Origin of the sequence: Streptomyces sp. NPDC050433 (assembly GCF_044458565.1) — a bacterium.
Classification (GTDB): domain Bacteria; phylum Actinomycetota; class Actinomycetes; order Streptomycetales; family Streptomycetaceae; genus Streptomyces.
The window spans coordinates 1-55329 of the sequence record NZ_JBITIB010000014.1 but is presented as its reverse complement, the minus strand read 5'-3'; the positions used below and the strand labels follow the sequence as shown (position 1 = coordinate 55329).

55 protein-coding genes and 2 pseudogenes (1 of these 57 only partly in view) are annotated in these 55329 nt (G+C 71.1%); 22 read left to right on the top strand and 35 right to left on the bottom strand.

Features of this window, described 5'->3' with window-relative positions:
* The 3 genes from ACIBLA_RS18805 to mug all read left to right on the top strand — a co-directional run.
* Window positions 1-360, top strand: the 3' end of a protein-coding gene (locus tag ACIBLA_RS18805; RefSeq protein ID WP_399199192.1) for an SGNH/GDSL hydrolase family protein. Its footprint begins 438 nt before the window's first position; the window shows 360 of its 798 coding nt (coding positions 439-798); its start codon lies off the left edge, out of view; its stop codon occupies window positions 358-360.
* 73 nt (window positions 361-433) lie between these two features.
* A complete protein-coding gene (gene purB / locus ACIBLA_RS18800; RefSeq protein WP_399199282.1) occupies window positions 434-1867 on the top strand; it encodes an adenylosuccinate lyase in 1434 nt (477 codons plus the stop codon).
* Window positions 1864-2445 (top strand): G/U mismatch-specific DNA glycosylase, encoded by a 582-nt coding sequence (gene mug, locus ACIBLA_RS18795; RefSeq protein WP_399199280.1) that lies wholly within the window; start codon window positions 1864-1866, stop codon window positions 2443-2445. Before purB ends, mug begins: the two co-directional genes overlap by 4 nt.
* 31 nt (window positions 2446-2476) lie before the next feature.
* On the opposite strand, the gene ACIBLA_RS18790 is transcribed toward mug, so the two are convergent.
* Window positions 2477-2914: a hypothetical protein gene (locus ACIBLA_RS18790; protein WP_399199190.1), complete on the bottom strand. Its 438-nt coding sequence runs from the start codon at window positions 2912-2914 to the stop codon at window positions 2477-2479.
* A gap of 201 nt (window positions 2915-3115) precedes the next feature.
* Between ACIBLA_RS18790 and ACIBLA_RS18785 the strand changes: the two genes are divergently transcribed.
* Complete coding sequence (locus ACIBLA_RS18785; protein WP_399199189.1) at window positions 3116-4273, top strand: ROK family transcriptional regulator; 1158 nt, start codon at window positions 3116-3118, stop codon at window positions 4271-4273.
* 26 nt (window positions 4274-4299) lie between these two features.
* On the opposite strand, the gene ACIBLA_RS18780 is transcribed toward ACIBLA_RS18785, so the two are convergent.
* Both ACIBLA_RS18780 and ACIBLA_RS18775 read right to left on the bottom strand, forming a co-directional pair.
* On the bottom strand, window positions 4300-5070 hold the full coding sequence (locus ACIBLA_RS18780) for a GntR family transcriptional regulator (RefSeq protein WP_363244192.1): 771 nt from the start codon (window positions 5068-5070) through the stop codon (window positions 4300-4302).
* Window positions 5071-5330: 260 nt separating this feature from the next.
* Window positions 5331-6263: a DMT family transporter gene (locus tag ACIBLA_RS18775; protein WP_399199188.1), complete on the bottom strand. Its 933-nt coding sequence runs from the start codon at window positions 6261-6263 to the stop codon at window positions 5331-5333.
* A gap of 47 nt (window positions 6264-6310) precedes the next feature.
* Between ACIBLA_RS18775 and ACIBLA_RS18770 the strand changes: the two genes are divergently transcribed.
* From ACIBLA_RS18770 to ACIBLA_RS18760, 3 genes are all read left to right on the top strand, one after another.
* Complete coding sequence (locus tag ACIBLA_RS18770; protein WP_399199187.1) at window positions 6311-7768, top strand: PLP-dependent aminotransferase family protein; 1458 nt, start codon at window positions 6311-6313, stop codon at window positions 7766-7768.
* 157 nt (window positions 7769-7925) lie between these two features.
* Window positions 7926-9536 (top strand): alkaline phosphatase D family protein, encoded by a 1611-nt coding sequence (locus ACIBLA_RS18765; protein ID WP_399199186.1) that lies wholly within the window; start codon window positions 7926-7928, stop codon window positions 9534-9536.
* 232 nt (window positions 9537-9768) lie between these two features.
* Window positions 9769-11208 carry a GNAT family N-acetyltransferase gene (locus tag ACIBLA_RS18760; protein ID WP_363244220.1) on the top strand — a complete coding sequence of 480 codons (1440 nt, stop codon included), beginning with the start codon at window positions 9769-9771 and terminating at the stop codon, window positions 11206-11208.
* On the opposite strand, the gene ACIBLA_RS18755 is transcribed toward ACIBLA_RS18760, so the two are convergent.
* On the bottom strand, window positions 11117-12361 hold the full coding sequence (locus tag ACIBLA_RS18755) for a trans-sulfuration enzyme family protein (RefSeq protein ID WP_399199185.1): 1245 nt from the start codon (window positions 12359-12361) through the stop codon (window positions 11117-11119). The genes ACIBLA_RS18760 and ACIBLA_RS18755 overlap by 92 nt on opposite strands.
* A 59-nt stretch (window positions 12362-12420) precedes the next feature.
* Here ACIBLA_RS18755 and ACIBLA_RS18750 point away from each other — a divergent pair, with 59 nt between their 5' ends.
* Together ACIBLA_RS18750 and ACIBLA_RS18745 are read left to right on the top strand one after the other, a co-directional pair.
* Complete coding sequence (locus ACIBLA_RS18750) at window positions 12421-12921, top strand: Lrp/AsnC family transcriptional regulator (RefSeq protein ID WP_363244188.1); 501 nt, start codon at window positions 12421-12423, stop codon at window positions 12919-12921.
* Window positions 12922-12962: 41 nt separating this feature from the next.
* Window positions 12963-14645, top strand: a complete 1683-nt coding sequence (locus tag ACIBLA_RS18745; RefSeq protein ID WP_399199184.1) for a DUF885 domain-containing protein — start codon at window positions 12963-12965, stop codon at window positions 14643-14645.
* Between the two features lie 91 nt (window positions 14646-14736).
* Here ACIBLA_RS18745 and ACIBLA_RS18740 read toward each other — a convergent pair whose 3' ends face one another.
* The 4 genes from ACIBLA_RS18740 to ACIBLA_RS18725 form a co-directional block, all read right to left on the bottom strand.
* Entirely contained in the window at window positions 14737-15714 is a 978-nt protein-coding gene (locus tag ACIBLA_RS18740) for an SDR family oxidoreductase (RefSeq protein WP_399199183.1), read from the bottom strand.
* Between the two features lie 132 nt (window positions 15715-15846).
* Window positions 15847-18870: an AAA family ATPase gene (locus ACIBLA_RS18735; protein WP_399199182.1), complete on the bottom strand. Its 3024-nt coding sequence runs from the start codon at window positions 18868-18870 to the stop codon at window positions 15847-15849.
* Window positions 18867-20033: an exonuclease SbcCD subunit D gene (locus ACIBLA_RS18730; RefSeq protein WP_399199181.1), complete on the bottom strand. Its 1167-nt coding sequence runs from the start codon at window positions 20031-20033 to the stop codon at window positions 18867-18869. Before ACIBLA_RS18730 ends, ACIBLA_RS18735 begins: the two co-directional genes overlap by 4 nt.
* Before the next feature lie 49 nt (window positions 20034-20082).
* A complete protein-coding gene (locus ACIBLA_RS18725; RefSeq protein WP_363244183.1) occupies window positions 20083-20709 on the bottom strand; it encodes a YigZ family protein in 627 nt (208 codons plus the stop codon).
* Window positions 20710-20791: 82 nt separating this feature from the next.
* On the opposite strand from ACIBLA_RS18725, the gene ACIBLA_RS18720 reads away from it, so the two are divergent.
* Window positions 20792-21214 carry a CoA-binding protein gene (locus ACIBLA_RS18720; RefSeq protein WP_399199179.1) on the top strand — a complete coding sequence of 141 codons (423 nt, stop codon included), beginning with the start codon at window positions 20792-20794 and terminating at the stop codon, window positions 21212-21214.
* Window positions 21215-21251: 37 nt separating this feature from the next.
* Here the strand turns inward: ACIBLA_RS18720 and ACIBLA_RS18715 are convergent.
* A pseudogene (locus tag ACIBLA_RS18715) lies at window positions 21252-21698 on the bottom strand (YbaK/EbsC family protein); the annotation flags it as partial.
* Window positions 21699-21732: 34 nt separating this feature from the next.
* Window positions 21733-23055: an RNA-guided endonuclease InsQ/TnpB family protein gene (locus ACIBLA_RS18710; protein ID WP_399199178.1), complete on the bottom strand. Its 1323-nt coding sequence runs from the start codon at window positions 23053-23055 to the stop codon at window positions 21733-21735.
* 23 nt (window positions 23056-23078) lie between these two features.
* On the opposite strand from ACIBLA_RS18710, the gene tnpA reads away from it, so the two are divergent.
* Window positions 23079-23513 (top strand): IS200/IS605 family transposase, encoded by a 435-nt coding sequence (tnpA, locus tag ACIBLA_RS18705; RefSeq protein WP_399199177.1) that lies wholly within the window; start codon window positions 23079-23081, stop codon window positions 23511-23513.
* Between the two features lie 92 nt (window positions 23514-23605).
* On the opposite strand, the gene ACIBLA_RS18700 is transcribed toward tnpA, so the two are convergent.
* The gene (locus tag ACIBLA_RS18700) at window positions 23606-23740 is read right to left on the bottom strand and encodes a hypothetical protein (RefSeq protein ID WP_399199285.1); all 135 of its coding nucleotides are present in this window, start codon (window positions 23738-23740) and stop codon (window positions 23606-23608) included.
* Between the two features lie 297 nt (window positions 23741-24037).
* Between ACIBLA_RS18700 and ACIBLA_RS18695 the strand changes: the two genes are divergently transcribed.
* Together ACIBLA_RS18695 and ACIBLA_RS18690 are read left to right on the top strand one after the other, a co-directional pair.
* Window positions 24038-24358 (top strand): winged helix-turn-helix domain-containing protein, encoded by a 321-nt coding sequence (locus tag ACIBLA_RS18695; protein ID WP_399199176.1) that lies wholly within the window; start codon window positions 24038-24040, stop codon window positions 24356-24358.
* Window positions 24355-24885: a transposase gene (locus ACIBLA_RS18690; RefSeq protein ID WP_399199279.1), complete on the top strand. Its 531-nt coding sequence runs from the start codon at window positions 24355-24357 to the stop codon at window positions 24883-24885. The genes ACIBLA_RS18695 and ACIBLA_RS18690 overlap by 4 nt, the downstream gene beginning before the upstream one ends.
* Before the next feature lie 49 nt (window positions 24886-24934).
* Here the strand turns inward: ACIBLA_RS18690 and ACIBLA_RS18685 are convergent, their stop codons facing one another.
* Window positions 24935-25507 (bottom strand): helix-turn-helix domain-containing protein, encoded by a 573-nt coding sequence (locus ACIBLA_RS18685; RefSeq protein ID WP_399199175.1) that lies wholly within the window; start codon window positions 25505-25507, stop codon window positions 24935-24937.
* Between the two features lie 108 nt (window positions 25508-25615).
* Between ACIBLA_RS18685 and ACIBLA_RS18680 the strand changes: the two genes are divergently transcribed.
* Window positions 25616-26482, top strand: coding sequence for a DMT family transporter (locus ACIBLA_RS18680; RefSeq protein ID WP_363244179.1), 867 nt, complete (start codon window positions 25616-25618; stop codon window positions 26480-26482).
* Window positions 26483-26503: 21 nt separating this feature from the next.
* Here the strand turns inward: ACIBLA_RS18680 and ACIBLA_RS18675 are convergent, their stop codons facing one another.
* The gene (locus ACIBLA_RS18675) at window positions 26504-27277 is read right to left on the bottom strand and encodes an acyltransferase (protein ID WP_399199173.1); all 774 of its coding nucleotides are present in this window, start codon (window positions 27275-27277) and stop codon (window positions 26504-26506) included.
* Window positions 27241-27489, bottom strand: coding sequence for a hypothetical protein (locus tag ACIBLA_RS18670; RefSeq protein ID WP_399199284.1), 249 nt, complete (start codon window positions 27487-27489; stop codon window positions 27241-27243). The genes ACIBLA_RS18675 and ACIBLA_RS18670 overlap by 37 nt, the downstream gene beginning before the upstream one ends.
* Before the next feature lie 14 nt (window positions 27490-27503).
* Between ACIBLA_RS18670 and ACIBLA_RS18665 the strand changes: the two genes are divergently transcribed.
* Window positions 27504-28034, top strand: coding sequence for a gamma carbonic anhydrase family protein (locus ACIBLA_RS18665; RefSeq protein WP_399199172.1), 531 nt, complete (start codon window positions 27504-27506; stop codon window positions 28032-28034).
* 13 nt (window positions 28035-28047) lie between these two features.
* On the opposite strand, the gene ACIBLA_RS18660 is transcribed toward ACIBLA_RS18665, so the two are convergent.
* Both ACIBLA_RS18660 and ACIBLA_RS18655 read right to left on the bottom strand, forming a co-directional pair.
* Window positions 28048-28698, bottom strand: a complete 651-nt coding sequence (locus tag ACIBLA_RS18660) for a DedA family protein (protein WP_399199171.1) — start codon at window positions 28696-28698, stop codon at window positions 28048-28050.
* 132 nt (window positions 28699-28830) lie between these two features.
* Window positions 28831-29283, bottom strand: coding sequence for a DUF4442 domain-containing protein (locus ACIBLA_RS18655; protein WP_399199170.1), 453 nt, complete (start codon window positions 29281-29283; stop codon window positions 28831-28833).
* Between the two features lie 93 nt (window positions 29284-29376).
* On the opposite strand from ACIBLA_RS18655, the gene ACIBLA_RS18650 reads away from it, so the two are divergent.
* Window positions 29377-30468 carry a hypothetical protein gene (locus ACIBLA_RS18650; RefSeq protein WP_399199169.1) on the top strand — a complete coding sequence of 364 codons (1092 nt, stop codon included), beginning with the start codon at window positions 29377-29379 and terminating at the stop codon, window positions 30466-30468.
* A gap of 49 nt (window positions 30469-30517) precedes the next feature.
* On the opposite strand, the gene ACIBLA_RS18645 is transcribed toward ACIBLA_RS18650, so the two are convergent.
* The 4 genes from ACIBLA_RS18645 to ACIBLA_RS18630 all read right to left on the bottom strand — a co-directional run bounded on the left by ACIBLA_RS18645 (window position 30518) and on the right by ACIBLA_RS18630 (window position 33648).
* Window positions 30518-31363, bottom strand: a complete 846-nt coding sequence (locus ACIBLA_RS18645; RefSeq protein WP_399199168.1) for a spermidine synthase — start codon at window positions 31361-31363, stop codon at window positions 30518-30520.
* Between the two features lie 91 nt (window positions 31364-31454).
* Window positions 31455-32633 carry an elongation factor Tu gene (gene tuf / locus ACIBLA_RS18640; protein WP_363244173.1) on the bottom strand — a complete coding sequence of 393 codons (1179 nt, stop codon included), beginning with the start codon at window positions 32631-32633 and terminating at the stop codon, window positions 31455-31457.
* 97 nt (window positions 32634-32730) lie between these two features.
* A complete protein-coding gene (locus ACIBLA_RS18635) occupies window positions 32731-32865 on the bottom strand; it encodes a hypothetical protein (protein WP_363244172.1) in 135 nt (44 codons plus the stop codon).
* A gap of 84 nt (window positions 32866-32949) precedes the next feature.
* A complete protein-coding gene (locus ACIBLA_RS18630; RefSeq protein WP_399199167.1) occupies window positions 32950-33648 on the bottom strand; it encodes a DNA alkylation repair protein in 699 nt (232 codons plus the stop codon).
* A gap of 139 nt (window positions 33649-33787) precedes the next feature.
* On the opposite strand from ACIBLA_RS18630, the gene ACIBLA_RS18625 reads away from it, so the two are divergent.
* Window positions 33788-34540: a TVP38/TMEM64 family protein gene (locus ACIBLA_RS18625; protein WP_363244170.1), complete on the top strand. Its 753-nt coding sequence runs from the start codon at window positions 33788-33790 to the stop codon at window positions 34538-34540.
* A 525-nt stretch (window positions 34541-35065) separates the two neighbouring features.
* Here ACIBLA_RS18625 and ACIBLA_RS18620 read toward each other — a convergent pair.
* From ACIBLA_RS18620 to ACIBLA_RS18605, 4 genes are read right to left on the bottom strand one after another with little or no spacing between them, the layout of a single operon-like run.
* Entirely contained in the window at window positions 35066-36130 is a 1065-nt protein-coding gene (locus ACIBLA_RS18620) for an enoyl-CoA hydratase/isomerase family protein (protein ID WP_399199166.1), read from the bottom strand.
* Entirely contained in the window at window positions 36127-37146 is a 1020-nt protein-coding gene (gene meaB, locus ACIBLA_RS18615) for a methylmalonyl Co-A mutase-associated GTPase MeaB (RefSeq protein WP_399199165.1), read from the bottom strand. Before meaB ends, ACIBLA_RS18620 begins: the two co-directional genes overlap by 4 nt.
* A 4-nt stretch (window positions 37147-37150) precedes the next feature.
* Window positions 37151-39352 carry a methylmalonyl-CoA mutase gene (scpA, locus tag ACIBLA_RS18610; RefSeq protein WP_399199164.1) on the bottom strand — a complete coding sequence of 734 codons (2202 nt, stop codon included), beginning with the start codon at window positions 39350-39352 and terminating at the stop codon, window positions 37151-37153.
* Complete coding sequence (locus ACIBLA_RS18605; RefSeq protein ID WP_399199163.1) at window positions 39349-41229, bottom strand: methylmalonyl-CoA mutase family protein; 1881 nt, start codon at window positions 41227-41229, stop codon at window positions 39349-39351. Before ACIBLA_RS18605 ends, scpA begins: the two co-directional genes overlap by 4 nt.
* Window positions 41230-41571: 342 nt before the next feature.
* On the opposite strand from ACIBLA_RS18605, the gene ACIBLA_RS18600 reads away from it, so the two are divergent.
* The 4 genes from ACIBLA_RS18600 (at window position 41572) to lnt (ending at window position 45065) form a co-directional block, all read left to right on the top strand.
* Window positions 41572-42444, top strand: coding sequence for an undecaprenyl-diphosphate phosphatase (locus ACIBLA_RS18600; RefSeq protein ID WP_363244165.1), 873 nt, complete (start codon window positions 41572-41574; stop codon window positions 42442-42444).
* A gap of 193 nt (window positions 42445-42637) precedes the next feature.
* On the top strand, window positions 42638-42808 hold the full coding sequence (locus tag ACIBLA_RS18595; protein ID WP_363244164.1) for a hypothetical protein: 171 nt from the start codon (window positions 42638-42640) through the stop codon (window positions 42806-42808).
* A gap of 51 nt (window positions 42809-42859) precedes the next feature.
* Window positions 42860-43318: a nuclear transport factor 2 family protein gene (locus ACIBLA_RS18590; RefSeq protein ID WP_363244163.1), complete on the top strand. Its 459-nt coding sequence runs from the start codon at window positions 42860-42862 to the stop codon at window positions 43316-43318.
* Between the two features lie 136 nt (window positions 43319-43454).
* Entirely contained in the window at window positions 43455-45065 is a 1611-nt protein-coding gene (gene lnt / locus ACIBLA_RS18585; RefSeq protein WP_399199162.1) for an apolipoprotein N-acyltransferase, read from the top strand.
* On the opposite strand, the gene ACIBLA_RS18580 is transcribed toward lnt, so the two are convergent.
* Window positions 44989-45894 (bottom strand): Gfo/Idh/MocA family oxidoreductase, encoded by a 906-nt coding sequence (locus tag ACIBLA_RS18580; RefSeq protein ID WP_363244161.1) that lies wholly within the window; start codon window positions 45892-45894, stop codon window positions 44989-44991. The two genes, lnt and ACIBLA_RS18580, sit on opposite strands and share 77 nt — an antisense overlap.
* A 200-nt stretch (window positions 45895-46094) precedes the next feature.
* On the opposite strand from ACIBLA_RS18580, the gene ACIBLA_RS18575 reads away from it, so the two are divergent.
* A complete protein-coding gene (locus ACIBLA_RS18575) occupies window positions 46095-46520 on the top strand; it encodes a hypothetical protein (protein ID WP_399199161.1) in 426 nt (141 codons plus the stop codon).
* Window positions 46521-46563: 43 nt separating this feature from the next.
* Here ACIBLA_RS18575 and ACIBLA_RS18570 read toward each other — a convergent pair whose 3' ends face one another.
* The 10 genes and pseudogenes from ACIBLA_RS18570 to ACIBLA_RS18525 form a co-directional block, all read right to left on the bottom strand.
* Window positions 46564-47019: a hypothetical protein gene (locus ACIBLA_RS18570; RefSeq protein WP_363244159.1), complete on the bottom strand. Its 456-nt coding sequence runs from the start codon at window positions 47017-47019 to the stop codon at window positions 46564-46566.
* Window positions 47020-47173: 154 nt separating this feature from the next.
* Window positions 47174-47857, bottom strand: coding sequence for a uracil-DNA glycosylase (locus tag ACIBLA_RS18565; protein ID WP_329390662.1), 684 nt, complete (start codon window positions 47855-47857; stop codon window positions 47174-47176).
* Between the two features lie 113 nt (window positions 47858-47970).
* A complete protein-coding gene (locus ACIBLA_RS18560; RefSeq protein ID WP_363244158.1) occupies window positions 47971-49551 on the bottom strand; it encodes an ABC transporter substrate-binding protein in 1581 nt (526 codons plus the stop codon).
* Between the two features lie 109 nt (window positions 49552-49660).
* Complete coding sequence (locus ACIBLA_RS18555; RefSeq protein ID WP_363244157.1) at window positions 49661-50443, bottom strand: SDR family oxidoreductase; 783 nt, start codon at window positions 50441-50443, stop codon at window positions 49661-49663.
* Window positions 50444-50460: 17 nt separating this feature from the next.
* Entirely contained in the window at window positions 50461-51222 is a 762-nt protein-coding gene (fabG, locus tag ACIBLA_RS18550) for a 3-oxoacyl-ACP reductase FabG (RefSeq protein ID WP_363244156.1), read from the bottom strand.
* A gap of 151 nt (window positions 51223-51373) precedes the next feature.
* A complete protein-coding gene (locus ACIBLA_RS18545) occupies window positions 51374-51757 on the bottom strand; it encodes a DUF3037 domain-containing protein (protein WP_363244155.1) in 384 nt (127 codons plus the stop codon).
* Window positions 51754-52605, bottom strand: coding sequence for a HipA family kinase (locus tag ACIBLA_RS18540; protein ID WP_363244154.1), 852 nt, complete (start codon window positions 52603-52605; stop codon window positions 51754-51756). Before ACIBLA_RS18540 ends, ACIBLA_RS18545 begins: the two co-directional genes overlap by 4 nt.
* A gap of 76 nt (window positions 52606-52681) precedes the next feature.
* The gene (locus tag ACIBLA_RS18535) at window positions 52682-53950 is read right to left on the bottom strand and encodes a tyrosine-type recombinase/integrase (protein WP_399199159.1); all 1269 of its coding nucleotides are present in this window, start codon (window positions 53948-53950) and stop codon (window positions 52682-52684) included.
* Between the two features lie 43 nt (window positions 53951-53993).
* Entirely contained in the window at window positions 53994-54260 is a 267-nt protein-coding gene (locus ACIBLA_RS18530) for a helix-turn-helix transcriptional regulator (RefSeq protein WP_399199158.1), read from the bottom strand.
* 750 nt (window positions 54261-55010) lie between these two features.
* Window positions 55011-55190: pseudogene (locus ACIBLA_RS18525) on the bottom strand (S-adenosylmethionine-dependent methyltransferase); the annotation flags it as partial.
* Between the last annotated feature and the right edge of the window lie 139 nt (window positions 55191-55329).

The window sequence follows — 55329 nt, the reverse complement described above, 5'->3', positions numbered from 1 at the left end:
GCCGCGCGGCACGACGCGACCGTGGTCGATCTGTACGGGGCGAGCGTGCTCGGCGAGCAGCGCATGTGGGACGTGGACCGGCTGCATCTGACCGCCGACGGCCACCGCAGGGTCGCCGAGGCGGTGTGGCAGGCGCTGGGCATGGAGCCGGCGGACGACTGGCGCGCGGAGCTGGCGCCCGATCTGCCGGTGGGCTGGCTGACGCGGCGCACGGGGGACGCGCGGTTCGCCCGGCAGCATCTGGGGCCGTGGATCGGCCGACGGCTGACGGGCCGCTCGTCGGGGGACGGCAGGGCGCCGAAGCGGCCGGAGCTGTTGCCGTACGAGCCGCTGCCGGATGACACGGCCCAGCCCGCGTAGCCGTTCCCGTACCAGGAAGGGCGCTGCTCCGACCTGCGGGATGTGCCACGTAGAATCGGCTCACGTGACTGCTGTGTCTGTGAAGCCCCGTATCCCCAATGTCCTCGCCGGCCGCTACGCCTCGGCGGAACTGGCCGTGCTCTGGTCCCCCGAGCAGAAGGTGAGGCTGGAGCGGCAGCTGTGGCTCGCCGTGCTGCGGGCCCAGCGGGATCTCGGCATCGAGGTGCCCGAGTCCGCGCTCACCGACTACGAGCGGGTGCTCGACCAGGTCGACCTGGCGTCGATCGCGGAGCGCGAGAAGGTCACCCGGCACGACGTGAAGGCGCGGATCGAGGAGTTCAACGCGCTCGCCGGTCATGAGCAGGTCCACAAGGGCATGACGTCGCGGGATCTGACGGAGAACGTCGAGCAGTTGCAGATCCGGCTCTCGCTGGAGCTGATGCGCGACCGCACGGTGGCGGTGCTGGCACGACTGGGCAAGCTCTCCGGAGAGTACGCGGAGCTGGTCATGGCGGGCCGCTCGCACAACGTCGCCGCGCAGACGACCACCCTCGGCAAGCGCTTCGCGACGGCCGCCGACGAGTTGCTGGTCGCGTACGGCCGGCTTGAGGACCTGCTCGCCCGCTATCCGCTGCGCGGCATCAAGGGTCCGGTCGGCACGGCGCAGGACATGCTCGATCTGCTCGGCGGTGACACGGCGAAGCTCGGGGAGCTGGAGGGCCGTATCGCGATGCATCTGGGCTTCGGCCACGCCTTCACCTCGGTCGGCCAGGTGTACCCGCGTTCGCTGGACTACGACGTGGTGACGGCGCTGGTGCAGCTGGCGGCCGGTCCCTCGTCGGTGGCGAAGACGATCCGGCTGATGGCCGGGCACGAGCTGGTCACCGAGGGCTTCAAGCCGGGCCAGGTCGGCTCGTCGGCGATGCCGCACAAGATGAACACCCGCTCCTGCGAGCGCGTCAACGGGCTGATGGTGATCCTGCGCGGTTACGCGTCGATGACGGGCGAGCTGGCGGGCGACCAGTGGAACGAGGGCGACGTGTCGTGCTCCGTCGTACGCCGGGTGGCGCTGCCGGACGCGTTCTTCGCCTTCGACGGGCTGCTGGAGACGTTCCTGACGGTCCTCGACGAGTTCGGCGCGTTCCCGGCGGTCGTCGCCCGCGAGCTGGACCGCTACCTGCCGTTCCTCGCGACGACGAAGGTCCTGATGGCCGCCGTGCGGGCCGGGGTCGGCCGGGAGGCCGGGCACGAGGTCATCAAGGAGCACGCCGTCGCCTCCGCGCTCGCGATGCGTGAGCGGGGCGGGGAGCGCAACGAACTGCTGGACAGGCTCGCGGCCGACGAGCGGATCCCGCTGGACCGGGGGCAGTTGGACGCGCTGATGGCCGACAAACTGTCGTTCACCGGTGCGGCGGGCGATCAGGTCGCCGCCGTGGTCGCGCGGGTCGAGGAGATCGTGAAGCGGCACCCGGAGGCCGCCGGATACACGCCGGGGTCGATCCTCTGACGCCCGAGGAACTGGCCGCCGCCCGCGACCGCGTCATCCCCGACGTGGCCGCGGCCGGTCTCGGCGTGCTCTTCTGCGGGATCAACCCCGGTCTGATGTCGGCGGCGACGGGCCACCACTTCGCCCGGCCGGGCAACCGCTTCTGGCCGGTGCTACGCCTCACGGGCTTCACCCCGAGGCAGTTGGCGCCGTCCGAGCAGGACGAGTTGCTCGGCTACGGGCTCGGCATCACCAACGTCGTGGCACGGGCGACGGCACGGGCGGACGAGCTGAACGACGAGGAGTTCCGCGCGGGCGGCCGGCTCCTGGTGGCGAAGGTGGAGCGGCTGCGGCCCCGCTGGCTGGCGGTAGTCGGCATCACCGCGTACCGCACGGCGTTCGGCGACCGGCGCGCGGCGATCGGCCCGCAGACGCGGACGATCGGCACGACCCGGATCTGGGCACTGCCCAACCCGAGCGGTCTGAACGCGCACTGGACGGCGGAGACGATGGCGCGGGAGTTCGCGGCACTGCGTGAGGCGGCGGAGCTGCCGGACAGGTCTGACAGGGCGGGTCACGACGGGAGTTCGCGCCCGTAGGGCGGTTCGCACGCGACGTCGCGGACACCCGCTACGGCGGGTCGATCTCCGTCACCGCCACCAGCAGTTGGAACGGCTGATCGTCGCCCTGCCAGGACACCCCGACCGCGACCCAGCGACTCCCGGTCCGCCACAGGTGCGCATGGCCGACGCCGTCGGACAGCTCGCGCCATGGCTCCGGTATCTCCTCGCCCTCTCCGGCGCGCACCCGTGTGCTCCAGAGGCTGACGAGCTCTGCCTCTCCCCAGCGCGCCGCCAGCAGCGACGCGAGCGCGGCGCACTCCGCCTCGTACTGCTCCGCCTCCGTCACGCGGCGCGTGCCGTCGTCCGCCCAGAAGCCCTCGCCGCTCGCCAGCTCCGCGAGGTGATACCCCGGCCCGCTCGTCCCCGCCTCGGACCCGATCCGCTCGGCGGGGAAGGGTCGGGCACACAGCAGATCGATGGTGGCGAGGTGCTGGGCGGTGCTCATGGCTCCAGTAAACCGCCCGGCACTGACAATTGGCAGGCCGTCAGGCGTCCCTGGGCACCCCGCGCACCGTCAACCGGTCGCTTCCGGCCGTCGAACGGAGCTTTCCGGTACGGCCCGTGTCCCGTGTCGTCGTCCGTTAGCCGCCTCGGCGACCACCGAGTACCATCCGGCAGACACGCGCACGAGCTGGGAGGACTGACCGTGGGGCGGTTGACCGGCGGGGACCCTTCCTTGTTGCGGCGGATCAACTCCGCCGTGGTGCTGCACGCCCTGCGGGGCGCCGACTCCCCCACCTTCACCGATCTGACCCGGATCACCGGTCTGTCGCGTCCCACGGTCGAAGGCGTCGTCGAAGGGCTGATGGAGATCGGTCTGGTGATGGAGTCGGCGCCGGGCGAGGGCGAGGCCCGCAGACAGGGCCGTCCCGCGCGCAGGTTCCGCTTCCGGGCCGAGGCCGGGCATCTGCTGGGCATCGAGATCGGGCCGCACCGGGTCGCCGCGCTGCTGTCGGGGCTCGACGGCCGGATCATCGGCGCGAGTTCGCGCGAGACCACGGAGACCGCGTCGGCGGACGAGCGGCTGGACCGGGTGCGGGTCGTCGTCAGCGATGTGCTGCGCCGCGCGGGGGTGGCGCGCAGTTCGCTGCGGGCCGTCGGCGTCGGCAGCCCCGGCATCGTGGAGGCCGACGGGACCGTACGGCTCGGTACGGCCCTGCCCGAGTGGACGGGCCTGGCACTCGGCGAACGGTTGCGCCGCTCGTTCCGGTGCCCGGTGCTGGTGGAGAACGACGCCAACGCGGCGGCCGTGGCCGAGCACTGGAAGGGCGCGGCCACCGAATCGGACGACATCGTGTTCGTGCTGGCGGGTCTCAGTCCGGGGGCCGGCTCGCTGATCGGCGGGCGGCTGCACCGGGGCTTCGGCGGCGCGGCCGGTGAGATCGGGGCGCTGCATCTGCTGGGCCGCGAGGTGACGCCGGAGAAGCTGCTGTCGACGACCGACGAGCCGCTGCATCCGCTCGACGAGCGGGCGGTGGCCCGCGTGTTCGCGCTGGCGAAGCAGGGTGACGTCGGGGCGCGGCAGGCGGTGGAGCGGTTCATCCAGCGGCTGGTCCACGACGTGGCGGCGCTGGTTTTGGCGCTCGACCCGGAGCTGGTGGTCATCGGCGGCTGGGCGGCCGGTCTCAACGGCGTACTCGACCCGCTCCGTGACGATCTGTCACGTTACTGTCTGCGCCCGCCGAGGGTGACGCTGTCGCTGCTGGGCGAGGCGGCGGTGGCCACGGGCGCGCTGCGCCTGGCGCTGGACCATGCCGAGGAGGAACTGTTCGCCGTCGAGGGGACGGTGACGGCCCGCGGCTGAGGCGGGCCCCGGGTCAGGAGGCTGGGTCAGGAGGCCTTGCGCTCGGCTGTGTGGTGGCCCTCGCTTATCTCCACGTCGCCGGTGTCCCCGAAGGTGAGCCGGCAGGTGTCGGCCCGGTAGGTCGCCACCGAGACGGCGGCCGTACGGCCTCCGGAGAGATAGCGGGTGGTGACGACGAGGACGGGCGCGCCCGGCAGCCGGTCGAGTTCCTTGGCGTCGTCCACGCGGGCCGAGCCCAGCTCGACGGCGCGGTCCTGGCCCTCCATGCCGAGCCGCTGAAGCTCGCGCAGCACGCTGCGCGCGCGGGCGGGACCCGAGGGGATGTCGATGGCGGGCAACTCGGGCACGGACGCCGACGGTACGTACAGAAGCTCGGCCGCCACGGTCTGACCGTGGGTCACGCGGGTCCTGCGGACCGTGTGGACCTCTTCGGCCGCGTCCGTCGCGAGCATCTTGGCCACGGCGGCGGGCGGAACGGCCGTCACCGCGTCGACGGGCTGCCAGGCGTCGGGGTCGGCGCCCGGCCACTCCTGGTGGGAGGTCGACACGTCCACGCCCACGCGCGGCGGCGCGACGGTCGTGCCGACGCCGCGGCGGCGCTGCAACCGGCCTTCGAGTTCGAGCTGTTCGAGCGCCTGGCGGAGCGTGGCGCGCGCGACTCCGAAGCGGGCGGCGAGGTCGCGTTCGTTGGGCAGGACCTCCCCGACCGCGAAATCGGAGTCGAGTGCCTCGCCCAGCACGGTCTTGAGGTGCCAGTACTTGGGCTCCGGCACCGTTTCGAGCTGCGTGGTCCCCACCGTGATCCTCCGCAATCGCCGTGTCCCCGGCGGCTTTTCCATGCACTTGTTTATTAAAGGTTCCTGCACTAACTCTCCGAGAGTAGGACGGCCGATCGTCTTGGTCAAGACCAATCCTGCGGGCACCGCCCGGAGGAATCGCACTCTGCCACAGAGCGTTCACGCAGAGTTCGCAGGTTTGGCGTGAAACGACGGCATCAGCAGGTCGGGGCGCCGGGCGGTGAGCACCTGAGGTGTCGGGACAGACACGTCGAGGCATGTCACGGGCTGCCGACCGGCTCCTTCTCCGCGAGACGGCCGGCAGCGGATCGTGCCCGGAACGCCCCGGAGCCGAGTGCCACACCCATACCCACCAGCAAGCTGCCGGCCGCCTGGGCGGGGCCGTACACCCCGGTGCCGACGAGGGGCGCGGTGAGCGCGGCCGCGACCGGGATGAGGCCGGAAAACAGCGTGGCCCGCTCCGCGCCGATGCGCTGCATGCCCATGTACCAGCAGATGAAGCCGATCACCGTCACGACGGCGGCCTGCCAGCCGAGCGCGAACCCCTCCTCGCCGGTGGGCGCGCGGACGAACCCGGCGCCGTCCAGGACCAGTCCGGCGATGGTGGACTCGATCGCGGCGATACCGGCCACCGTCGCCGAGAGCAGTCTTGGCCCGAGCGGACGCAGCACCGGTACGGCCAGGACGGCGAAGCCGACCTCGCCGACGAGCGCGGCGACGGACCAGGCGAGGCCGGCCGCGTCCGTACGGCCCCAGCCCTGGACGGTGAACGCGCCGACGGCGACCAGCAGCGCGCCGTACACGACGGTGCGGGCGGGACGGCGCCGGCTCAGCAGGGGGAAGAGGACGGCGACGACGACCGGCGCGCAGCCGACGAGGACACCGGGGACGGCGGGTTCGGCGGTGCGCTCGGCGGCGATGACCGAGAGGTTGAAGCCGACCATGCCGACAGCTGCGACGGCGGCGAGCCTGCCCCACTGCCGACGGGTGAGAGCGCGCAGGGGCGCGGCGGCGCCGCGTGCGACGAGCGGGAGGAGCAGCAGGCAGGCGATGCCGTAGCGGATGGCCTGTCCGCCTGCGTACGGGTAGTCGCCGAGGACGCTGTTGGCGGTGAAGGAGGCGCCGACGAGCATGCACGCGATGGCGGCGAGGAGCATCCCGGCCAGTGGGGAGCCGGGGGAAGTGGCTTTCATGGCGGCGACGCTACGGATCGCGGTGGCCCGGTTTAGGGTCCACTTCCATGACGGTATCGAGGACCACTTCACCCGAGGTCACGGCCGGGGGGAACGAGAGGGGCACCGGGGACTGGACCGACGCGTGGGACGTGATGCTGGCCTCCGCGCCCGCCCGTCGGCGTGGGCGCGTGCTCCAGTCGGCCCTGCGTGAGGCGGTCCGATCGGGGCGGCTCGCGGCGGGCACCCGGCTGCCGTCGAGCCGTGAACTCGCCGCCGATCTCGGTGTCTCGCGGGGCCTGGTGACGGACGCGTACGAACAGCTCACGGCCGAGGGCTATCTGCGCAGCGGGCACGGTTCGGGGACCTGGGTGGGCGACGCCGTACGTGCGGCGGCCCCGGCCGTGCGTGACCGGGCGCCCCATCCGGCGGGCGCGCGCGCCGACTTCGTGCCCGGTACGCCGGACCTCTCGCTCTTCCCGCGCGCCGCGTGGGGTGCCGCGCACCGGACCGTCCTGGCGCGGCTGCCGCACCGGGCCCTCGGCTATCCGGATCCGCGGGGCCTGCCCGAGCTGCGCACGGCGCTGGCGTCGCTGCTGGCCCGGCGGCGCGGCGTGGTGGCCGACCCGGAGCGGCTGCTGGTCTGTTCCGGGGTGGCGCAGGCGATGACGCTGCTGGGGTTCGCGCTGCACGGGCGCGGGCTGCGGACGATGGGGCTGGAGGATCCCGGCAGCCCGGAGAACGTGGCGGTGCTCGGCGCGGCCGGTCTGCGTACGGTCGCGCTGCCGCTGGACTCAGGCGGTTTGGCGCCGGGCGCGCTGGAGCGGTCGGGTGTACGGGCGGTGGTGACGACGCCGGCCCATCAGTACCCGTCCGGTATCGCGTATTCGGCGGTGCGCCGGACCGAACTCCTGGGCTGGGCACGGTCGGTGGACGGCTTCGTCCTGGAGGACGACTACGACGGGGACTTCCGCTACGACCGGGCGCCGGTGGGCGCGTTGCAGGGCCTGGATCCGGAGCGCGTGGCGTACATGGGCTCGGTCAGCAAGTCGATGGCACCGGGCCTGCGGATCGGCTGGCTGCTGCCGCCGGAGGAGCTGTACGAGGAACTGGTGGAGCGCAAGCGGACCATGGACCTCGGCAATCCGGTGCTGGAGCAGGCGCTGCTCGCGGACTTCGTCGAACAGGGCGGTTACGACCGCCACTTGCGGCGGTGCCGGCTGGCGTACCAGCGGCGCAGGGACACGCTGATCGCGGCGCTGGGCGAGCACTTCCCGGGGACGGAGGTCAGCGGTATCGCGGCGGGCCTGCACATCATCGCGGTGCTGCCGGGGCGTTACGGTCCCGAGGCGCGGTTCCTCCGGCGGGCGGCGGCGGCCGGTGTCGCGCTGCGCCCGCTGGCGTACCACGGCACGGCGGGGCCGGACGACGGCCGGGTCCGGCTGGTGATGGGGTACGCGCACCAGTCGCCGTCCGGCATCGCGCGGGGGGTGCGGCTGCTGGCTAAGGCGGTCGGCCGGGGCTGATCGGTTGCCGGTCGGGGCTGGTGGCGGGCGGGTTGTTCATCCGGGGTTCGTGTGCAGGCCGTCGCCGGGGGCTACGTATGGCAGGGCGAACCCGGCGCCGGGCCCCCGCGCCGGAGCCCCGTACAACCACCACCGACCCGCCGCAGGAGGAACATCGATGTCGAACAGCCCCCGGAAACCCGCCGAGGCCACGGACCGCCGGACCGTACTGCGCGGCTCCCTCGCCGCCTCCGCCGCGCTGGCCCTGCCCACGACCGCCGCGGCCGTCGCCGGGACCGTCGCGGGTGCCGCGCCCGCCCAGGCGCTCTCCGGCCGGCCGAGCGCCGACTGGGGTGTCCAGACCGGCGACGTCACCTCGTCCTCCGGACTGGTCTGGATCCGTTCCGACCGGCCCGCGCGGATGCTGGTGGAAACCTCGGCGACCGGTTCCTTCCGCCGTACGCGTACCTGGCACGGCCCGCTGCTGGGCCCCGGCACCGACTTCACGGGGACGACGCCGCTGCGCGGACTGCCCGCCGGTGAGCAGGTGCACTACCGGGTGACGCTCGCGGACCCCGACGACCCCCGGCGTACGAGCGAGCCGGTGTACGGCTCGTTCCGTACGGCCCCTGAGCGGCGCCGGCAGGGCGTGCGGTTCCTGTGGTCGGGCGACATCGCCGGCCAGGGCTGGGGCATCAACCCGGACATCGGCGGCTACCGAGCGTACGACGACATGCGCCGGCTGGACCCGGACTTCTTCCTGTGCAGCGGTGACACCGTCTACGCGGACGGGCCGCTGGTGCCGTCGGTGACGCTGCCGGACGGGCGGATCTGGCGCAACCTCGTCACCGAGGAGAAGTCGAAGGTCGCCGAGACGCTGAACGAGTACCGGGGCAACTTCCGCTACAACCTGCTCGACGAGAACGTGCGGCGGTTCAACGCCCAGGTGCCGACGATCGTGCAGTGGGACGACCACGAGGTGCGCAACAACTGGTATCCGGGCCAGATCCTGGACGACGTCCGATATCAGGAGAAGGACGTCGACGTGCTGGCGGCGCGCTCGCGCCAGGCCTTCGGCGAGTACTTCCCGGTGCAGGCGCTGAGGGCGCGCGGTGAGGAGGGTCGGGTGCACCGGGTGGTGCGGTACGGGCCGCTGCTCGACGTGTTCGTGCTGGACATGCGCTCGTTCCGGAACGCCAACTCCCCCGGCCGGCAGGCCGACGACACGACAGGCATCCTCGGCGCCGAACAACTCGACTGGCTCAAGCGCGAGTTGTCGCGGTCGCGTGCGGTGTGGAAGGTGATCGCCGCCGACATGCCGATCGGTCTGGTGGTGCCGGACGGCGCGGAGAACATCGAGGCCATCGCGCAGGGGGACCCGGGCGCGCCGCTGGGCAGGGAGCTGCAGATCGCCGATCTGCTGCGGTTCATCAAGCACCGCCGGATCACCGGCACGGTGTGGCTGACGGCGGACGTGCACTACACGTCGGCGCAGCACTACGAGCCGGAGCGGGCGGCGTTCAAGGACTTCGCCCCGTTCTGGGAGTTCGTGTCGGGCCCGTTGGCGGCGGGCGGCTTCCCCGCGAACGCGCTGGACTCGACCTTCGGGCCGAACCGCGTCTTCGTGCAGGCTCCGGACCGGGCGAACGTCTCGCCGATGGAGTCGTCCCAGTACTTCGGCGAGGTCGACATCGACGGCGGCAGCGGTGAGTTGACGGTGCGGCTTCGGGCCCAGGGGAACAAGGTGCTGTTCAGCAAGGTGCTCAAGCCGGGCCAGGTCGGCCAGTAGGGTTCTCGGCGAGCAGGGCTTGCTGTACGGGAGCCGGTGAGCCGTACGGGATCCGGTGAAGGTGGCGGACTCCGCCCTCCCCGGCGAGTAACCTCGCTGGGGAGGGCGGACAACTCGCTTCACAAATCCGCCAAAAGGTGCTGATAGGCGATCAGAAGCATCTTTTACCCATCAGTCACAGTACGTTCGTGATCGCGCAACACCGGTGAGTCACAGTGAGGTCATGACCGATGTGACTTCCTCGAAGAGTGTCCGCCGCCCCCACCACTGGCGCCGGGATCTCGTCGAACTGGCGGCCTTGTTCACTGCCGTCGCCGTCGCCGACGCCGTGGCCAACATGATCGTCCACGGGCCGGACGGACCCGTTCTGCTCGTCGCCTCCGCCATCGCCCTGATCATCACGGCCGGATTCCACACCTGGTGGTCACGGCGCCACAGCCACGCGCCACCCGCCGACGCTCCCTCGGGCCAAGTCCCGGCCGCCGACGCCGACGCCGAAGGCGCCACCGCGCTCTGGAGGATGCGCACCACCGTGCGCGACGCCCCCGGTTCGCTGGCCGCGCTCTGCACGGTCCTCGCCGGCCGCCGGGTGGACATCCTCACCCTCCAGACCCACCCGCTGGCCAGCGGCACCGTCGACGAGTTCCTGCTGCGCGCGCCCGCCTCGCTGACCGCCCGGCAGCTCACCCGCGAGATCTCGCTGGCCGGCGGCGGCGACATCTGGATCGAGCGCGCCGACACGCACGACCTCGTGGACGCGCCGACCCGGATCCTGGGCCTGGCCACCCGTACCGCCCTCGACGCCGCCGAACTGCCCCTCGCGCTGCGCCAGTTGCTCGGCCGCTGCACGATCCACTCACTGCCCGCCGACTCCCTCACCGGTGGCCCAACCGGCGAGGACGCACCCGCGGAAGGCATCGTCGAAGGCATCCTGGAAGGGACCACCCTGCGCATGCGCGACCCGAACGGCGGCGTGATCAGCGTCGAGCGCCCCTACCTGCCGTTCACCCCCACCGAGTTCGCCAGGGCCCGCGCCCTGGTCGAACTCGACGCGCGCCTCGGCCCGCGCGTCCCGCGCGGCCGGGACGTCCTGACGCTGCCCGAGGGCAACGCGATCACCGTGCGCCGCGCCGACGAGGGCGACATCGACGCGGCGTCGGCGATGCACGAGCGCTGCTCGGAGCGCACGCTGGGACTGCGCTACCACGGTCCCGCCGGCGACGCGGACCGCTATCTCGACCATCTGCTGAGCCCGCGCCACGGCCAGACGCTCAAGGTCGAGACGGCGTCGGGGCGCCTTGTCGCGCTCGGCCATCTCCTGTGGGACGGCGACGAGACCGAGGTCGCGCTGATCGTCGAGGACGCCTGGCAACGGCGCGGGATCGGCTCCGAACTGCTCGGCCGGCTCGTCACCCTCGCCGTCGGGGCCGGCTGCACGAGCGTGTACGCCGTCACTCAGGCGTCCAACACCGGCATGGTCGCCGCCATGCGCGGGCTCGGTCTGCCGCTCGACTACCAGATAGAGGGTGGCACGCTCGTCGTCACCGCCCGCCTCAAGGGCAGCAAGGGTGGCATGGGACTCAAGGGGACGGACGAGCAGCGGCGGCCGGCCGTGGACGAGACACCGTGCGGGACCGAGGAGATCGCGGTGCGCGACCGGGCCGGGCGCTGAGCGCCTCGGTCAGATCCCGCCACAGGTCCTCGACGTCCTCCAGCCCGACCGACATCCGCAGCAGCCGGTCGCTCACCCCGGCCGAACGCCGGTCGCCCTCGGCCACGATGCGGTGGCTGATGGACGCCGGGTGCTGGATGAGCGAGTCCACGCTGCCGAGGCTCACCGCCGGGGTGATCAGCCGGACACCCGCGATCACCTCGTGCGGGTCCCCGTACACCTCGAAGGAGACCATCGCCCCGCCGATGCCCGGATAGTGCACGCGGGCGATGCGCGGGTCGGTGGCCAGCCTGCGGGCCAGATCGGCCGCGGTGGCCGAGGCCGCCCGCACCCGTACCGGCAGCGTGGACAGACCCCGCAGCAGCAGATAGCCGGCCATCGGATGCAGGACACCGCCGGTCGCGAACCGCACCTGGCGCAGTGTGCGGGCGAACTCCTCGTCGCACGCCACGACACCGCCGAGGACATCGCCGTGGCCGCCGAGATATTTTGTCGCGCTGTGCAGGACGAGCCGCGCGCCGTGCTCGACGGGCCGCTGGAGGACGGGGGTCGCGAACGTGTTGTCCACCAGGAGCGGTATCGAGCCGCAGGCGTGGGCGACGGCGGCGATGTCGACCTCGGCGAGGGTCGGGTTCGCGGGGGTCTCGACCATCACCAGGCCGGTGTCGGGGCGGATCGCGTCGGCGATGCCCGCCGGATCGGTCCAGGTGACCTCCGTACCGAGGAGCCCGGCGGTCAGGAGGTGGTCGCTGCATCCGTACAGAGGGCGTACGGCGACGACATGGCGCAGCCCCATGCCCGACCGGGCGAGCAGGACGGCCGTCAGCGCCGCCATGCCGCTGGCGAAGGCCACGACACTCTCGGTGCCCTCCAGCCGCGCGAGCGCCGTCTCGAAGCGGGCTGTCGTCGGATTGTCGAGGCGCGCGTAGACGGGCGGCCCTTCGGGGCGCGCGCCGGTGGCCGCGAACTCGTCGATCCGCGCGGCCTCTTCACGGGTGTCGTACGAGGGGTAGGTCGTCGACAGATCGATCGGCGCCGCGTGCACACCGAGCCGCGCAAGGTCCTCACGCCCCGCGTGCACGGCCTCGGTGGCGAGCGCGCGGGGAAGGGACGGGGGGAGGTCGGTCGTGCCGTCGGCACCCAGGGAGTCCATGGACGCACTCTGAACTTTCAGCGGGAAGTAGGGCCGAGTCTCCGTGCTACGTTCGCCGGGTGAGTGATTCTGTCGTACTTGACACGGTCGATCTGCACATATTGCGCCTGTTGCAGAACGACGCACGGACCACCTACCGGGAGATCGCCGCCGAGGTCGGGGTCGCCGCGTCGACCTGTCTGGACCGGGTGTCCAGACTGCGGCGTTCCGGGGTGATTCTTGGACATCAGCTACGTCTCGATCCGGCCAAACTCGGCCGTGGGCTCCAGGCGTTGCTCTCGGTGCAGGTCCGGCCGCACCGGCGCGAGCTGATCAAGCCGTTCGTCGAGCGGATCCGGGGCCTGCCCGAGTCCCGTTCGCTGTTCCATCTGACCGGACCGGACGACTATCTCGTCCATGTCGCTGTCGCGGACACGGCGGACCTCCAGAGGCTCGTGGTGGACGAGTTCACCTCCCGGCCCGAAGTGGCCCGTGTCGAGACACGGTTGGTCTTCCAGCAGTGGGACTGCGGCCCCCTCATGCCGCCTTCATCAGCCATTCCGTCGCCGACCCGGCCCTGAAGGAGGGTGACGCGCGGTCCTCCCTCGGAGAGGATGTGGCCATGCCAGACACTTCCAGCAGCGCGCTGCCCCGCCAGGTCGCCGACGCCTATGTCGACGCACTCATCGAACTCGATCCGATCACCGGTACCTTCCTGGGCGTCGCGGCCAGCTCCGGTCGCCTGCCCGACTTCTCACCGGCCGGAGCGAAGGCACTCGCCGACCTCGCCCGCGAGACACTCGCCGAACTCGACATCGCGACGAAGCTGCCGGGGGCCGACAGTGACCAGGAGCGGCGCTGTGCCAGGCTGCTCCAGGAGCGGCTGACGGCCGAACTCGCCGTCCACGACGCCGAGGAGCACCTGCGCGCCGTCAGCAACATCCACTCCCCCGCCCACCACATCCGCGAGATCTTCACCGTGACGCCGACCGGAACGGAGGAGGACTGGGCGGCTGTGGCCCAGCGCCTGCGCGCCGTTCCGGCCGCACTGGGTGGATACCGCGAGTCGCTGGCGCTCGGCCTGGAACGGGGACTGCCGGGCGGGCCGCGGCCGACCGCGACGTTCGTCGGTCAGCTCACCGAGTGGGCGGGCGACGGCCGGGGCTGGTTCGAGGAGTTCGCGGCGGCCGGGCCCGACTCCCTCCGTAAGGAGCTGGACGCGGCGGCGGGTGTCGCCACCGGCGCCGTGGTGGAACTGCGTGACTGGATGCGCGACGTGTACGCGCCGGCCGTCGCGGACGCGCCCGACACCGTGGGCCGCGAGCGCTACGCCCGCTGGTCGCGCTACTTCAACGGCGCGGACCTCGATCTCGACGAGGCGTACGCCTACGGCTGGTCCGAGTACCACCGGCTGCACGCCGAGATGACCACCGAGGCCGCCAAGATCCTCCCCGACGCCACCCCCTGGGAGGCGCTGGCGCATCTCGACAAGCACGGGGAGCACATCGAAGGGGTCGAGGCGGTACGCGAGTGGCTCCAGGACCTGATGGACGAGGCCATCGAGAAGCTGGACGGCACGCACTTCGAACTCGCCGACCGGGTACGGAAGGTGGAGTCGCGTATCGCCCCGCCGGGCGGCGCGGCGGCGCCGTACTACACCGGCCCGTCGGAAGACTTCTCCCGTCCCGGCGCCACCTGGCTGCCGACGATGGGTGAGACACGCTTCCCGGTGTACGACCTGGTGTCCACCTGGTACCACGAGGGCGTCCCCGGCCATCACCTCCAGATCGCCCAGTGGACGCACGTGGCCGACCAGTTGTCCCGCTACCAGGCCTCCGTCGGCGGGGTCAGCGCGAACGCCGAGGGCTGGGCGCTGTACGCGGAGCGGCTGATGGACGAGCTGGGTTTCCTGCCGGACGCGGAGCGCAGGCTCGGCTATCTGGACGCGCAGATGATGCGTGCCTGCCGGGTCATCGTGGACATCGGTATGCATCTGGGGCTGGAGATCCCGGCGGACTCGCCGTTCCATCCGGGCGAGCGCTGGACGCCCGAGCTTGCGGAGGAGTTCTTCGGGAACCACAGCGGCAGGCCGGCGGAGTTCGTGGAGAGCGAGCTGACCCGTTATCTGTCGATGCCGGGCCAGGCGATCGGCTACAAGCTGGGCGAGCGGGCGTGGCTGCTGGGCCGCGCGAACGCGCGCAAGCGGCACGGTGACGCGTTCGACGCGAAGGCGTGGCACATGGCGGCGCTGTCGCAGGGCTCGCTGGGGCTGGACGAGCTGGTGGACGAGCTGTCCAAGCTGTGATGCGGGGCGCCCGGCATCATGGTGCCGGGCGCATCAGGCCGACGACGACGGCGGGTCGGGGCAGGGGCAGGGTTCGGTCGGGGGGCGGGTGTCAGGACGTCGGCCCCGCGTCGCTTCCCGCCACCGTCTGCCGGCCCTCTCCTGAGCCCGGTGACAGGTCCGCGGGCCGTTGCCGGGGCCAGGGGCCGCCCGGTACGGGCGTGAAGTGCTCACCGCTCAGCAGGAAGCCGCCCTCGGAGTCGATGACCTGGCCGGTGATCCACGCGGCCTCGTCGGTGGCGAGCCAGGCGATCAGCCTCGCGGGATCGTCCGGCATCCCCCACCGTCCGGCCGGGAACATCCCGGCGATGTCGTCGTACGCCTCGCCGGTGCGGTAATCCGTGTCCACGGGGCCGGGGTTGACGGTGTTGACCGTGATTCCGGCGTGGCCGAGCGACGCGGCCAGGGTGCGCGTCGCCGAGGCGAGCGCGCCCTTGGAGAGGCTGTAGGCGATCTCCTCCGGCATCCCGCCCCGGAGGTTCTGGCCCGAGGTCATCATCACGATGCGGCTGCCGTGCCGGATACGGACCGGATGGGCGACGCGCACCTTGGCGTACTCCTGGATCAGCTGGATCACGGAGCGGGTGTTGGTCGCCCAGTGGGTGTCCAGCATCTCCGCGTCGATGTCCCACAGGGTGCCGTCCGAGCCACTGCGCGCGTGGTTGGCCACCAGGATGTCGACCACTCCGCCGAGCGCTTCCCGGGCGGCCCGGAACAGCTCGGCGGGGCCTTCGGGGTCGGACAGGTCACCGGGGCCGTGTGCCACGGTCGCTCCCGGATACCCGAGGGCTTCGCGGACCCCGGCGGCGACGCCTTCGGGACCGTCGGGGTCGGCTCCCCACGGCTGGTTCCGGTCGTGCGGCACATGGTGGTGGAGGTAGACGCTCGCGCCGTACGCCGCGAGCCGTCGGGCGACCGCGTACCCGATGCCGCCGCGGCGGCTGGCGCCGGTGACGAGGGCGGTACGGCCCCGCAGGGGCATGTACTCGCGGCGGAGGGATTCGGCGCTGGGGTGGGGAAGTCGGGGCATGGGCACCCATGATGGTCGGCCGTTGGTGCGCTGTCATGCGGATTTCCGCCGCCGTGCGGGCGCGCTGCGCGCCCAGCCGCAGCCTGCCCGGCCGCGACCCGCCCAGCCGTACCCCGCCCAGGGGCGCCTCGCTCAGCCGTCGGCGCCATCCGTACGGAGACTGACCGTCGAACCCCGGCGTGTCTTCGTCACTTCCAGTTGGGTCGGGATCCGGCGGCGGAGGTCGGCGACATGGCTGACTATGCCGACGCTGCGGTCGCGTTCGCGCAGCGAGTCCAGCACGTCCAGGACCTCATCCAGCGTCTGGTCGTCCAGGCTGCCGAAGCCCTCGTCGATGAAGAGGGTGTCCAGGCGTGCGCCGCCCGCCTCGTCGGTGACGACGTCGGCGAGGCCCAGTGCGAGGGCGAGCGAGACGAAGAACGTCTCACCGCCGGAGAGGGTCGCGGTGTCCCTGGCGCTGCCCGTCCAGGAGTCGACCACGTGCAGGCCGAGTCCGGACCGCTTCCCACCGCCGCTCCTCGCGTCCGAGTGGACCAGGGTGTAGCGGCCGGCGGACATGCGCAGCAGCCGCGCGGTGGCCGCCGCGGCGACCTGTTCCAGCCGGGCCGCCAGAACGTACGACTCCAGGCGCATCTTGCGGTCGTTGTCGTTGGACGTGCCGGCGGTGAGCGCGGCGAGACGGGCCACCCGCTCGTACTCCGTACGGAGGGGGCCCAGGCGCCGTACCTCCTCCTCGGCCTGCCGGGAGAGCCTGGTCAGCTCCGTGCCGCGCTCGCGGGCTCCGGCGAGTGCGGCGGACGCGGCGCGCAGAGCGGCATCGGCCGCCTCGCAGGACATCAGCGCCGTGTCGAGCCGGGCGGGCGGTCGCTCGGCGGCGTCCCGCGCGTCGGACTCGGCGAGCCGGTCGGCGACGGTGGCGGCCTCGGCCTGCCAGTCGTCCATCCGGTGGGTCAGGTCGCGCTGCTCCGCCCCGGACAGCAGGGCTGCCGCCGCCTCGCGCGGGGTGTCGAACCCGGCCCGGAACGCGGCGTCCGCGAGCCGGTCGTCGCTCTCCTTGAGCCGCAGTGCGGTGGTGTCGAAGTCCCGTACGGCGTCGGCCGCTTCGGCGAGCAGTCGTGCCCTGGTCGCCAGCAGTTCGGCGTGCGCGGCGACGCTGTCGGCGTCGCCGCGGGCGCGGACCAGTTCGGATTCGAGGGCGGTCTGCTCGTGGTCGAGCGCTTCGCGCCGTGAGGTACGGGCCGCGACGCGGTTCTCCGCAGACCGCCGCGCGGTGAGCCGGTCCTCACGTTCCTGTTCGGCGCGGGCCAGGGTCTCGCGGGCCGCGTGCGTGCCGGCGGCGACGCGGTGCGCCCGCGTGTGCTCGCGGCCCAGGCGTTCGGTGAGCGCGACCAGTTCGGCGACGGTCGATCCGCCGGCCGCGGACCGGGCCGCCGCGTACTCCTCTCTTACGGAGGTGTGCTCGCGCTCGGCCTCCTTGACGGCCGCCTCGGCTCTCCTGGAGGCGGCGAACGCGGCGTCCTCCGACGCCTGGTCGACCTGGTCCGCCCCGGCCCGCGCGGGCTCGGGGTGGTCGGCGGAGCCGCAGACCGCGCAGGGCTCGCCCGCCACGAGTCGGGAGGCGAGTTCGGCGGCGATGCCGCGCAGCCGTCGCTCGCGCAGGTCGAGCCAGGTCTCCTTGGCGTCGTTGGCGTGCTCGCGTGCGCTGTTCAGGAGGCGTTCCGACGTAGCGGCCCGTGCGTCGAGCGCGTCGCGCGCGCGGGCGGCGTCGAGTTGTCCGCGTGCCGGTTCGAGCCGGCCCGCGAGCTGTTCGGCGCGGGTCGCCGCCTCCTGGGCCTCCTCGACGCGTTCCTGGTGTTCCCGGCGGGTGGAGTCCCAGTCGGCGAGCCAGCCCGCCGCGTCCGCGAGCAGTTCGTCGTCGGCGCGTGCCTGCCGGTCCAGCTCGGCCCGCTGGCGGCTGATCTCCGCGCTGCGCCGCTCGGCGCCCCTGGCGGCGTCCACCCGCCCCAGCTCCTCCAGCATCTTCCGCTCCAGCGCGGAGAGATGGTCGGCGCCGCTGTCGGTGAGGTCGGCGGGGAGGCGGGCGCGTGACCGCTCGCGGTCGGCGGCGGCCGTGCGGTGCGCGCGCTCGGCGTCGTCGCGCAGGGCGAGCGCGGGGGCGACCCGGTCGGCCTTGCGGGCCCGTTCCAGCGTGGCGCGCGCCGCCTCGTACTGAGGACGGCGGGCTTCGAGCGCGTCGGCGCGCCGCTGTCCCTCGGCGAACCTCTCCTGGAGCCTTGCCAGTTCGCGTTCGGCGTCGAGCAGTCGGCGCGCCGCCGCCTGCCTGCTCTCGGCGCCCGCGAGGGCGCACTCGGCGATGTCCCGGCGCTCACGCGCCGTGGAGCGGGCGACGGCCGCCCATTCCAGGACGGCGGGGGCGAGGTCCGGATCGCCGGGCTGCCGTGCGGGCAGCGGCTGTTCGGCATCGGCGCCCGCCGCCTGGGCGATGCGCTGCGCGACACCGATCAGCCGTTCGTCGCCGACCCTCACCTGCTGTTCGGCGGAGCGGCGCAGCTCGGCGAGCCGGTCTTCGACGGCGGCGAACCGGCGGGTGTCGAAGAGCCGGCCGAGCAGCTTGCCGCGCGCCTCGGCGTCGGCGCGCAGGAAGCGCGCGAAGTCGCCCTGCGGCAGCAGGACGACCTGGCAGAACTGCTCCCTGCTCATGCCGAGCAGCTGGCCGATCTCCTCCCCGATCTCCTGGTGGGACCGGCTCAGCGCGCTCCAGTCGGCGCTCGTGGAGTCGTACTCCCGCAGCGAGCTCTGCGCCTTCTCGGTCGTGACGCCCGTGCCGCGCTTCTTGGGGCGTGTCTGGGCGGGGCGGCGGGTGATCTCCAGTCGCCGCCCGCCGACGGTCAGTTCGAGCAGGACCTCGGTGGAGGTGCCGGCCGGGGCGTGGTCGCTGCGCAGGGAGGCATCCTTGGTGGCGCCGCCCTTGATCTGGCGTGCTCCCGGCACGGCGTCGTACAGCGCGTAGCAGACGGCGTCGAGCACGGAGGTCTTGCCGGCGCCGGTCGCGCCGTGCAGCAGGAAGATCCCCGCGGCGCTCAGCGCGTCGAAGTCGACCTCCTGGGTGTCGGCGAACGGGCCGAAGGCGGTGATGCTCAGCCGGTGGAGTCTCATCCGGTCACCTCGCGTACGGCGCTGTCGACGCGTACATGGTCGAAGGCGCCGCGCAGCACGGTCCGTTCGCGGTCGTCGGGCCCCGCGCCGCCCCGCACGTGCGCCACGAAGTCCTCGGCGATCTCCTGGTCGGTGCGCCCTTCGAGGCGCTGCGCGTACGACGCGGCCAGGTCCTCGTCGCCCCGGTCGGGGTCGAAGACGAGGCTGAGGGTGTGCGGGAAGCGTGCGGCGAGGCGGGCCATGGGGTCGGAGGGACGCACCGGGTCGGTGAGGGTGGCCTCGATCCAGGCCTGTTCGTGGCGGGTGAGCGCCGGGTCGTCGAGGAGGTCCGCGAGGGCGCCGCGGACGCGGGCCAGGGGGCGTGGCACGGGGCAGTCGATCCGCTCGGCGTCGATCTCGCCGCCGGGGCCGAGGTCCACCAGCCACATCGTCTTGCGGTGGTCGGTCTCGGAGAAGGAGTACGCGAGGGGCGAACCGGAGTAGCGGACGCGCTCGGTGAGGGCCTGTGAGCCGTGGAGATGGCCGAGGGCCACGTAGTCGACGCCGTCGAACGTGGCGGTGGGGACGGCGGACACGCCACCGACGGTGATGTCGCGCTCGCTGTCGCTGGCGGCGCCTCCGGTCACGAAGGCGTGCGCGAGGACGACGGAGCGGGTGCCCGACGGGCGTGCGGCGAGGTCGGCCCGTACGCGGTCGAGCGCGGCGGCGAGCACCGCCTCGTGCCCCGCCTTGGCCGCTTTGAACTCGTCGCGGACCAGGGCCGGTTCGAGATACGGCAGGCCGTAGAAGGCCACGTCGCCGTGCGTGTCGGAGAGGACGACGGGGGTGGCGCAGCGGGCCGGGTCGGTGCGCAGGTGGATGCCGGCGTGGTCGATGAGCCCGGCGCCGACGCCCAGGCGACGGGCGGAGTCATGATTCCCGGAGATCATCACGGTCGGTACGCGTGCCTCGGCGAGCCGGTGCAGTGCCCGGTCGAACAGCTCGACGGCGGAGAGCGGCGGCACCGCCCGGTCGTACACGTCGCCCGCCACGAGGACCGCGTCCACCTCGCGCGCCAGCGCGGTCGCCACGAGGTGGTCCAGGAAGGCCGCCTGCGCGTCGAGAAGGCTGACGCGGTGGAAGGACCGGCCCAGGTGCCAGTCCGACGTGTGCAGGAATCTCATGATCCTTGAGAGTAACGGTGGGGTCGGACATCACGTGTGGCTTCGGGCATCACACGTCTCCGTAGGCCTCACCGCCCAGCGCCAGTACGGCAGTTCCGGCCGTGGTGTCGGCGAGCCAGGCGCGGAACGCGTCGACGTCGGCGTCCGGCAGTCCGATCCCGATGGTCACTATCTCCGCGTAGCGCACATCGCGTACGGCGCGGCCGGTGGCCCGCAGTTCGTTCTCCAGCTTTCCGGCCCGGTGGTGGTCGACGATGATCGTGGCCAGCCGGTAGCGCTGCCGGGTGACGGTGCCGACGGTGTCGAGGGCTTCGCCGACCGCGCCTCCGTAGGCGCGGATGAGCCCTCCCGCGCCGAGTTTGACTCCTCCGTAGTAGCGGGTGACGACGGCGACGACGTAACGCACGTCCCTGCGCACCAGCATCTGGAGCATGGGCGCGCCTGCCGTGCCTCCCGGCTCTCCGTCGTCGCTCGCCTTCTGTACGGAGGCGTCGGCGCCGATCACGTAGGCGAAGCAGTTGTGCGTGGCCGTGGGGTGTTCCCGGCGGACGGCCGCGATGAAGTCCTGCGCCTCCTGTTCGGTGGCGGCGGGCGCGAGTGCGCACAGGAAACGTGACCGGTTGACCTCGGTCTCGTGAATGCCGCGGCGGGCGACGGTGCGGTACTGCTCATGCATCGCGCCACCCTAGGCTCTGCGGGTACCGGTCGGTATGGCGGGCCCTCGGGAATTGCCGGGCCGCGCTGTCCGTTGTCCGGGCATGTATGGAGACGACACGTACGCGGACGCCGAGACGATCCGCAGGATCCTGACCTCCACGGGCGACACCTGGGCGGTCGTGGGCCTCTCCGGCAACAGGTCGCGGGCGGCGTACGGCGTGGCGGCCGTGCTCCAGCGGTTCGGCAAGCGCGTGGTGCCGGTGCATCCCAAGGCGGAGGCGGTCCACGGCGAGCGGGGGTACGCGTCGCTGGCCGACATCCCGTTCCCCGTCGATGTGGTGGACGTGTTCGTCAACAGCGATCTGGCGGGGCCGGTCGCCGACGAGGCAGCCGCGATCGGCGCGAAGGCGGTCTGGTTCCAGCTCGGGGTGATCGACGAGCAGGCGTACGACCGCACGCGGGCCGCCGGTCTCGACATGGTGATGGACCGCTGCCCGGCGATCGAGATACCGCTGCTCGACTGAACGGCCCGCCGGCTTGAGGGCGCGCCCTTCAGTGCCTTCAGTCGCCGGAGACGCCGAGTCCGTCGATGACCACGGCGCCCGGCAGGGCGGCGAATGCCTTGCCGGGCACGATGAGCTTGCCCCGGCGGCGTCCGCTGCCGATCAGCACCCAGTCGGTGTCCACGACGGCGGCGTCCACGAGAAGTGTCCAGTCGGCGGGCAGGCCGATCGGTGTGATGCCGCCGTACTCCATCCCGGTCTCGCCGGTCGCGGAGTCCATGGGAGCGAACGAGGCCTTGCGGGCGCCCAGTTGCTTGCGTACGACTCCGTTGACGTCCACGCGGGTCCGGGACAGGACGAGGCAGGCGGCGAGTGTGGACTCACCGCCGCGCTTGCCCGCCACGACGACGCAGTTGGCCGACCGGTCGAGCAGATCGGCGCCGTGGTGCTCCACGAAGGCGGCGGTGTCCGCGATCTCCGGATCGGTGTCCACTTGAAGTGCTCTCCTCCCTTCGCAAGCTCAGGAAGGAGATTCCCGCCTACCTTGCGACAGCGGGCTTGACGCCACGGGTGCGCCTGACGACTGCCCTCCCGGCAGCCGGGACGAGCGCGAGGCCCATCCGGTACAGGTGCAAGACGTTGATGGCTGCGTTGTGGTCGGCGTTGCCTTGCCATCCGCAGTCGGGGTTCTTGCATACGAACGTGGCCTGGTCTTCCCGGCTGCCGGGGGTGATGAAGCCGCACGCGGAGCAGCGCAGGGAGGTGTTCGGGGCGGGGACCTTGTGCAGGCTGCCCCCGTGGCGGGCAGTCTTGTACGTCAGCATTGTCACGGTGCGGCCCCATGCCTCTTGGCTGATGGAGCGGTTCAGGCCGGACTTCTGCGCAACGTTCTTCCCGGGTTCCTCGATGGTTCCCCTGGCGGACTTGACCATGTTCGTGATGTTGAGTTGTTCGACCACGACCGTGCCGTAGGTGCGGGCGAGGTTCGTCGTGGTCTGGTGCTGCCAGTCAACGGCGCGGCGCGTGGCTCTTGCGCGGAGCCGCTTGATCTGGTCGTAGGTGTTCCGCAGCCGGCTGGAGTTGCGCTCCTTCGGTTTGCGGAAGGATTTGCGGTGTGCGGCCCGTTGTTCCAGGCGGAGCAGCTTGGCTTTCTCGTCCGGGTTCAGCCACTTGTCCCGGTCGGCGGTACCGTCCGGGAGCCGGGGCGGCCGCCCGTGGTCCTGGTGGTTGCCGTCGGACAGGGCCAGAGGCAGGTTCACCCCGGCGTCAATGCCGACCTCGCCGCCGCCATGCGGTTCGGGCCTGGGTTCCATGGTCTGGACGCGGAAGGCGATGTGCCAGCCGAGCGCGTCCTTGACCAGCCGCGCCCCGGTGATCCGGTTCTCGTTGTTCGCCGCCTTGCCCACCGGCAGGTCACGGGTCCAGCGGAACCGGACACGGCCGACCTTGGGGATGTTGACCACGCCCCACCGCCGATGCACCCGCTTGATCTGGAGGTCCCGGCCCTGCGGGATGTCCACGGACATGACGGTACGGGTGCGGGCCTTGAAGGTGGGCTCCTCGGCCCGCCCTTCCCAGCAGTTCTTCCACGCCTGGAAGTACGTCTTGAGGACCGCCTGCGCGGCCTGTGCGGGCAGCACCGCGTACCAGTCGACCTCCTTTCGGGCCTGACGCAACGTCTGGTCCATGCGGGACAGCGACCTCTGGCACTTCGGCGTCATGGTCCACAGGTCGTGGAGCTGATTCCACATCGCCCGCGCCGCATGAGCCTGATCATCCACGAGTCGGCCCTGCGCAGGCGTCAGCGCCAGCCGGGCGCGATGCCCGAACTGCCGCTTCTCCAGCGCACGTTCCGTGGTCACATGATTACTGTACCATTTGGTTTATGTCGCCTCGATGGAATCCAAACCCCGATGTGCGCACCGGTCGTCACGTCGTGTACAACCTGCACGCTCACTTGGTGTTCGTCACCAAATACCGGCGGAAGGCGTTCACCGATGCCATGCTGACCAGGTGCGAGGAGATCATGCGGGAGGTCTGTACCGACTTCGAGGCCGAGCTGAAGCAGTTCAACGGCGAAGAGGACCACGTACACCTCCTGGTGCACTACCCGCCGAAGGTCCAGCTCTCCAAGCTGGTCAACTCCCTCAAGGGCGTCTCCGCGCGCCTGCTGCGCAAGGAACACAACGCTCACGTCCGCCGGTATCTGTGGGGCGGCCACTTCTGGTCCGGCTCCTACTTCGCCGGGAGCTGCGCCGGGGCACCGCTGACCGCCGTACGCCAGTACATCGAGAACCAGCAGCGCCCCACAGGGCGATGACAACACTGCGGACCCGTACGAACAGTGCGGGTCAGAGCAGTTCCGAGACGGCCTTCACCCCCGCCCCCTGAACGACGGAGCGCTGGCCAAGATCAAAGGTAGAGCAGTTGGTCGGCGGGCACGTCGCCCTGCCAGGTCCGTACGGCGGCGGCGACCGGCTCCGTGAGCTGGTCGAGACAGTCGGGGGTGGGCCGGGCGTTGTCGAAGTCTCCGATGGGGGCGCGCATGGGCGTCAAGCTACTGAGGTTGAACTCGTGGGGTCGTAGGGGCTGACGGCTCGTCGCCCGTGAGGTATCACCGGGGCATGCGGTATCCACAAGGGGCGGGCTGACCGCCGAACGGCAGCAGTTCCGCGAGGAGTTACGGCTGAAGGCGGCCGAGAGGTTCGCCCGGGGTGAGGCGAGCTCGGTGATCGCCAAGGACCCTGCGGGTCAGCTCCCGATCGGTGCAGCGGTGGCGGCGGATGTGGGACGAGGGCGGTCCGCGGGCTCTGAGGTCACAGGGGGCCCGCGTCGCTGCCGAGGTTGAGTGAGAAGCAGTTCGCGCAGCTGGAGGCGGAGCTGGCCAAGGGGCCGGCCGCGCACGGCTGGGAGGACCAGCGATGGACGCTCGCGCGGGTCAAGACGGTGATCGGCCGGCGTTTCCACCTGACCTACACGGTCCAGGGCGTGCGGAAGCTGCTGGTGCGCAACGGCTGGTCCTGCCAGGTGCCGGCTCGACGCGCGATGGAACGGGACGACGAGGCGGTGGCCGGGTGGGTCAAGGAGGTGTGGCCGTGCGCGGAAGACTCGCGGCGGCCCGTGGAGCCTGGCTCGTCTTCGAGGACGAAGCCGGATTCTCCATGACGCCGCCGCAGGCGAAGACCTGGTCACAGCGCGGCCGGACCCCGGTTGTGCGGGTCCGAGGCCGGTCCCGCAGACGGGTGTCGATCGCGGCGCTGACCTGCAACAAACCCGGCCACAGGTCGAGGCTGATCTACCGGCCGCGCCGGGACGACGGCCGGCGCGACGGACGCAAGAGCTTCTCCTGGCGCGACTACCGCGACCTGCTGATCGCCGCCCACCAGCAGCTGCGCGGCCCGATCGTGCTCATCTGGGACAACCTCAACGTGCACAAGGCCGCCGACCTGCGGAAATTCGCCCAAGACCGGGACTGGCTGACCATCTACTACCTGCCGCCCTACGCACCCGACCTCAACCCCGTCGAAGGGATCTGGTCGCTGCTGCGGCGCGGCTGGCTCTCCAACGTCGCCTTCAACACCCCCGAACACCTCGTCCAGCGCATCCGACGCGGTCTACGGCACATCCAGTACCGCAGCGACCTCATAGACGGCTGCCTTGCCGAGACCGGCCTGACCATCAGACCCGCCTGAGCAAGGACGCGACATCACGAGTTCAACCTCAGTAACAGGCGTGCCGAGATCAGCGCGCGGGCGGGATGGAGACCGCCATGGTCATCTCCACGGTCACGGCGCCGTCGTTTCGGTAGCCGTGCGGCACGTTCGCCTCGAAGACCGCCGACGCGCCCTCGGCCACCGGATGCGAAGCGCCGTCCACGACGAGGGTGAGTTCGCCCGCGGTGACGTGCAGCAGTTCCGTCGTGCCGTCGGGGTGCGCGTCGGAGTCGCTGTGCTCGCCCGGCATCAGTTTCCAGGACCGCAGTTCGAGCGGACCGCGTGCCTCGGTCCCGACCAGCAGGACGGTGCCGCTGCCCGCCTCGGTGGACCACATGCGTACGGCCTGGTCGGCGGGTACGACCCTGACCTGCGGGCCCTGCTCGTAGTCGAGGAGCGTGGTGATGCTGATGCCGAGCGCGTCGGCGAGCTTCACCGTCGTGCCGACGCTGGGGTTGGTGCGGGCCTGCTCGATCTGGATGATCATGCCCCGGCTCACCCCCGACCGGGCCGCCAGGGCGTCGAGGGTGAAGGCTCTCTCGCCACGCCACCGTTTGAGATTGCGGGCGAGTGACTGGGTCAGCTGATCGAGGTCCGACACATTCCGTCCGTTCCGTCCGTCTAATATATTCAATTACACAGTTCAATGGATTGCACTACGGTGTGGTGCACCAACCGTCCACCACACTGTACTGGCGAGGTTCACGTCATGACCCCACTGTTCGCCCTGGCCACCTGCCTGCTCTGGGGTCTGGCCGACTTCGGCGGCGGAGTGCTCACACGGCGTACCCCCGCCCTGACCGTGGTCGTGGTCTCGCAGTCGATCGCCGTCGTCGTCCTCGGCGCGATCGTCGTCGCGACCGGCGCCTGGACCGAGGCCGGACCGAGGCTCTGGTACGCGGTCGCCGCCGGAGTCGTCGGCCCCGTCGCCATGCTCGCCTTCTACAAGGCCCTCGCGCTCGGCCCGATGGGCGTCGTGTCGCCGCTCGCCTCGATCGGCGTGGTCGTACCGGTGGGTGCGGGTCTCGTCGTCGGCGAGCGGCCCGGACTGCTCCAGTACGCCGGGATCGCCGCGGCCGTCGCGGGCATCGTGCTGGCGGGCGGACCCGAGCTGCGCGGAGCGCCGGTCCGTCGGCAGGCGATCGTGCTGACACTGGTCGCCGGGTTCGGGTTCGGCGCCGTCATGGCGCTGATCTCCGAGGCGTCCACGTCGATCACGGGGCTGTTCCTGGCGCTCTTCGTCCAGCGCGTCACCAATGTGGGCGTCGGCGGGGCCGCGCTGTACGTGTCGGTGAAGCGGGGCGCGTCCGCCCTGCCCGAGGACGGCGGGTTCCAGGTGATCCGGGCCGCCCTGCCCGCGCTGGCGTTCGTCGGCCTCGCGGACGTGGCCGCCAACGGGACGTACTCGATCGCCGCGCAGAACGGCCCCGTCACGGTCGCCGCCGTACTGGCCTCGCTGTATCCGGTGATCACGGCGGTGGCCGCGCGCGGCATCCTCAAGGAGAAGCTGCGCGCCGTCCAGGCGGCGGGCGCCGGGCTCGCGCTGATCGGCACGGTCCTGCTCGCCGCGGGCTGACCGCGCGTACGCCCGCCGGAACTACGACGGGTCCGGATCCAACTCGGCGAGCGCCAGCAGTTGCTCCGGGGTGGTGCCCTCCGGGATCGGTACGGGCGCGGGCGTACGCAACGGCGGCTGCCAGCCCCGCTCCGGGTCCCAGCTCCGTACGACGCGCGCGGGCGCCCCCGCGACCACCGCGTGGTCGGGCACCTCGCCCCGTACGACGGCTCCCGCCGCGACCACCACATTGCGCCCCAGCCGCGCGCCGGGCAGGATCACCGCGCCGGTCCCCAGCCAGCAGCCCGGTCCCACCGAGACCGGGTCGGTACGGGGCCACTGCTTGCCGACGGGGACCTGCGGATCGTCGTAACTGTGGTTGGTGGACGTGATGTAGACGTACGGCCCGCAGTAGGTGTTCGAGCCGATGGTCACCGCCGTGTCGGCGATGACATGGCTGCCGCGCCCGAGGACGACACCGTCGCCGAGCCGCAGGATCGGCTCCGGGCCCAGGTCGAGGCCGGGCATCATCCCGGCGGTCAGGGTGACCTGTTCACCGATGACGCAGTGTTCGCCCAGCTCGATCCACGGCTCGCCGAAGACGGTGCCCTGCGGAAAGGCCAGGCGGGTCCCGGTGCCGATCCGGGCGAAGCGCAGCCTGCCGGGACGCTCGGCGCTGACCGCGCCCGCCTCCTGGACCCAGCGCCAACCACCCTGGACGGCACGCGAGACCAGGCGGCGGCGCCAGGCGGTCACCGCTGCCACCGCTGCCACCACTGTCACCGCTGCGGGGAACGTGTCTCTGCTCTTCGGCACCCGCCCACGGTATCGGCGGGACCGGGGGCGGTTCGGCGCCCCCTGCTGTGACGTTCACCCCACGGCGCCCAAGCGCCCTCCGGCTGCCAGTGGTAGTTCTCGGTGGTGAACACCGACGCCTTGTCCTTGAAGGCCCGTCCCACGTCCTCGTACCGCGAGATGATGTAGCTGTTGGTGGCCTCGTGCCAGATGAGCGGCGCACTCTCGCGCACCGGAGGAGAACAGCATGACAGAGCGGGCACTGATCGCGGGTGTGGGCGGCGAGGAGCCCGCGATCGATCCGACGGCGTTCGTGGCGCCGACAGCCGTGGTGCTGGGCGAGGTGACGATGGCGGCCGGTTCGAGCGTCTGGTACCACACGGTGCTGCGGGCCGACGGTGGTCCGATCGCCATCGGGGCGGACAGCAACATCCAGGACAACTGCACGGTGCATGTCGACCCCGGCTTCCCCGTCACGATCGGCGAGCGCGTATCGGTGGGGCACAACGCGGTGCTGCACGGCTGCACCGTCGAGGACGACGTGCTGGTCGGCATGGGCGCCACCGTCCTCAACGGGGCGCACATCGGGACCGGTTCACTCGTCGCGGCCCAGTCGCTCGTACCGCAGGGCATGCACGTACCGCCCGGTTCACTGGTCGCCGGAGTGCCCGCCAAGGTGAAGCGCGAGCTGACGGACGAGGAGCGCGAGGGCATCAAGCTCAACGCGGCGGTCTATCTGGAGCTGGCCAAGCGCCACGGGGCCGTGCACGGAGGCTGACGCCGGACCGTCGTCAGTCGGTGGCGGGTACGGGCTCCGGGGCCTGCGCCCGCGCCTGCTCCGAGGCCTTCTTCGCCCGGTTTTTGATGACGAGCATCGAGGTGACGCCGATGAGTACCGCGAGGACGAGACCCAGCCAGGAGAAGCGCTTCAGCCAGGCCTCGGCGACGACACCGACCGAGTAGATGACGGCGGTCGTGCCCCCGGCCCAGAGGATGCCGCCCAGGACGTTGGCGATGAGGAACTTCCAGTACGGCATCCGCAGCACACCCGCGAGCGGCCCGGCGAAGATCCGCAGCAGGGCGACGAAACGGCCGAAGAAGACCGCCCACATGCCCCACTTCTGGAACGACCGCTCGGCCATGGCGATCTGCGCCTCGCCGAAATGGCGCGGAAACTTCCCGCCGAGCCACGCGAGCAGCGGTCTGCCACCCTTGCGGCCGATGGCGTAGCCGATCGAGTCACCGATGATCGCGCCGGCGGTGGCGCACGCGCCGAGGATGTACGGGTTGATGTCACCGTGCTGGGAGGCCAGCAGCGCCGAGCTGACGAGAACGATCTCCCCCGGCAGCGGGATACCGAGGCTTTCGAGCCCGATCACCACTCCGACCAGGACATAGACACTGATCGCCGGTACGGTCTCCAGCCACTCCTGGACGTGCACGACCGGTTCCTTCCCTGTCGGATGTGCCGCTGCCCGGCGAGCGCCTTCCAGGCGCTCGCCGGGCAGCCTACCTGGGCGGAAGCCCCGCCGATGACCGGGGCTGACCGGGTACGGCAGCCGGCGCCGGTCCGGTCAGGCGCTGAGGCGCAGCGTCCAGGTGATGGTCATCTCGCCGGTGACGGCGCCGTCCTCGCGGTTGAAGACGACGGCGACGGGTATCTCGGGGCGTCCGCCCGCGTCGAGTTCGGCGACGACCTCGGCCACCGGGCGGTCGACGGTGGCGGTGGCCGTGACGACGCCCATGGCGAGCTTCTTGTAGTGGATCTCCGCCTTGACGACGAGCGGCACGGCGCGCGCCAGCTGGTCGCCGAACGCGGCGAGGACGATGGCGCCGCTGACGGTGTCGCCGAGTGTGAACATCGCGCCGGCGTGCGGGCCTCCCACATGGTTGTGGAATTCGGCCTGGTCCGGGAGCCGCACGACCGCGCGCTCGGCGGTGGTTTCGAGGAACTCCATGCGGAGGGTCCTCGCCATGGGAACGGTGGCGGCGAGCATCTCGCCGACGGTCATCTGATCAGAGCTCATACGGCCCGACATTACCCACGAGTAGCCTAAGTTGCCATCCTGCGACAGGGCGGCCGTAGCAGCGCGCGGACGACCCCTCTATCGTTACTCGCCATGTGGCCAGGACAGCAGCCGCCCGGGGGCGAGCAAAACCCGCAAGATCCGAATTCGAACCCGTACCAGCAGCCGGGGTACCAGCAGCCGAATCCCTACCAGCAGCCGGGATACCAGCAGCAGCCGGGACAGCAGCCCGGCTACCCGCAGCAGCCGGGGCACCAACCGGGGCAGGGACAGCAGCCCAACCCGTACCAGCAGCCGACCATGCCGCAGTACGCGGTGCAGGGACAGTTGGGCGGGCCCGGCGGTCCTGATCCCTCGCAGGACAAGAAGCGCACGAGGATGGTCGCGATCATCGCCGCGTCGGCGGTCGTCGTGGCGGCTGCCGCCACCGGCTTCTTCGTGATGCAGGACGACGGCGAGAGCACGAACGTCGCCGACGACTCCAAGGCGTCCGCGTCGCAGGAGTCCGAGGACGACCCGTCGGGGAAGGACAAGGCGGACCCGCCGCCGGAGGACAATCCGCGCGACGGGTCCGGTGTCGGCAAGCCGAGCATCGCGGGCTGGAAGGTCGTGACCAACCCCAAGCACGGGACGCAGTTCGACGTCCCGGCCGACTGGGTGGTCGAGAAGCCCGACGTGTTCTCGGGCTTCGAGGACGTCGAGAAGGGTGACGGCTCGCCGGCCATCACCTTCTCCGCGCCGGCCTTCCTGAAGTCCAACTGGTGCGAGCAGGACACGGACAAGGACGGCGAGATCGAGGACGTAGGCCTCGGCGGCACGGGCACCAAGGGTGGCCAGGGCGCCAAGGACACGGCGACCGCCGCCAGCAACGAGTCCGGCAGCTGGGTCTGGGCCGCGTACGCCCAGGAAGCCACCAAGGCGCAGCAGCAGAAGGCGATCCAGGTCGAGAAGTCCAAGCCCTACACGACCAAGACCGGACTCAAGGGGCACTACTCGACGGCCGCGAGCACCGGCCTGCCCAAGAAGCAGAAGTGCGACACCGACGGCAAGTCGATCGCCTTCACCTTCACCAACGCCAAGGGTGACTACACGACTTGGGTCGTGTACGGCGCCAGGGGCGTCGAGGACGAGATCCCGGACGAGACGCTGATGAAGATCATGAGCACCGTCCGGCTGGCCGAGTAGCCCGGTTGTCCGGCCGATTCCGAGCCCCGCGTGCGTATGCGCGCGGGGCTCAGCCGATGCTGAACGCCCCCTCGGGCGGCTCGGGCGACGCCACCGCGCCGGCGTCCCGCACGACCGGCGCGGCGCCGGTGAACCGCCGTAGCGGCGCGCCGTGTTCGACGCGAGCGGGAAAGACGTCGGAGGCGGTACGCCGGGCCAGGGCCGCCGTGTCGATCGGCGCGTGCGACGCGAGGAGTACGGCGTTGCCGAACCGGCGTCCGCGCAGCACCGACGGCTCGGCGATCAACGCCAGCTCCTCGAACACCGAGGCGAAGGTGGCCAGTTGGGACTTGAGGAAGGTGAAGGGCGCGCCGTCCGCGAGGTTGGCGGCGTAGAGGCCGTCGGCCCGTAGCACCCGCTCGGCGAGGCGCGCGTACTCCACGGACGTCAGATGGGCGGGCACCCGCGAGCCGCCGAAGACATCGGCGATGAGCAGATCCACCGAACGGGCCGGGGCCGACGCGAGCCAGGCGCGGGCGTCCACCGCGTGCACGGCGATCCCGGCGCCCGGCGGGAGCGGCAGTTCCTCGGCGACCAGCGCCAGCAGCGCCCCGTCGGTGTCGACCACGTCCTGCGCCGAGCCCGGCCGGGTGGCGTGCACGTAGCGGGGCAGGGTGAGCGCCCCGCCGCCGAGGTGGAGCACGGTGAGCGGATCGCCCTCGTCGGCGGCGCGGTCGACGACATGCCCGAGACGCCGCGTGTACTCGAATTCGAGATGGGTCGGTTCGTCCAGGTCGACGTACGACTGAGGGGCGCCGTCGACCGTCAGCAGCCAGGCCCGTTCCCGGTCCACGTCGGGCAGCAGGCGGGCGGTGCCGCAGTCGACGGTCCGGACAACGGGGATGGCTTCACTCACCGTCCCATTGTGCGCGCCGCGCCGTACGGAACCGGACCGGGCCCGCCTCCCCTGGGACGGAGGAGACGGGCCCGGCCGGAGGCGACCCGCGTCAGATGAGCTCGGTCACCGTGCCCGCGCCGACCGTGCGCCCGCCCTCGCGGATCGCGAAGCCGAGCCCGGACTCCAGTGGCACGTCCCTGCCCAGCTCCACGGTCAGGGTGACCGTGTCACCGGGGCGTGCGACGGCCTGCTCGCCGAGGTCGATGTCGCCGACCACGTCCGCCGTCCGGATGTAGAACTGCGGCCGGTACCCCGTCGTGATCGGCGTCGTACGTCCACCCTCCTTCGCCGACAGGACGTACACCTGCGCGGTGAACCGCCGGCTCGGTACGACGCTGTCCGGCGCGGCCACCACATGACCCCGGCGGATCGCGTCGCGTGGCATGCCGCGCAGCAGCAGCGCGACGTTGTCGCCGGCCTCGGCGGACTCCATCGGCTTCCCGAAGGTCTCCAGCGAGGTGACCGTGCTGAGCTGCGGCCCCGAGTCGGCACCGAGCACCTCGATCCGGTCGCCCACGCGTACCGTGCCGCGCTCGACGGCGCCGGTGACGACCGTGCCGCGCCCGGTGATGGTCAGGACGTTCTCCACCGGAAGCAGGAACGGGGCGTCGGTGTACCTGACGGGGATCGGCACGTACGTGTCGACCGCGTCCAGCAGCGCGCGCACGGCCTCGGTCCAGCGCGGGTCGCCCTCCAGCGCCCGGAGCCCGGAGACCCGGACGACGGGGACGCTCTCCCCGCCGTACCCGTTCGCGCTCAGCAGTTCACGCACCTCCAGCTCGACCAGGTCGGTCAGCTCGTCGTCACCCGCGTCGGCCTTGTTCAGCGCGACGACGATGTGGTCGACGCCGACCTGACGGGCGAGCAGCACGTGCTCGGCGGTCTGCGGCATGATCCCGTCGAGCGCGGACACGACGAGGATCGCCCCGTCGAGCTGCGCCGCGCCAGTGACCATGTTCTTGATGTAGTCGGCGTGCCCTGGCATGTCGACGTGCGCGTAGTGCCGGGTGTCGGTCTCGTACTCGACGTGCGCGATGTTGATGGTGATACCGCGCGCCGCCTCCTCCGGGGCCCGGTCGATCCGGTCGAACGGCACGAAAGTGCCGGTCCCGTCCTCGCTGAGGACCTTGGTGATGGCCGCGGTGAGGGTGGTCTTGCCGTGGTCGACGTGGCCCATGGTGCCGATGTTCAGGTGCGGCTTGGTGCGCACGTATGCCGTCTTGGGCATGGCTGACGTGTTCCTTCCAGGAACTCGAAGCGTGGTGGGACCCCCGGAGCCTTGCCGACCCTCCCCCTGCGGGGTCCGCCGGACGATCCGGGAAGGGTCAGCTTCGGGCGCCGTCGAGGGGCGCCGCCGCGGCTGCCGCTGCCGCTGCTTCGGCGTGCGCCGCGAGGAACGCGGCAGCCTTCGGCGCGTCCGCGACTGCGGACGGCGCTGCGAGGAAGGCGTGCCGGAACATGTCGTTGATGATGTCCCACCGGCGCGGGGGCGTCGACAGGTTTTCTTCGCCGGGGGCGCCGGGGGCCGGGGTCGGGGGCCGGGCTCAGAGATTCTTCAGGGCCTCGCGCACGGAGAGCGGGGAGAGCCGGTCTCGGGAGGCCCCCACGAAGTCCTGGACGGCGGCCGGGTCCGTCTTGGCGTACTCGCGCAGGCACCAGCCGATCGCCTTGCGGATGAAGAAGTCGGGGTGCCCGGACTGCCGGCGGCAGTAGCCGAACAGCCGCTCGCTGTCGGTCGCCTCCTTGTAGGTGAGCTGGTGCAGCAGAGCGGTGCGCGCGATCCACAGGTTCTCGTCGTCGATCCAGTCGTCCATCTCCTTCGCCAGCGAACGGTCGGCGGCGACGAGCCCTCCGGCCAGATGAGCGGCGAGGAGGTCGACGGTGTCCCACCAGGAGGCCGTGGAGACCAGATGCCGTACGAGAGGGAGGAAGCCGGACGACAGGCGCCCGACATGGCGGCGGAGGTAGTCGACCGCGAAGTACTGATACTCCCGCTCGGGCAGCTCCCAGCAGCGCAGCGCGATCGCCGCGCAGTCCGTCTCGTCGGGGTGCGGCAGCGAGGCGAGCACCTTCCGTGACAGCGCGCGGCGTTCGGGGGTGGGGATCCCGAGGAAGGGGGCGACGCCCTTCATGTACGCCGCGGCCCGCTCGGCCCGTACCGGATCGGCCGCTGTGGCGTATCCGGCGGTGAGCCGTGCCACGACGGTGTCGGCGAGCGCGCTGGGCGGCGGTACGAGGGTCATGACGTGCAGGTTATGCGCCGGCACTGACAACGCGCGGGGGCCCGCGCACGTCCCCGGTCGCAGCGGCGGACGGCCCGAGTGGCGGTTGTCTCCTGCCCCTTGACGCCGATCACCACTCTTCGTCGGTTAGTCTCCCCGAATGCTCGACCCTGTCGACAGGCCGTCCCCAGGCCTCACGGTCCGCTGGACGAGGGTGCTGCTCTCACCCTGGTCCAGGCTCTCCCTCCTCGTGCTCCTTCTGGCATCCGCGGGCACCGCGGTGCTGGTCTACGAGCCGCAGAGATTCGTCTCGGCCGGCTGGCCGCAGTTGAGCGGCGGCGCGGCCGTGGTGCTGTTCGCCGCCGCCTACGGGGTGTGCACGGCGGCCTTCGTGCCGCGTCCGCTGCTGAATCTCGCGGCGGGCGCGCTGTTCGGCACGCAGCTCGGTCTCCCGGCGGCGATCGCGGGCACGGTGCTGGGCGGGGGCATCGCCTTCGGGCTCGGCCGCTTCCTCGGTCAGGACGCGCTGCGACCGCTGCTGCGGGGCCGCTGGCTGAAGGCGGCGGACGGCCAGTTGAGCCGCCACGGCTTCCGGTCGATGATGGCGGTCCGGCTCTTTCCGGGGCTGCCGTTCCAGGCCGTCAACTACTGTGCGGCGGTGTCGCGCATGGGCTGGCGGCCGTTCCTGCTGGCGACGGGGATCGGGACGATTCCCAACACGGCCGCGTACGTGGTCGCGGGAAGCGAGGCGGGCTCGCCGACGTCACCGGCGTTCCTGGCCGCGATGGGGTTCATCGTGCTGACGGGAGCGGGCGCGGCGGCACTGGCCTGGCGCAAACGCCACAGACTCCGCCCCGGCCCGGCGAAGCCGGAGACTCCTACGGAGGACCGCATACCGGAGCCGGTCGCGTAGGTACGCGCCGAGCCGATCCCCCGCCGGTGCGATCCGCCGACGCCGCGCACGGTGACCCCGTGGGGCGTGCGCCGCCATGTCGCCGGCCCGTCCCCGAGAGTCCTCGCCCCCCGGAGGGGATGTGCGCGAGCCCCACGGCTCGCCCGGCCGTCAGGACGCCGGCTCTCCCCCGGTGGCCCTACGGACGGGTGCCCCCTCCTCCGCCGTGCGATCGCACGCATCAACGTGTCATCAGCGGCTGCCGCGGCAGGCGTGAGCCCCGCCCTTCGGGCGGACGTCGCTCTTTTGCGGACACGGCCCAGAGGCCGACGAACGCGCCGAGCACGGTGAGCCGCCCCGACGACGTTGCCGTCCTTCGCGTCGTAGGCGAAGTCGACACCGTCGAAGCACACTTCGCGCCGGACCTTGTCGAGGAAGCGCCGGAAGCGCGCGAGCGACGCGGCGGCAGCGCAGGGGGACCGAGGGGCCGTGGCACCGGGCGAGGGGCCGTAGCCGGGTCTCTCGCGCCCGAGGGCGCCCGCCCGGCTACGGCGTCGGTCCCAACCCCAGGTCTCCGCCCGGCGGCACCGTCGAGAAGCGGGTCACCTCCGCGGCCGTGACCAGGGACAGGTCCCCCGGCGACCACCGCGGCGTCCGGTCCTTGTCGATCACCTGCGCCCGGATTCCCTCCACCAGGTCCGGTGTCCGCAGTGCCGCGCACGACGCGCGGTACTCCGCGTCCAGCGCCTCCTCCAGCGTCTCAAGCCCCCGCGCCCGCCGCACGGCCGCCAGCGTGGCCTTCAGCGCCGTGGGCGACTTCGTCAGGATCGTCTCCGCCGTCTGTTTCGCCGCATGGTGCCCGCTGGCGAACAGCCGGTCCACGATCTCCTCCACCGAGTCCGCCGCGTAGCACACGTCGATCCACTCGCGGTCGGCCGCCAACTCCCCCTCGGGCGGGGGCGTCGCATGGCGCCGTACCGCCACCGGCGCGTCCGTGGAGGCGAGTTCGGCCGCCAGGGCGGGGAGCTGCCCGGAGCGGACGAAGTGGTCGGCGAGCCCGCAGAGCATCGCGTCGGCCGCGCCCACCGATGCGCCCGTGAGCGCGAGATGCGTGCCGAGTTCGCCGGGCGACCGGGAGAGCAGATACGTGCCGCCGACGTCCGGCACGAGGCCGATGCCCGTCTCCGGCATGGCGACCCGCGACCGCTCGGTGACGATCCGGACGTCGCCGTGCGCCGAGACGCCCACGCCGCCGCCCATCACGATGCCGTCCATGAAGGCGACGTACGGCTTCGCACAGCGCGCGATACGGGCGTTGAGCCGGTACTCGTCGCGCCAGAAGGCGGGCGACGCGGCGCCGCCCGTACGCGCGTCCTCGTAGATCGCACGGATGTCGCCACCCGCGCACAGCCCGCGTTCGCCGGCGCCGTCGATGACCACCGTCCTCAACGACGGGTCCCGCGCCCACTCGGTGAGCGCGGCATCGATGCGCAGCACCATCTCATGGGTGAGGGCGTTGAGCGCGCGCGGCCGGTTGAGCGTGAGCCGCCCGACGCGTCCCTCGCGCCGTACGAGAACGGTCTCGTCCTCCTTGGGAAGGCCGGCGTTCATCGTGTCCCGCCCTCGGCCCCGGCCGGCAGCTCCAGCGCCTCGACGATCCGCTCGGCCGCCCGCGTCGCCGTCAACGAGCCCTCCCGTACCGCCTCTTCGAGCCCCGGAGCCAGTGCCCGTACGCCCGGATGGCTCCCGAGCCGGTCCAGCAGATGGTCACGGACCATCGACCAGGTCCAGTCGACCTGCTGGTCGCTCCTTTTGCGCTGGAGGCGTCCACTGGAGTCGAGGACCTTCCGGTGCTGTTCCAGCCGCTCCCAGACGGTGTCGAGCCCGGTCCCCTCACGGGCGCTGCAACTCAGCACCGGCGGCGTCCACGCCGCGTCGGCCGGGTGCATCAGCCGCAGCGCGCCCGCGAGTTCACGCGCGGCGGACTTCGCGTCCCGCTCGTGCGGCCCGTCGGCCTTGTTGACGGCGATGAGGTCGGCCAGCTCCAGCACGCCCTTCTTGATGCCCTGGAGCTGGTCGCCGGTGCGGGCGAGGCTCAGCAGCAGGAAGGAGTCGACCATGTTCGCCACGGCGGTCTCCGACTGGCCGACGCCGACGGTCTCGACGAGCACCACGTCGTAACCCGCCGCCTCCATCACGATGATCGTCTCGCGGGTCGCCTTGGCGACGCCGCCCAGCGTGCCCGCCGTGGGTGACGGCCTGACGAACGCCGCCGGGTCCACGGCCAGGCGCTCCATACGGGTCTTGTCGCCGAGGATGGAGCCGCCGGTCCTGCTGGACGACGGGTCGACGGCGAGGACGGCGACCCGGTGTCCGAGGCCGGTGAGCATGGTGCCGAGGGCGTCGATGAAGGTGGACTTGCCGACGCCGGGCACGCCGCTGATGCCGATCCTGCGCGCCGTGCCCGAGTGGGGCAGCAGCGCGGTCAGCAGCCGCTGGGCGAGTTCCCGGTGGTCGGCCCTGGTGGACTCCACGAGGGTGATGGCGCGCGCGACGGCCGAACGGGAGCCGTCGAGAACGCCTTTGGTGTACGCGTCGATGTCGATGGGGTTGTTCCGAGGGGCCACCGGCTCACCGCTCGTGGCCGAGAGCGGCGGCCAGGGTCGTGAGGAGGTCGTGCGCGGCGTCGGGGATGACCGTGCCGGGCGGGAAGACGGCCGCCGCGCCCGCGCGGTGCAGCTCGTCGATGTCACCCGGCGGGATCACGCCACCGACGACGATCATGATGTCCTCGCGGCCCTCGCGCGCCAACTCCTCGCGCAGGGCGGGCACGAGCGTCAGATGCCCGGCGGCCAGCGACGACACCCCCACGATGTGCACGTCGGCCTCGACGGCCTGTCGCGCGACCTCGCCGGGCGTCTGGAACAGGGGGCCGACGTCGACGTCGAAGCCCAGGTCGGCGAAGGCGGTCGCGATGACCTTCTGGCCGCGGTCGTGGCCGTCCTGGCCCATCTTGGCGACCAGGATGCGCGGGCGCCGCCCCTCGGCCTGCTCGAACTCCTCGACGGCTTCGCGGGTCCGTTCGACCGCCGGTGACGTGCCGGCCTCGTTCCTGTACACACCGGAGATGGTACGGATCTGGCCGGAGTGCCGCCCGTACACCTTCTCCAGGGCGTCGGAGATCTCGCCGACGGTGGCCTTGGCGCGCGCCGCGTTCACGGCGAGGGCCAGCAGGTTGCCGTCCAGGCCCCGGGTCGATCCGGCCTCGGCCGCGCCGGTGAGGGCGCGCAGCGCGTCCTGGCAGGCGGCCTCGTCGCGCTCCTCGCGGAGCCGCCGCAGCTTGGCGATCTGCTGCGTCCTTACGGAGGAGTTGTCGACCTTGAGGACATCGATCTGCTCGTCGGTCTCGACGAGGTACTTGTTGACGCCGATGACCGGCTGGCGTCCCGAGTCGATCCTGGCCTGGGTGCGGGCCGCCGCCTCCTCGACGCGCAGCTTGGGGATGCCCGCCGCGATGGCCTGCGCCATGCCGCCGGCCGCCTCGACCTCCTCGATGTGCTGCCAGGCGCGGCGCGCGAGGTCGTACGTCAGCCTCTCGACGTACGCGCTGCCGCCCCACGGGTCGATGACGCGGCAGGTGCCCGACTCCTGCTGGAGCAGGAGCTGGGTGTTGCGGGCGATGCGTGCGGAGAAGTCGGTGGGCAGGGCCAGTGCCTCGTCGAGCGCGTTGGTGTGCAGCGACTGGGTGTGGCCCTGGGTCGCGGCCATCGCCTCGACGCAGGTGCGCGGGACGTTGTTGAAGACGTCCTGCGCGGTGAGCGACCAGCCGGAGGTCTGTGAATGGGTCCGCAGCGACAGGGATTTGGCGTTCTGCGGGTCGAACTTCTTGACGAGCCTCGCCCACAGCAGCCGCGCGGCACGCAGTTTCGCGATCTCCATGAAGAAGTTCATGCCGATGGCCCAGAAGAAGGAGAGCCGGGGTGCGAACGCGTCGACGTCGAGGCCCACGTCGAGTCCGGCGCGCAGATATTCGACGCCGTCGGCGAGGGTGTAGGCGAGTTCCAGGTCGGCCGTCGCGCCGGCTTCCTGGATGTGGTAGCCGGAGATGGAGATGGAGTTGTAGCGCGGCATCTTCTGCGAGGTGTACGCGAAGATGTCGGAGATGATCCGCATCGAGGGCACGGGCGGATAGATGTAGGTGTTGCGGACCATGAACTCTTTGAGGATGTCGTTCTGGATGGTCCCGGCCAGCTTCTCCGGCGGTACGCCCTGCTCCTCGGCGGCCACGATGTAGAGGGCGAGGACGGGCAGGACAGCGCCGTTCATCGTCATCGAGACGGTCATCCGGTCGAGCGGGATACCGTCGAAGAGCTGGCGCATGTCGTAGATCGAGTCGATGGCGACGCCCGCCATGCCGACGTCACCGGTCACGCGCGGGTGGTCGCTGTCGTAACCGCGGTGCGTGGGCAGGTCGAAGGCGACGGAGAGACCCTTCTGCCCGGCGGCGAGGTTGCGCCGGTAGAAGGCGTTGGACTCCTCGGCGGTGGAGAAGCCCGCGTACTGCCGGATCGTCCACGGCTGGTTGACGTACATCGTCGGGTAGGGGCCGCGGAGATAGGGGGCGATTCCGGGGTACGTCCCGAGGAAGTCGAGGCCCGCGAGGTCCTGCCGGGTGTACAGCGGTTTGACGTCGATGCCCTCGGGGGTGTTCCAGACGAGGTCGGCGTCGCTCCTGCCGGTGCTCTCCTTGACGGCGGCGCGCCACTGGTCCTCGTTGCCGCCCGTGGCCGTGGCGGGCCCCAGGTCGATGCCGGTGAAGTCGGGGACGGTCATCGCGCCACTCCCAGGTGGTCGAGGGCGGCCGAGAGTACGGCGACGGCGTCGTCGCCCGCGGCGATGAACTCGTCGACTCCGGCACGGGTGAAGGTCTCGCGCTGTTCGCCGGGGCGGCCCGCGAGATACACGCGGGTGGCGCCGGCCGATTTCAGTGCCGCGGCGACCTGTTCGGCCTGCTCGGCGTAGAGCGGGTCGCTGGAGCAGAGGCAGGCGATGGCGGCACCGCTGCGGGTGAGGGCGTCGGCGGCGGTGGCGGCGTCGACGGTGACCGGGTCGTGGACGGGTTCGATGCCGCCGGACTGGAAGAGGTTCGACGCGAAGGTCACCCGCGCCGTGTGCGCGGCTGCCGGACCGAGTGCGGCCAGCAGGACGCGCGGGCGGGCGCCGGTCGATGCCAGGTGCGCGTCGGAGCGCGAGCGCAGCGCCTCGAAGGCGTCGTCGCGGTGGACGGTGGGCAGTCCGCCGGCCGGGGCCGGGGGCGGTGTGTCGCGTACGACGGGTGCCTCGGCGAGCTGGGGGAACTCGCTGACACCGGTGACCGGTTCGCGGCGCCGGGCCAGCTTCTCGGAGCGGGCCTCCCACCTCTGGGCGAGACGTTCGGCGATCAGGCCGGTGCGCAGCGCGGCGCGTTGGCCGCCGGCGCGTTCGATCTCCTGGAACCAGGCCCAGGCGGCATGCGCGAGGTCGTCGGTGAGCCGCTCGACGTACCAGGATCCGCCCGCCGGGTCGATGACGCGGCCCAGGTGGGACTCCTCGATGAGGATGGTCGAGGTGTTGCGGGCGATGCGCCGGGCGAAGCCGTCGGGAAGTCCGAGCGCGTGGTCGAAGGGCAGCACGGTGACGGCGTCGGCGCCGCCGACCCCGGCGGCCAGCGAGGCGACCGTGGTGCGCAGCATGTTCACCCACGGGTCGCGGCGGGTCATCATCACCGAGGAGGTCACGGCGTGTTGGCGCTGCGCGGCGCCCGCGGCTCCCGACCCGCTGACCTCGGCGACACGGGCCCACAGCCTGCGGGCGGCGCGCAGTTTGGCGATGGTAAGGAACTGGTCGGCGGTGGCCGCGTATCTGAACTCCAGCTGGCCGCAGGCCGCTTCGACGGAGAGTCCGGCGGCGGTGAGATCGCGCAGGGCGGCGACGCCGGCGGCGAGCGAACAGCCGAGTTCCTGCGCGGCCGAGCCGCCGGCCTCGTGGTAGGGCAGGGCGTCGACGACCAGCGCGCGCAGTCCGGGGTACTCCCGGTGGCACAGCTGGGCGAGTTCGGCCGCGGCGTCGGCAAGTCCGGGTGCCTCGTGGCCGGTTCGGGCGAGGCCGCCGAGCGGGTCGGCGCCGAGGGTGCCGCGCGCCTCGCCCCGTGGGACGCCGCGTTCGTCGAGCAGGCGCAGCAACTCGGCCGCCGCGTCGGGGAATTCGTCGCCCGCGTCGAGCGCGATCGGGGCGAGGTCGAGATAGACACCGTCGAGGGCGTCGGCCAGGCCGGAGACGGGTACGCCCGCCTCTCCGACCGCCAGCCACAGCGAGGTGGTGCCGTTGGCCAGGTCTTCCAGTACGGCTTCGTTGGTGCGCGCCGCGTCGGTGCGCGCGTGGCGCTGCCGTACGTCCCAGCCGCCCGGCGCCGGGCCGCCGGGGGTGCCGCCGCGGGTGAAGGGCGCGAAGCCCGGAAGGCCGCCGTCGCCCGGATCGTCGGCGGCGGTGTAGAGCGGACGGGTGGTCAGTCCGTCCTCGATCGATGTCGACAGTGCGTCCTCGGCGGCGGCCCCCGACACGGTCCGGCCGGATTTCCGCAGGACCCCCTCCACCAGACCCTGCCACTGCTCATGGGTGGGTGCGGGGAAGTCGGCTGCCAGCGATAGCCCGCTGTCGGGCAGGAGCGTCATGCCGAGATGTTAGGGCAGGGCGTTCGGCGGTCATCAGGTCGAACTGATGTGACCTTGCCCTCCCCTCCGTACGCCCCCTGGCGTGCCCCCGTGTGCGCCCCCCTGCCGCCCCCTCAGCCCCGTTCCGGCGCCCTCGGTTCCGCGCGTCCCGCGCCTGAGCAGGGGGTTGGCGCGGTCTCGTAATCCGCAGCGGCTACGCTGCCCCAGACCGGCGCGTGATGGCCCCTCCACACACCCGTGCACATGAGCGATTCCGCGCGTCAACCTTTCAGTCCGCAACGGCCACTGCCCCGTGTTCACACCGGCCGGTGCACGATCTTTGCTTGGATGGCGTAGCACCCAATGTCTTGGTTCGAATCACTCATCCTCGGGCTCGTCCAGGGGCTGACCGAGTTCCTGCCCATCTCCTCCAGCGCGCATCTGCGGCTGACCGCCGCCTTCGCGGGCTGGCACGATCCGGGTGCGGCGTTCACCGCGATCACCCAGATCGGTACGGAGGCGGCGGTCCTCATCTACTTCCGCAAGGACATCGCCCGGATCGTCTCGGCGTGGTTCCGCTCGCTGACGAACAAGGCGATGCGCTCCGACCACGACGCCCAGATGGGCTGGTTGGTGATCGTCGGTTCGCTCCCCATCGGTGTGCTCGGGCTCGTGTTCAAGGACCAGATCGAGGGGCCGTTCCGTGATCTGCGGCTGATCGCGACGACGCTGATCGTGATGGGCATCATCCTCGGTATCGCGGACCGGCTGGCGGCGCGCGACGAGACCGGCGGCAAGCACCGCGCCGTCAAGGAGCGCAAGTCCCTCCAGGACCTGGGTGTCAGGGACGGTCTGATCTTCGGGTTCTGCCAGGCCTTGGCGCTGGTTCCGGGTGTCTCACGCTCGGGTGCGACGATCAGTGGCGGACTGCTGATGGGCTACACCCGTGAGGCGGCGGCGCGTTACTCGTTCCTGCTGGCCGTCCCGGCCGTACTGGCCTCGGGTGTCTTCGAGTTGAAGGACGCGGGCCAGGGCCATGTCTCGTGGGGGCCGACGGTCTTCGCGACCGTCATCGCCTTTGTCGTCGGATATGCCGTCATCGCCTGGTTCATGAAGTTCATCACCACCAAGAGTTTCATGCCGTTCGTGATCTACCGGATCCTGCTCGGCATCGCGCTGTTCATCCTCGTCGGTACGGACACGCTGAGCCCGCACGCGGGCGAATCGGGCGGCTGACCGGGTTGTGTGCGCACCGTGTGCTCAAGGACACGTTTGCCCGTCGTACCGCCCACGGGTGCCGGACGGCGGGCGGAACCCTTGGCAGGACTGGGCTCGGAGCTGACGCTCCGTCGGGTTGCCCTGTCGGCGTGTGAGCTATACCGCTCCCCGGACGGCCCTTGACCGCTGCGGCGGCCCGTACGGTTGTCGTATGCCCACAACTTCCTCCTCCGCCCCCGCGGCGTCCGGCGCCGTCGCGGCCAACGAGCGCATCCGCGCCCTGGTCGACGCGGCGGACGGCACGTGGCCGGCCGAGGAGTACGAAGTCCTGCTGCTGGAGTGGGCGGCGGCTCTGCACGATTCGGTCGACGAGGCCGCCTAGCCCCTGGCCTCGACCCTTGGCTTGGGGCGTCCGCTGCCGGAGACTGATCCGATGACGCAGCGTGTGGATCTCGCGACCGTGATGGACCGACTGGCCGTCGACGAGGTGATCAGCGGTTACGCGATCGCCGTGGACGACTCCGACTGGCCGGGCTTTCTCGCCCTCTTCACCCCCGACGGGCGCGCCGACCACCGGACCGCCGGTGGAATCGAGGGGTCGGCCGCCGAGGTCGCCGACTGGCTCGCCGGCGTCCTGAGCCGTTTTCCCGTACGCCAGCACCTGATGGGCAATCGTCGGCTGACCTTTCAGGACCTCGGCGGATCTCGGGCCGATCGCGCCGAGGTACGGGCCGACTGCCTGAGCACGATGTTCCTGGAGACCGGCGAGGAGACCACCGCCATCAGCCGTTACACCTTCGGACTCGCCCGCACGGACGACGGCTGGCGGCTGCACAGTGTGGTGGCGCGGGAGAAAGCGGGGCGCGGAGCCGGTGTCGTCGCCGAAGGCTGACCCCGTGCGCGGCTGACGCGCCGGGGCGGGGCGCTCTGTCGTCGGGCGGTGCCTCTCCCGCACACTGATCGAAAAGCTCTGCTCACCGGGCAGGACGCACCGGTCGGGCGGCACGGACGGCACAAGGAGGCGCGGCATGCGGGTTCCGGCCGGCCGGCGGGATCGGTGGGTCCGCCGCTCGACCTCACCGGTGTGGCGCGGCGCCGCGGCCGTGACGGCCGGCGCGCTGCCGGCGCTCTCGTTTCCCGAGCCGGGGCTCTGGTGGCTCGCGTACGGGGCTCTTGTGCCGTGGATGCTCCTGTTACGTACGGCTGCGACCGGCCGCCGCGCGGCCGTCGAGGGCTGGCTCGGCGGGCTGGGTTTCATGCTCGCCGTCCATCACTGGCTGATGCCGAGCCTGCATGTGTTCATCGTGGTGCTGGCCGCGCTGCTGGGGCTGCTGTGGGCACCGTGGGGCTGGCTGGTCCGCCGGATGCTCGGCGGGCGTCCATCACCGCGGCGTTCGGCCGCCGCGTCGGCGGTGGTGCCGTCGGGCTGGCTGATGATCGAGACCGCGCGGTCCTTGGAGGGCCTGGGCGGTCCCTGGGGGTTGCTGGGCGCCGGACAGTGGGAGGTCGCCCCCGCGCTGCGGCTCGCGTCGGTCGGCGGCGTGTGGCTGGTGAGTCTGCTGGTGGTCGCCGTGAACACCGCGCTGACGATGCTGCTGACGCTGTCCACGGCCCGTACCGTCGCCGTCGCGGGGCTCGCCGGTTCGGCCGTCGCCGTGACCTCCGCGTGGATGTGGGCGCCACGCCCGGAGCACACCGGGCAGACGCGCGTCGCCGTCGTCCAGCCCGGTGTCTTCGCCGGTTCCGACAGCGTCGAGCGGCGTTTCGACCACAGCGAGGAGCTGACCCGCTCGCTGGCCGGCCGGGATCTCGATCTCGTGGTGTGGGGAGAGAGCAGCGTCGGCCACGATCTGGCCACCCGGCCCGATCTGGCGGCGCGTATCGCCGTGCTGTCACGCCAGGTCGGCGCCGAGGTCCTGGTCAATGTGGACGCTTCGAGTACGGACGCGGCGGGGCGCACCGGCATCTTCAAGAGCGCCGTGCTGGTCGGTCCGAACGGCCCGACGGGCGACCGCTACGACAAGATGCGGCTGGTGCCGTTCGGCGAGTACGTCCCGGCGCGGTCGGCGCTCGGCTGGGCGACATCGGTGGGCAAGGCGGCGGGCGAGGACCGCAGGCGCGGCACCCGCCAGGTGGTCATGGTGCTGCCCGGTGAGGGGCGGGGCGGGCTGCGGATCGGCCCGCTGATCTGCTTCGAGTCGGCGTTCCCCGACATGAGCCGGCGGCTGGCCAGGGACGGCGCGCAGTTGCTCGTCGCCCAGTCGTCGACATCGTCCTTCCAGCCGAGCTGGGCACCGGAGCAGCATGCCTCGCTGGCCGCGCTGCGGGCGGCGGAGACGGGACGCCCCACGGTGCACGCCACGCTCACCGGCATGAGCGCGATGTACGGCCCGGAAGGCGAGCGGGTCGGTGCGCCGCTCGGCACCGGCAGCAGCGCGAGCGCCGTGTACACGCTTCCGCTGGCGCGTGGCACCACCGCGTACGTCAGGTACGGCGACTGGCCGCTGTACGCCGCACTGGCCGTACTGGCGGCCTTCTGCGCCGCCGAGGGCGCGCGGTCGCTCAGACGGCCTGCGCCCGCACCGCCAGGACCACCCGTTCACACAACTCATGCGTCAGCAGAGCGTCGCGGGCACTGAGCGTCTTCCCCGCGCGTACGGCGTCCAGGAACGTCAGCACACACTGCTCGATGCCGCGCTGCCGGGCCACCGGCACCCAGTCGCCCCGCCTGCGGACACTGGGCTGGCCCTTGTGGTCGACGATCTCGGCGAGATCGTGGACGGCCCGCTTGGTGTCCTGACCCGAGACTTCGAGGGTCTCCTCGGTCGAGCCGTTCATCCGGTTCATCATGCCGATGGCGGTGAAGCCGTCGCCGGAGAGCTGGAGCACGACGTGGTGCGTCAGCCCCTCGCGGGTCCGCGCGCGGACGTCGATGTGCTCGACGGGGCCGGGCAGCAGGAAGCGCAGGGTGTCCACGACATGGATGAAGTCGTCCAGGACGAGGGTGCGGGCGTCCTCGGGCAGTCCGATGCGGTTCTTCTGCATGAGGATCAGATCGCGCGGGTGTTCCAGGCACTGCGTGTAGCTGGGCGCGAAGCGCCGGTTGAAGCCGACGGCCAGGCTCGTCCCGCGCTCCTCGGCGAGGGCCACCAGCCGCTCGGAGTGTTCGAGTTCGTACGCGAGGGGTTTGTCGACGAAGGTCGGCACACCGGCCTCGACGAGCCGGGTGACGATCTCGGCGTGGGCGGAGGTCGGCGCGTGGACGAACGCGGCGTCCACGCCCTCGGCGAGCAGCGAGTCGAGGTCGGCGTGGCGCCGCTCGGCGGGGATGTGGTGGATCTCGCCGACCCGCGTGAGGGTGGCCGGGGTGCGGGTCTGTAGATGCAGCTCGGTTCCGGGCAGCGTGGTGAGCACCGGCAGATACGCCTTCTGGGCGATGTCGCCGAGCCCTATGCAGCCGACCTTCACGTGGGTCTCCCTGTCGCCTTGCCGCGGTTGTGTCGCACGCGCCGGAGCGCGAGGGTCCGCCCTGCGGACCCTGATCCGCAGCATACGGGCGCCGCGGGCGCCTGCGACGTGGACAACACCTGACCGAGGCGCGTCACCCGTGCGGGTCACGGCGTGCGGTTACGGCCCCGACACGGCTCGCGACCAGCAGAGTTGGCCCGGTGACGGGGCGAACGAGAACGACAGCGGTACTCCTGCTCGGTGTGGCGGTCGGCGGGGTCTCGGCCTGTGTGGCCGTCGAGCCCGGCGTCGGTGCCGTACGCGGCGAGCTGCCGCACGGCGCCGTGGAGCCGCGGATCGCGCAGCTGCCGGCGCGCGAGACGTTGGAGGCGGCTGCCCCGCCACGGCGCACGCCCGCGCCGCGACCGGCCGTGGCGGGGACCGTACCGCCGTCGTCCGAGCCGCCCCGCCGCCGGGCGGCCGTGCGCCCACCCGCACCGACGGCCCCCTCCGCACCGCCCGTCCCGGCGCCCCCGACGGTGCTGCCGGACACGGGCGCCGGGCTGTGCGCGCTCGGCAAGCGGTACGGCGGCTGGGCGCCGGCCGGCCCGGAGAGCCGCCTCTGCGAGGAGACGTACGGCCACTGAGGCCTCACCTCACATGTCACCGCGTGTCACCGAGCGAGACCGCCTAGCCGTCCAGCAGTTGCCGCTCCAGACGGCCGATGGCTGTCCGTACGCCGTTGCCGTATCCGTCGTCCCCGAGCGTGTTGACCGCGGCGCGTGCTCGGGCGAGGTGGAGGCGTGCGGCATCGGGGCGCCGGAGTTTCAGGTAGTCGGCGGCGAGGTTGAGATGGAGTGAGGGGAAGAAGGCCCGTACCGCCGGTGAGGTACGGGCCGTGGCCGGGTCCTCCGCGGCGGCCAGGGCGCGCAGGTCCCAGGCCAGTTCGTCGCCGGGGTCGTCCTGGGTGTCCGCCATGTAGTGCGCGAGCGTGCAGCGGTGGAGCGGGTGGCCGGACTCGCCGATCTCGGTCCACAGGTCACCGAACCGGTTGCGCGCCTCCTCGCGGTCACCGCCGTGGAGCAGCATGACCGCCTGGCCGATCCTCGTCAGGACGGCGTCCTCCGACACCTCGCGCTGCTCCATCGCCTGCCGCCTCCCGCGCCCGTCCGGTCGATCCCGTCCGGCCCGACGCTAACCGCAGCGACCGGCAATCCCGCACAGGCTCACCCGCCCGGCGCGGACCGCCGGGCGAGGCCCACGGAGCACGTGCCGGACGCGCCGAGCGCTTCCGGGGCGGTCAGCCCAGGTCGGGGATGCGCCAGTCGATCGCCTTGTGTCCCTGCGCGGCGATCGCCTCGTTGATCTGCGTGAACGGGCGCGAGCCGAAGAACTTCTTCGCCGACAGCGGCGACGGATGCGCGCCCTTCACCACCACGTGCCTCGATTCGTCGATCAGCGGCAGTTTCTTCTGCGCGTACGCACCCCAGAGCACGAAGACCGCGGGATCCGGCCGGGCGTCCACCGCGCGGATCACGGCGTCCGTCACCTTCTCCCAGCCCTTGCCCTTGTGCGAGTTGGCCTCCCCGGCCCGCACCGTGAGCACCGCGTTGAGCAGCAGCACACCCTGCTCGGCCCACGGCATCAGATATCCGTTGTCCGGCACCGGGTGGCCCAGCTCCTCCTTCATCTCCTTGTAGATGTTCCGCAAGGAGGGAGGCGTACGCACACCGGGCCGCACCGAGAAGCACAGACCGTGCCCCTGCCCCTCCCCGTGATACGGGTCCTGGCCGAGGACCAGGACCTTCACCTGGTCGTACGGCGTGGCGTCGAGCGCGGCGAACACCTCTTCACGCGGGGGGTAGACCGGCCCCTTGGCCCGCTCTTCCTCGACGAACTCGGTGAGCTCCTTGAAGTAGGGCTTCTGCAGTTCCTCGCCGAGGACGCCGCGCCAGGACTCGGGCAGCATGTCGGTGTCGGTCACGTCAACAACCTCCGGTAAGTGATCAGTTGGGCCACCACTGAACCTACCGGTGAGCACTGACAATCGCCGCCACGAGCCGACCGCGACCCAGCTGCGAGCCGGCTACCAGCCTGCTACCAGCTGGCCTTTCGGCTGAACTCCCACAGCTGCATGACCGTCTGCGGGTCGAGCGCCCGCTCACCGCCGCTGATCTCCTCCGACGCGGCGACGTAGAGCTTGCCCTGCCACAGCGGCAGCAGCCGCACGTCGTCGACGAAGATCTCCTGGGCGCGTTCGAACTGCTCGATCACCGCGCCGCGGTCGCTCTCGCGCCGCGACTGCGGCAGCAGCTCGTTGGTGATCTCGGGGCTCTCGTAGGGGGTGCTGAGAGCGTTGTTCTTGCCGACGAAGGGGGCCACGAAGTTGTCGGGGTCCGGGAAGTCGGGGAACCAGCCACGGCCGAAGACCGGATACTCGCCCTTCTGGAAGCCCGCCTGGAAGTCCTTCCACGGCTTGCTCTTGAGCGTGATCTTGAAGAGGCCGGACGCTTCGAGCTGACGCTTCAGCTCCGCGAACTCGGCCACGGTGCCGGAGCCGTAACGGTCGGTCGTGAACCAGAAGGTCAGCGGCACCGGCGTCTCGATGCCGGCGTCCTCAAGGATCGCGCGCGCCTTCTCGACGTCCGGGTCGCCGTACTTGTCGAAGAAGCTCGTGGCGTGCCCGGAGATGCCCTTGGGGACCATCGAGTACAGCGGCTCGGCCGTGCCCTGGTAGACCTTGGCCACCAGCGCGTCACGGTCGACCACCTGGGCCACCGCCTCCCGTACGGGGAGCTTCGCCGCCGACTTGTCCTTGGGGTTGAACACCAGGTAGCGGATGTCGGCGCCGACGGTCTCGACCAGCTGAAGGTGCTCGTTCTCTTCCGTCTTCTGCTCCAGCTCGACGACTTCCTCCGAGGTCAGACCTCGGTAGATGACGTCGATCTCCTTGTTCTTCAGCGCGCTGAACAACCGGTTGGAGTCCTGGAAGTACTGGATCTTGACGGCGCTGTTCTTACGGTCGGCGAAGCCCTTGTAGCTCGTGTTCTCGGCCAGTTCGGCGTTGCTGCCCACCGTGTACGACTTCAGCGTGTACGGCCCGGAGCCGGTGAGCTTGCCGTCGTCCCTGAGCTTGTCGGCCGGGTACTCCGCCGGGTCGACGATGGACATCGCGGGGGCGGCGAGGACGAACGGGAACGTGGCGTCCGGCTTGTTCAGGTTGAACGTGACGATGCGGTCGCCGTCCGTGGTGACTTTGTCCAGCGACGCGAGGAGCCCGTTGGGACCACCGTTGACGTTGATCTTCACGATGCGGTCGAACGAGTGCTTGACGGCTTCGGCGTCGAGCTTGTGGCCGTTCGAGAACGACAGCCCTTCGCGCAGCTCGCAGCGGTAGACCCTGTTGGTCGAGTCCGTGAACTTGCAGTTGTCGGCCGCGTCGGGCTGAGGAGTCGTACTGCCGGTGGGGAACGCGACCAGGGTCTGGAAGACGTTCCGGTACAACTCCCACGAGTTGTCCCACGCGGCGGCCGGGTCAAGCGTGCTCGGCTCACTGGTGGTGCCAACCGTGATCTTCTGATCCCCCGCGGCGCCGTCCGCCGAGAACAAGCCGCATCCGGCGAGCAGGGATATGGACGCGAGGGCTGCAGCCGCCTGCAGACTGGTCCGGTTGAACACGTGTGCACGCTCCTTGTTCAGCCACGAGTCGGCCGACCATACCGCAGCGCCCCATCGGTTCAATATGCAGGTCCGATGGGGCACTTGAAGCATTTGCTAACAAAGCGTGTCAGCTCACGCCCGCGTTGAGGAAGATTCCGCCGTCGACGACCAGTGTCTGCCCGGTGATCCAGTCCGACTGGTCGGACGTGAGGAAGGCCGCAGCACCGCCGACGTCCTCCGGCATCCCGAGGCGCCCCAGCGGGTAGGCGGCTGCCGCCTCGGCCTCCCGGCCCTCGTAGATCGCCGTCGCGAACTTGGTCTTGACCACGGCCGGCGCGATGGCGTTGACCCGCACGCCGGGTGCGAACTCGTGAGCCAGCTGGAGGGTCAGATTGACCATCGCCGCCTTGCTCATCCCGTACGCCCCGATGAACGGCGACGCGGACACCCCCGCGACCGACGCGATGTTCACGATCGCACCGCCGTGGTCCTTCTGCCAGGCGCGCCAGGTCAGCTGGGCGAAGCCCAGGGCCGAGATGACGTTGGTCTCGTACACCTTGCGCGCCACGTTGAGATCAAGCTCGGCCATCGGGCCGAACACCGGATTCGTTCCCGCGTTGTTCACCAGATAGTCGACGCGGCCGAACTCCTCCATGGTGCGGTCGACCGCGGCGGCCTGGTGGGCCTCGTCGTGGGCCTTGCCGGGAAAGCCGATCACCCGGTCCGCGCCCAGGCGCTCCACCGCCTCCTTCAGCGTGTCCTCGGTCCGTCCGGTGACGCACACCCGGTCGCCGCGGGCGACGAACGCCTCGGCGATGGCGTATCCGATGCCGCGGCTGGCGCCGGTGATCAGCGCGACCCTGCCGCTGTCGGGACGGCCTGCGCCTGCGCCCTTCGGCTGCTCAGTCATGTCGCTCACTCTCCCGTTCAGTTGAGGGGTCCGCCGGCGACGTACAGCACCTGGCCGGAGACGAATCCGGCGTCCTCGCCCGTGAAGAAGGCGATCGCGTTCGCGATGTCGTCGGGGACGCCGACCCGCTGGACCGGGATCTGGGTGGCCGCCGCCGCCTGGAACTCCTCGAAGCCCATGCCGACGCGGGCTGCCGTCTGGGCGGTCATCTCCGTGACGATGAAGCCGGGGGCGACGGCGTTGGCGGTGACGCCGAACTTGCCGAGTTCCTTGGCGAGGGTCTTGGTGAAGCCCTGGAGTCCGGCCTTGACCGCGGCGTAGTTGGCCTGGCCGCGGTTGCCGAGCGCGGAGCTGGAGGACAGGTTGACGACGCGGCCGAACTTGGCCTCCACCATGTGCGCCTGACAGGCGCGGGCCATCAGGAAGGCGCCCTTGAGGTGCACGTTCATCACCGTGTCCCAGTCGGACTCGCTCATCTTGAAGAGGAGGTTGTCCCGCAGCACACCGGCGTTGTTGACGAGGATCGTGGGCGCGCCGAGTTCGGCGGCGACGCGCGCGACGGCGGCCTCCACCTGGGCGGCGTCGGACACGTCGCAGCCGACGGCGAGCGCCTTGCCGCCGGCGGCGGTGACGGCGCCGACGGTCTCCTCGCAGGCCGCCTCGTCCAGGTCGAGTACGGCGACGGCCCGGCCCTCGGCCGCGAGACGTACCGCGGTCGCGGCGCCAATGCCCCGCGCCGCCCCGGTCACGACGGCGACACGCTGCTCGGTGGTCGACATGCTGCTTCTCCTCGTCCTTGGATCGCGGCGTCGGCGCGCGAGCACTGAGCGACCGCTTAGTATTCAGCTGCCGTGACGCTAGAAGCCCCGCCACCCGGTGTCAACGGCCCACGGGGGCGCGGACATATGTCACACCGCGCGAGAGCCGGCCCTAGCGGACCAGCAGGTCCAGCAGCCGCTCGACCTCCGCCGACGGGTCGAGCGTCAGACCCGTGTGTACGGGGCCGGGCTGGACGACCGTCGAACGGGGCGCCACCAGCCAGCGGAACCGCCTCCCCGCGTCGTCGCGAGCCGCCTCCCCGGCGGGGTCCCCGCCCGCGCAGACACCCTCGACGGCGCGCAGCGCGGCCCGCACCCCGGCCACATCGGCCTCCGGCGCCAGCGCCCTGAGCCGGTCCTCGTCCAGGTGCGTACGGGCGGCCACGAACGACCTGGCGCGGCAGTAGACCAGCACCCCCGCGTTGATGAACTCCCCGCGCTCGACCCTCGGCACCACGCGCAACGGCGCGTACTCGAACACATCGCGTGCGCTCATCGGCCCTCGCCTCCGGCGTTCTTCGTGGGATGCGGCCAGGGCGTGACGTGCTCGGTCAGCCAGCCGGGGGCCTGCGAGGGGCGCGTCCGGGTGGGCGCGTCGAGGGTGAGGCGTTCGTGGATGGTCGCCGCGCGCGGCAGCAGCGCCGCGACATAGGCGCGCCGTACCGCGTCGGTGGTGTCGAACCCCGGCTCGTCCACGAGCCATTCGTCCGGCACGTCGGCGGCGACCTCGGTCAGCAGCTCCTCGGTGACCAGCGGTGCGAGTTCCGCTGCGGCGGAGGCGATGTCGGGCCGGAACGGCGCGAGGACGTGGTCGGAGGCGTCGTACGGCTTCGCGACCGAGGCCTGGACCCCCGGCCAGTTGTGGTGCCAGATCATGGTGGCGCCGTGGTCGATGAGCCACAGATCGCCGTGCCAGACAAGCATGTTGGGGTTGCGCCAGGACCGGTCGACGTTGTTGATGAGCGCGTCGAACCACACGATCCGCCCGGCCTCGGCCGGGTCCACCTCGTAGGCGAGCGGATCGAAGCCCAGCGATCCGGGCAGGAAGTCCATCCCGAGATTCAGCCCACCGCTCGCCTTCAGCAGCTCCTGCACCTCCTGGTCGGGCTCCCCGAGACCGATCACCGGATCGAGCTGCATGGTGACCAACTCCGGCACCCGCAACCCGAGCCGCCGCCCCAACTCCCCGCAGATGATCTCGGCGACAAGGGTCTTACGGCCCTGCCCGGCGCCGGTGAACTTCATGACGTACGTCCCGAGATCGTCCGCCTCGACGATGCCGGGGAGCGAACCGCCCTCACGCAAGGGTGTGACATAGCGGGTCGCAGTGACCTCTTTCAGCATTTTCCCAGGCCGCCCATCTCTTCAACCTTGCAATCCACGGCCACCTTTGGAGGGGCGTCGCAGCGGGAATCACCCGTCAACGGGCCTGGGGAGAATCTGGGGAGTTTCGGCCGGCCTGCCGATCCCCCCGCTTCCCGAGCAGTCCGTCGATGGCGGTGCGCCCCTTACTTCCGGCCTCCGGCATGAAGTGAGCATAGTAACCGAGGGTGATCGCGGGCGAGGAGTGCCCGAGCCACCGCGCCAAGGTCACGACAGACTCTCCGGCTTCCAGCATCATCGAGGCATAGGTGTGCCGCAGAACGTGGAAGCCGTCCTTCGGGGCCGCCGCCCATTGCCAGGGTTTCGCTCCCTCGGCGCGCGGCGGGATGATGTCGGCCTCGGCCAGCGCGGGCTTCCAGGTGTAGGTGTTCCACGTGTTCACCGCGACGGCGTTGCCGAATCGCGTGGTGAGCAGCAGAGAGAACTTTCTCCCCCGCCCCTCCGGCTTCCCCCACGGAAGCTCCACCTCCACCGGTGGGAACGCTTCGACGTGGCGCTTCAGCTCCTCGGCCACCGAGGAGGGCATGTCGACGGTACGGGTCTTCTTCCCCTTCGGCAGGGCGAAGTACAACCTTCCACGGATCGCCTGTACTTGGCGGCGGACGTGGAGGACCCCTCGCGCGTAGTCGATGTCCTCCGGGCTCAGCCCAAACACCTCGCCCTGACGGAGCCCGCATCCAAGGCCGACTACGACGGCTATCCGGTTTCGTGGGCTGATGACGTCGCGGACTCGAAGCGCCGTCTCCAACCGCCACGCGTCACGTCGCTCTTGTGGCGCCTTTGGCCACCGCACAGACTTCGCATGCATGGGGTTCCTGGCGAGCCGCTTGTCGTCGACAGCCGCTTCCAGAATGGAGGAGAGCTCGGACAGAATGCCACGCTGGTAGTCGACCGAGGAGACGGTCGACTCCAACTTGGCTATGTACGCGCGCAGATCCGCTGCCGTGATGTTCCTGAGGGGGAGTTGACCCAGGTGCGGAATGATGTGAAGCCGCGCTCTCCGCTCCTGGTTGTCCCGGGTCTTCGGAACTCCGCCTCTGCCCGGCGCCCAGTGCATCGCGATGTAGTCGGCAAGTGTGATGGATCCGTCGCGCGGGTCCACGAACTCGCCCCGCTCTTCGTCCGTGGCTGCTCGACGAAGCCACGCCTTGGCGTCCTCCAACGTGTCGAAGGAGCAATCACGGACTCCGGGTATACCGGCGACCTTGTACCGCTTCCCCTTGCCATAGCGGGCGGTTTTCTCCCTCTTCCCGGTTATCGGGTCCTTCTTCTTCTTAATCCAGCGATCTTCGATGTAGCCGGCCAAGGGATCCTCCTTATAGAGAGGAAACGACACTCTGCGGCGAGCGTCAGACGTTGGGGATACGACTGGACCGTTGCTGAGGAGTGACGCTCAGCGGGCTCAGGACAGCATTGGAGCGGGAGTCGGCCTGCTCCTGTTCACGGATCCAGGCGTCAAGGGCTTCTCGGCGGTACATGACACGACCGCGAGGACCCATCCGGAAGCTCGGCGGCCCCTGCCGCCGGTGCCGCCAGACGTAGAGCGTGTGCGGTGAGAGGCCGAGATACTCGGCGGCATCCTTGACGTTGAGGAATGCGGCGCGTACGGCGCCCACAGGAGCAGGTGTGACAGATGGACGAATTGGCGATCGTGCAGGCATGGAAGTAATGGTCACCACGATCACCGGTTTGGCTAACCGGCGATCGTGGTCTATGTTGCGCTCGCGCTGCGCTAGCGGCTTGTGTCCGCGCTGCCAGTCATGCCCCAATGCACCACGACACGGTCAGGGATTCCATTGGCCTGAATCAGGCGCCAAGTTGAACCTCCGGGGGTGCGCCGCTCCATGCAAAAAGATGGCCCCCTCGGGATAGCAGCCAGGTTGCAGCAGGTTCTCGCCGAACAGGGCGGCTGCGCACGCCCAGCACGTCGGACACGGCGTCGTAATTCCTGACGCTTGACCGAACCAGGCGTTCAGTGCGCCGAGTGTCCAAGAGGACAAGGGAAGTTAAGCGGGCGGATCGAATAGCGGAATCCGATAGAGCGGCCTCCTATGTAGGACCATGTCAGCGAGGCGGTCCGGTGGCCAGGGTTCCGAATCGTTCGCAACCCTGGCCACACTGGAGCAGTCGCATCAGCCTGACGTGGTGTTTCCCGGGACGTTGTACGTTGACATGCTCCCGGCGGAGGGTTCCAGTCCTTTGGTGTTCTTTCTTGTCTGCCGTGGGCGAATGTCCACCGGCACCTAAGAAAAGCCCTCTGGGGGCACCTTCATTCGCTCTCTCAGATGAAATCGGGCGGGGTGGCGAGTGCCGCGGCCTACGACGGATCGGTATTCCCAAGCTGCCGAGGGTGCTTCGTGAGGTACGGGGCGCTCACGCGCGTCCGCCCAGTAGTACGGGTCGAGCATTTCGCTGGGCCAGGCTGGCTGAAGCACAGGACCTCGTGGACTCATCTGCTCTAGGTAGGGCGTCAGATCGACCACGGGAGTGCCGTCCACGGCATCAAGGTCGGTGACCAGGAGGTCCCGGCCGTCCACATCTAATACTCCAGCGGTAGATCGCTATCGTGGCTGGTCAGGTGCCTCTTTCTGAGTGTAGCGAGCTGACGGCCCGTCATATTGCGGCAGTTCGTGACCAGCGGTTCGGCGTGTCCGTTGTCATGGTTGTGGAAGAGACGGAACTGCT

Excerpts from the sequence above, each read along its gene's own strand:
- ACIBLA_RS18790 (WP_399199190.1), bottom strand. The coding sequence starts at position 2,914 with ATGAGCACCGCCCAGCACCTCGCCACCATCGATCTGCTGTGTGCCCGA.
- ACIBLA_RS18775 (WP_399199188.1), bottom strand. The coding sequence starts at position 6,263 with ATGAAAGCCACTTCCCCCGGCTCCCCACTGGCCGGGATGCTCCTCGCC.
- ACIBLA_RS18770 (WP_399199187.1), top strand. The coding sequence starts at position 6,311 with ATGACGGTATCGAGGACCACTTCACCCGAGGTCACGGCCGGGGGGAAC.
- ACIBLA_RS18765 (WP_399199186.1), top strand. The coding sequence starts at position 7,926 with ATGTCGAACAGCCCCCGGAAACCCGCCGAGGCCACGGACCGCCGGACC.
- ACIBLA_RS18755 (WP_399199185.1), bottom strand. The coding sequence starts at position 12,361 with ATGGACTCCCTGGGTGCCGACGGCACGACCGACCTCCCCCCGTCCCTT.
- ACIBLA_RS18745 (WP_399199184.1), top strand. The coding sequence starts at position 12,963 with ATGCCAGACACTTCCAGCAGCGCGCTGCCCCGCCAGGTCGCCGACGCC.
- ACIBLA_RS18740 (WP_399199183.1), bottom strand. The coding sequence starts at position 15,714 with ATGCCCCGACTTCCCCACCCCAGCGCCGAATCCCTCCGCCGCGAGTAC.
- ACIBLA_RS18735 (WP_399199182.1), bottom strand. The coding sequence starts at position 18,870 with ATGAGACTCCACCGGCTGAGCATCACCGCCTTCGGCCCGTTCGCCGAC.
- ACIBLA_RS18730 (WP_399199181.1), bottom strand. The coding sequence starts at position 20,033 with ATGAGATTCCTGCACACGTCGGACTGGCACCTGGGCCGGTCCTTCCAC.
- ACIBLA_RS18725 (WP_363244183.1), bottom strand. The coding sequence starts at position 20,709 with ATGCATGAGCAGTACCGCACCGTCGCCCGCCGCGGCATTCACGAGACC.
- ACIBLA_RS18720 (WP_399199179.1), top strand. The coding sequence starts at position 20,792 with ATGTATGGAGACGACACGTACGCGGACGCCGAGACGATCCGCAGGATC.
- tnpA (WP_399199177.1), top strand. The coding sequence starts at position 23,079 with ATGTCGCCTCGATGGAATCCAAACCCCGATGTGCGCACCGGTCGTCAC.
- ACIBLA_RS18700 (WP_399199285.1), bottom strand. The coding sequence starts at position 23,740 with ATGCGCGCCCCCATCGGAGACTTCGACAACGCCCGGCCCACCCCCGAC.
- ACIBLA_RS18690 (WP_399199279.1), top strand. The coding sequence starts at position 24,355 with ATGACGCCGCCGCAGGCGAAGACCTGGTCACAGCGCGGCCGGACCCCG.
- ACIBLA_RS18680 (WP_363244179.1), top strand. The coding sequence starts at position 25,616 with ATGACCCCACTGTTCGCCCTGGCCACCTGCCTGCTCTGGGGTCTGGCC.
- ACIBLA_RS18665 (WP_399199172.1), top strand. The coding sequence starts at position 27,504 with ATGACAGAGCGGGCACTGATCGCGGGTGTGGGCGGCGAGGAGCCCGCG.
- ACIBLA_RS18655 (WP_399199170.1), bottom strand. The coding sequence starts at position 29,283 with ATGAGCTCTGATCAGATGACCGTCGGCGAGATGCTCGCCGCCACCGTT.
- ACIBLA_RS18650 (WP_399199169.1), top strand. The coding sequence starts at position 29,377 with ATGTGGCCAGGACAGCAGCCGCCCGGGGGCGAGCAAAACCCGCAAGAT.
- tuf (WP_363244173.1), bottom strand. The coding sequence starts at position 32,633 with ATGCCCAAGACGGCATACGTGCGCACCAAGCCGCACCTGAACATCGGC.
- ACIBLA_RS18635 (WP_363244172.1), bottom strand. The coding sequence starts at position 32,865 with ATGTTCCGGCACGCCTTCCTCGCAGCGCCGTCCGCAGTCGCGGACGCG.
- ACIBLA_RS18630 (WP_399199167.1), bottom strand. The coding sequence starts at position 33,648 with ATGACCCTCGTACCGCCGCCCAGCGCGCTCGCCGACACCGTCGTGGCA.
- ACIBLA_RS18625 (WP_363244170.1), top strand. The coding sequence starts at position 33,788 with ATGCTCGACCCTGTCGACAGGCCGTCCCCAGGCCTCACGGTCCGCTGG.
- ACIBLA_RS18620 (WP_399199166.1), bottom strand. The coding sequence starts at position 36,130 with ATGAACGCCGGCCTTCCCAAGGAGGACGAGACCGTTCTCGTACGGCGC.
- scpA (WP_399199164.1), bottom strand. The coding sequence starts at position 39,352 with ATGACCGTCCCCGACTTCACCGGCATCGACCTGGGGCCCGCCACGGCC.
- ACIBLA_RS18605 (WP_399199163.1), bottom strand. The coding sequence starts at position 41,229 with ATGACGCTCCTGCCCGACAGCGGGCTATCGCTGGCAGCCGACTTCCCC.
- ACIBLA_RS18600 (WP_363244165.1), top strand. The coding sequence starts at position 41,572 with ATGTCTTGGTTCGAATCACTCATCCTCGGGCTCGTCCAGGGGCTGACC.
- ACIBLA_RS18595 (WP_363244164.1), top strand. The coding sequence starts at position 42,638 with ATGCCCACAACTTCCTCCTCCGCCCCCGCGGCGTCCGGCGCCGTCGCG.
- ACIBLA_RS18590 (WP_363244163.1), top strand. The coding sequence starts at position 42,860 with ATGACGCAGCGTGTGGATCTCGCGACCGTGATGGACCGACTGGCCGTC.
- lnt (WP_399199162.1), top strand. The coding sequence starts at position 43,455 with ATGCGGGTTCCGGCCGGCCGGCGGGATCGGTGGGTCCGCCGCTCGACC.
- ACIBLA_RS18570 (WP_363244159.1), bottom strand. The coding sequence starts at position 47,019 with ATGGAGCAGCGCGAGGTGTCGGAGGACGCCGTCCTGACGAGGATCGGC.
- ACIBLA_RS18555 (WP_363244157.1), bottom strand. The coding sequence starts at position 50,443 with ATGACTGAGCAGCCGAAGGGCGCAGGCGCAGGCCGTCCCGACAGCGGC.
- fabG (WP_363244156.1), bottom strand. The coding sequence starts at position 51,222 with ATGTCGACCACCGAGCAGCGTGTCGCCGTCGTGACCGGGGCGGCGCGG.
- ACIBLA_RS18545 (WP_363244155.1), bottom strand. The coding sequence starts at position 51,757 with ATGAGCGCACGCGATGTGTTCGAGTACGCGCCGTTGCGCGTGGTGCCG.
- ACIBLA_RS18540 (WP_363244154.1), bottom strand. The coding sequence starts at position 52,605 with ATGCTGAAAGAGGTCACTGCGACCCGCTATGTCACACCCTTGCGTGAG.